Annotated in this window: 46 protein-coding genes, 2 tRNA genes and 4 pseudogenes (1 of these 52 running past the window's edge); 41 read left to right on the top strand and 11 right to left on the bottom strand. The window is 71.5% G+C overall.

Annotation, left to right across the window (positions count from 1 at the left end):
- Positions 1-1,120 carry the 5' portion of a M48 family metallopeptidase gene (locus SSQG_RS12855; protein WP_039932532.1) on the bottom strand. 14 nt of this gene lie to the left of the window's left edge, so 1,120 of the gene's 1,134 nt are visible here — the first part of the coding sequence; its start codon is at positions 1,118-1,120; the stop codon falls past the left edge of the window.
- Between the two features lie 123 nt (positions 1,121-1,243).
- Between SSQG_RS12855 and SSQG_RS41795 the strand changes: the two genes are divergently transcribed.
- From SSQG_RS41795 to SSQG_RS12810, 10 genes are all read left to right on the top strand, one after another.
- Positions 1,244-1,405: a hypothetical protein gene (locus SSQG_RS41795; RefSeq protein ID WP_003990193.1), complete on the top strand. Its 162-nt coding sequence runs from the start codon at positions 1,244-1,246 to the stop codon at positions 1,403-1,405.
- Positions 1,406-1,570: 165 nt separating this feature from the next.
- On the top strand, positions 1,571-1,735 hold the full coding sequence (locus SSQG_RS41790) for a hypothetical protein (protein WP_003990192.1): 165 nt from the start codon (positions 1,571-1,573) through the stop codon (positions 1,733-1,735).
- Positions 1,736-1,821: 86 nt separating this feature from the next.
- Positions 1,822-2,565, top strand: a complete 744-nt coding sequence (gene nadD, locus SSQG_RS12840) for a nicotinate-nucleotide adenylyltransferase (protein ID WP_003990191.1) — start codon at positions 1,822-1,824, stop codon at positions 2,563-2,565.
- Positions 2,566-2,581: 16 nt separating this feature from the next.
- Positions 2,582-4,279 carry an LCP family protein gene (locus SSQG_RS12835; RefSeq protein WP_039932530.1) on the top strand — a complete coding sequence of 566 codons (1,698 nt, stop codon included), beginning with the start codon at positions 2,582-2,584 and terminating at the stop codon, positions 4,277-4,279.
- Between the two features lie 114 nt (positions 4,280-4,393).
- Entirely contained in the window at positions 4,394-4,840 is a 447-nt protein-coding gene (gene rsfS / locus SSQG_RS12830; RefSeq protein WP_003990189.1) for a ribosome silencing factor, read from the top strand.
- Complete coding sequence (locus SSQG_RS12825) at positions 4,831-5,502, top strand: histidine phosphatase family protein (RefSeq protein WP_003990188.1); 672 nt, start codon at positions 4,831-4,833, stop codon at positions 5,500-5,502. The genes rsfS and SSQG_RS12825 overlap by 10 nt, the downstream gene beginning before the upstream one ends.
- A gap of 76 nt (positions 5,503-5,578) precedes the next feature.
- A tRNA-Ala gene (locus tag SSQG_RS12820) sits at positions 5,579-5,651 on the top strand.
- Between the two features lie 200 nt (positions 5,652-5,851).
- Positions 5,852-6,025 (top strand): hypothetical protein, encoded by a 174-nt coding sequence (locus SSQG_RS40920; RefSeq protein ID WP_003990187.1) that lies wholly within the window; start codon positions 5,852-5,854, stop codon positions 6,023-6,025.
- Between the two features lie 3 nt (positions 6,026-6,028).
- A complete protein-coding gene (locus SSQG_RS12815; RefSeq protein WP_003990186.1) occupies positions 6,029-6,262 on the top strand; it encodes a hypothetical protein in 234 nt (77 codons plus the stop codon).
- Positions 6,263-6,376: 114 nt separating this feature from the next.
- Positions 6,377-6,449, top strand: a tRNA-Ala gene (locus SSQG_RS12810).
- Between the two features lie 101 nt (positions 6,450-6,550).
- Here SSQG_RS12810 and SSQG_RS12805 read toward each other — a convergent pair.
- Together SSQG_RS12805 and SSQG_RS12800 are read right to left on the bottom strand one after the other, a co-directional pair.
- Positions 6,551-8,161 carry an NADH-quinone oxidoreductase subunit NuoF family protein gene (locus SSQG_RS12805; RefSeq protein WP_039932526.1) on the bottom strand — a complete coding sequence of 537 codons (1,611 nt, stop codon included), beginning with the start codon at positions 8,159-8,161 and terminating at the stop codon, positions 6,551-6,553.
- On the bottom strand, positions 8,158-9,420 hold the full coding sequence (locus SSQG_RS12800) for a membrane protein (protein WP_039932525.1): 1,263 nt from the start codon (positions 9,418-9,420) through the stop codon (positions 8,158-8,160). Before SSQG_RS12800 ends, SSQG_RS12805 begins: the two co-directional genes overlap by 4 nt.
- A gap of 467 nt (positions 9,421-9,887) precedes the next feature.
- Here SSQG_RS12800 and leuS point away from each other — a divergent pair, with 467 nt between their 5' ends.
- From leuS to holA, 9 genes and pseudogenes are all read left to right on the top strand, one after another.
- A complete protein-coding gene (gene leuS / locus SSQG_RS12795; RefSeq protein ID WP_003990183.1) occupies positions 9,888-12,776 on the top strand; it encodes a leucine--tRNA ligase in 2,889 nt (962 codons plus the stop codon).
- A gap of 177 nt (positions 12,777-12,953) precedes the next feature.
- A complete protein-coding gene (locus SSQG_RS12790) occupies positions 12,954-13,691 on the top strand; it encodes a hypothetical protein (RefSeq protein WP_003990182.1) in 738 nt (245 codons plus the stop codon).
- 72 nt (positions 13,692-13,763) lie between these two features.
- A complete protein-coding gene (locus tag SSQG_RS12785; protein ID WP_003990181.1) occupies positions 13,764-14,609 on the top strand; it encodes a DegV family protein in 846 nt (281 codons plus the stop codon).
- Between the two features lie 120 nt (positions 14,610-14,729).
- On the top strand, positions 14,730-15,935 hold the full coding sequence (locus SSQG_RS12780) for a ComEA family DNA-binding protein (RefSeq protein WP_003990180.1): 1,206 nt from the start codon (positions 14,730-14,732) through the stop codon (positions 15,933-15,935).
- Positions 15,932-18,516: pseudogene (locus SSQG_RS43435) on the top strand (ComEC/Rec2 family competence protein). Before SSQG_RS12780 ends, SSQG_RS43435 begins: the two are co-directional and overlap by 4 nt.
- A gap of 4 nt (positions 18,517-18,520) precedes the next feature.
- A complete protein-coding gene (locus SSQG_RS12770) occupies positions 18,521-19,378 on the top strand; it encodes an arylamine N-acetyltransferase family protein (RefSeq protein ID WP_003990177.1) in 858 nt (285 codons plus the stop codon).
- A gap of 195 nt (positions 19,379-19,573) precedes the next feature.
- Entirely contained in the window at positions 19,574-20,455 is an 882-nt protein-coding gene (locus tag SSQG_RS12765; RefSeq protein WP_003990176.1) for a YceI family protein, read from the top strand.
- A gap of 42 nt (positions 20,456-20,497) precedes the next feature.
- Positions 20,498-20,743 (top strand): hypothetical protein, encoded by a 246-nt coding sequence (locus tag SSQG_RS12760; protein ID WP_003990175.1) that lies wholly within the window; start codon positions 20,498-20,500, stop codon positions 20,741-20,743.
- A 75-nt stretch (positions 20,744-20,818) separates the two neighbouring features.
- The gene (gene holA / locus SSQG_RS12755) at positions 20,819-21,808 is read left to right on the top strand and encodes a DNA polymerase III subunit delta (protein ID WP_208865638.1); all 990 of its coding nucleotides are present in this window, start codon (positions 20,819-20,821) and stop codon (positions 21,806-21,808) included.
- Between the two features lie 395 nt (positions 21,809-22,203).
- Here the strand turns inward: holA and SSQG_RS12750 are convergent, their stop codons facing one another.
- Positions 22,204-22,629 carry a VOC family protein gene (locus SSQG_RS12750; RefSeq protein ID WP_039932521.1) on the bottom strand — a complete coding sequence of 142 codons (426 nt, stop codon included), beginning with the start codon at positions 22,627-22,629 and terminating at the stop codon, positions 22,204-22,206.
- An 87-nt stretch (positions 22,630-22,716) separates the two neighbouring features.
- Between SSQG_RS12750 and SSQG_RS12745 the strand changes: the two genes are divergently transcribed.
- A complete protein-coding gene (locus tag SSQG_RS12745; protein ID WP_039932520.1) occupies positions 22,717-23,112 on the top strand; it encodes a nuclear transport factor 2 family protein in 396 nt (131 codons plus the stop codon).
- A gap of 175 nt (positions 23,113-23,287) precedes the next feature.
- Here SSQG_RS12745 and rpsT read toward each other — a convergent pair whose 3' ends face one another.
- A complete protein-coding gene (gene rpsT, locus SSQG_RS12740) occupies positions 23,288-23,554 on the bottom strand; it encodes a 30S ribosomal protein S20 (RefSeq protein WP_003990171.1) in 267 nt (88 codons plus the stop codon).
- Between the two features lie 203 nt (positions 23,555-23,757).
- On the opposite strand from rpsT, the gene lepA reads away from it, so the two are divergent.
- Positions 23,758-25,626 carry a translation elongation factor 4 gene (gene lepA, locus SSQG_RS12735; RefSeq protein WP_003990170.1) on the top strand — a complete coding sequence of 623 codons (1,869 nt, stop codon included), beginning with the start codon at positions 23,758-23,760 and terminating at the stop codon, positions 25,624-25,626.
- A gap of 264 nt (positions 25,627-25,890) precedes the next feature.
- The gene (locus SSQG_RS12730) at positions 25,891-27,765 is read left to right on the top strand and encodes an AMP-dependent synthetase/ligase (RefSeq protein ID WP_003990169.1); all 1,875 of its coding nucleotides are present in this window, start codon (positions 25,891-25,893) and stop codon (positions 27,763-27,765) included.
- 90 nt (positions 27,766-27,855) lie between these two features.
- Here SSQG_RS12730 and SSQG_RS12725 read toward each other — a convergent pair whose 3' ends face one another.
- Both SSQG_RS12725 and SSQG_RS12720 read right to left on the bottom strand, forming a co-directional pair.
- On the bottom strand, positions 27,856-28,311 hold the full coding sequence (locus SSQG_RS12725) for a response regulator (protein ID WP_039932519.1): 456 nt from the start codon (positions 28,309-28,311) through the stop codon (positions 27,856-27,858).
- On the bottom strand, positions 28,308-32,387 hold the full coding sequence (locus SSQG_RS12720; protein WP_003990167.1) for a HAMP domain-containing protein: 4,080 nt from the start codon (positions 32,385-32,387) through the stop codon (positions 28,308-28,310). Before SSQG_RS12720 ends, SSQG_RS12725 begins: the two co-directional genes overlap by 4 nt.
- A gap of 102 nt (positions 32,388-32,489) precedes the next feature.
- Here SSQG_RS12720 and SSQG_RS12715 point away from each other — a divergent pair, with 102 nt between their 5' ends.
- Together SSQG_RS12715 and hemW are read left to right on the top strand one after the other, a co-directional pair.
- Positions 32,490-34,616 carry a SpoIIE family protein phosphatase gene (locus tag SSQG_RS12715; RefSeq protein ID WP_039932518.1) on the top strand — a complete coding sequence of 709 codons (2,127 nt, stop codon included), beginning with the start codon at positions 32,490-32,492 and terminating at the stop codon, positions 34,614-34,616.
- Between the two features lie 53 nt (positions 34,617-34,669).
- Entirely contained in the window at positions 34,670-35,902 is a 1,233-nt protein-coding gene (gene hemW / locus SSQG_RS12710; protein ID WP_039935022.1) for a radical SAM family heme chaperone HemW, read from the top strand.
- Positions 35,903-36,065: 163 nt separating this feature from the next.
- Here the strand turns inward: hemW and SSQG_RS12705 are convergent, their stop codons facing one another.
- On the bottom strand, positions 36,066-36,866 hold the full coding sequence (locus SSQG_RS12705) for a DUF3097 domain-containing protein (RefSeq protein ID WP_003990164.1): 801 nt from the start codon (positions 36,864-36,866) through the stop codon (positions 36,066-36,068).
- A 31-nt stretch (positions 36,867-36,897) separates the two neighbouring features.
- Positions 36,898-37,629, bottom strand: a complete 732-nt coding sequence (locus SSQG_RS12700) for an MBL fold metallo-hydrolase (RefSeq protein WP_003990163.1) — start codon at positions 37,627-37,629, stop codon at positions 36,898-36,900.
- Positions 37,630-37,800: 171 nt separating this feature from the next.
- On the opposite strand from SSQG_RS12700, the gene hrcA reads away from it, so the two are divergent.
- The 10 genes and pseudogenes from hrcA to SSQG_RS12650 all read left to right on the top strand — a co-directional run bounded on the left by hrcA (position 37,801) and on the right by SSQG_RS12650 (position 48,369).
- Complete coding sequence (hrcA, locus tag SSQG_RS12695; protein ID WP_003990162.1) at positions 37,801-38,817, top strand: heat-inducible transcriptional repressor HrcA; 1,017 nt, start codon at positions 37,801-37,803, stop codon at positions 38,815-38,817.
- Positions 38,817-39,953 carry a molecular chaperone DnaJ gene (dnaJ, locus tag SSQG_RS12690; RefSeq protein ID WP_003990161.1) on the top strand — a complete coding sequence of 379 codons (1,137 nt, stop codon included), beginning with the start codon at positions 38,817-38,819 and terminating at the stop codon, positions 39,951-39,953. Before hrcA ends, dnaJ begins: the two co-directional genes overlap by 1 nt.
- Positions 39,954-40,064: 111 nt before the next feature.
- The gene (locus tag SSQG_RS12685) at positions 40,065-41,138 is read left to right on the top strand and encodes a nitronate monooxygenase (RefSeq protein WP_003990160.1); all 1,074 of its coding nucleotides are present in this window, start codon (positions 40,065-40,067) and stop codon (positions 41,136-41,138) included.
- On the top strand, positions 41,135-41,875 hold the full coding sequence (locus SSQG_RS12680) for a 16S rRNA (uracil(1498)-N(3))-methyltransferase (protein WP_003990159.1): 741 nt from the start codon (positions 41,135-41,137) through the stop codon (positions 41,873-41,875). Before SSQG_RS12685 ends, SSQG_RS12680 begins: the two co-directional genes overlap by 4 nt.
- A 13-nt stretch (positions 41,876-41,888) precedes the next feature.
- Positions 41,889-42,122: pseudogene (locus SSQG_RS12675) on the top strand (VOC family protein); the annotation flags it as partial.
- A 49-nt stretch (positions 42,123-42,171) separates the two neighbouring features.
- Positions 42,172-42,726 (top strand): hypothetical protein, encoded by a 555-nt coding sequence (locus tag SSQG_RS12670; RefSeq protein ID WP_052310269.1) that lies wholly within the window; start codon positions 42,172-42,174, stop codon positions 42,724-42,726.
- Between the two features lie 90 nt (positions 42,727-42,816).
- Positions 42,817-45,967 (top strand): annotated as a pseudogene (locus SSQG_RS12665) (S41 family peptidase).
- A gap of 123 nt (positions 45,968-46,090) precedes the next feature.
- Positions 46,091-46,444, top strand: coding sequence for a histidine triad nucleotide-binding protein (locus tag SSQG_RS12660; RefSeq protein WP_003990155.1), 354 nt, complete (start codon positions 46,091-46,093; stop codon positions 46,442-46,444).
- A gap of 6 nt (positions 46,445-46,450) precedes the next feature.
- Positions 46,451-47,356 carry a ribonuclease Z gene (locus SSQG_RS12655; protein WP_003990154.1) on the top strand — a complete coding sequence of 302 codons (906 nt, stop codon included), beginning with the start codon at positions 46,451-46,453 and terminating at the stop codon, positions 47,354-47,356.
- 20 nt (positions 47,357-47,376) lie between these two features.
- Positions 47,377-48,369, top strand: coding sequence for an adenosine deaminase (locus SSQG_RS12650; protein WP_039932515.1), 993 nt, complete (start codon positions 47,377-47,379; stop codon positions 48,367-48,369).
- A gap of 3 nt (positions 48,370-48,372) precedes the next feature.
- Here the strand turns inward: SSQG_RS12650 and SSQG_RS12645 are convergent.
- A pseudogene (locus SSQG_RS12645) lies at positions 48,373-49,687 on the bottom strand (MFS transporter).
- Between the two features lie 203 nt (positions 49,688-49,890).
- Positions 49,891-50,673 (bottom strand): IclR family transcriptional regulator, encoded by a 783-nt coding sequence (locus SSQG_RS12640; protein WP_003990151.1) that lies wholly within the window; start codon positions 50,671-50,673, stop codon positions 49,891-49,893.
- Between the two features lie 99 nt (positions 50,674-50,772).
- Between SSQG_RS12640 and SSQG_RS12635 the strand changes: the two genes are divergently transcribed.
- From SSQG_RS12635 to SSQG_RS12605, 7 genes are all read left to right on the top strand, one after another.
- Positions 50,773-51,720 (top strand): 5-dehydro-4-deoxyglucarate dehydratase, encoded by a 948-nt coding sequence (locus SSQG_RS12635; RefSeq protein ID WP_003990150.1) that lies wholly within the window; start codon positions 50,773-50,775, stop codon positions 51,718-51,720.
- On the top strand, positions 51,717-53,006 hold the full coding sequence (locus SSQG_RS12630) for a glucarate dehydratase family protein (RefSeq protein WP_003990149.1): 1,290 nt from the start codon (positions 51,717-51,719) through the stop codon (positions 53,004-53,006). The genes SSQG_RS12635 and SSQG_RS12630 overlap by 4 nt, the downstream gene beginning before the upstream one ends.
- A gap of 83 nt (positions 53,007-53,089) precedes the next feature.
- The gene (locus SSQG_RS12625) at positions 53,090-54,223 is read left to right on the top strand and encodes a carbohydrate kinase family protein (RefSeq protein ID WP_003990148.1); all 1,134 of its coding nucleotides are present in this window, start codon (positions 53,090-53,092) and stop codon (positions 54,221-54,223) included.
- A gap of 182 nt (positions 54,224-54,405) precedes the next feature.
- Complete coding sequence (locus SSQG_RS12620; RefSeq protein WP_003990147.1) at positions 54,406-55,473, top strand: PhoH family protein; 1,068 nt, start codon at positions 54,406-54,408, stop codon at positions 55,471-55,473.
- 14 nt (positions 55,474-55,487) lie between these two features.
- On the top strand, positions 55,488-55,985 hold the full coding sequence (gene ybeY, locus SSQG_RS12615) for an rRNA maturation RNase YbeY (protein ID WP_003990146.1): 498 nt from the start codon (positions 55,488-55,490) through the stop codon (positions 55,983-55,985).
- An 8-nt stretch (positions 55,986-55,993) separates the two neighbouring features.
- Positions 55,994-57,298 carry a hemolysin family protein gene (locus SSQG_RS12610; RefSeq protein ID WP_003990145.1) on the top strand — a complete coding sequence of 435 codons (1,305 nt, stop codon included), beginning with the start codon at positions 55,994-55,996 and terminating at the stop codon, positions 57,296-57,298.
- Entirely contained in the window at positions 57,295-57,654 is a 360-nt protein-coding gene (locus SSQG_RS12605) for an MmcQ/YjbR family DNA-binding protein (RefSeq protein ID WP_003990144.1), read from the top strand. Before SSQG_RS12610 ends, SSQG_RS12605 begins: the two co-directional genes overlap by 4 nt.
- Positions 57,655-57,671: the final 17 nt, after the last annotated feature.

Genomic DNA, 57,671 nt, shown 5'->3' with positions numbered 1-57,671 from the left:
GCGGCGGCTGGTCGTCCCCCGGGGCCTGCGACGAGCCGTTCTCCGGGCCGTTCTCCTGGCCCTGTGGCGGCTTCTGCGACGGGTTCGTGAAGCCGCCGAAGCCGCGGCGGACACGGTCGCCCAGGTCGCCCGCGCCGCCGGCGAGGTCGGTGACCAGCTTCATCAGCGGGTCCTTGGAGCTCTTCACATGGGTCGTGTAGTGGTTCGCCGACTCCCGCCAGGAGTCCCGGACCGAGGTGTCCTTGTCCTCGTCGCGCCGCGGGTAGTGGCCGTCCATGATCCGCTGGTAGTCCCGCGACTCGGCCCACTTCTTCAGCTCGGCCGCCCGCACCGTGGTGAACGGGTGGGAGCGCGGCAGCACGTTGAGGATCTTCAGCACCGAGTCGCGCAGGTCGCCCCCGGCCTCGTACTCCTCGGCCTGCTCGAGGAACGCGTCCACGTTCATCTCGTGCAGATGATTGCCACCCGCGATCTTCATCAGGCCCCGCATGGACGCCTGAAGGTCCTGCCCGACCAGCAGGCCGGCCCGGTCCGCGGACAGCTCCGACTTGCGGAACCACTCGCGCAGCCCGGTCACGATCGCCATGATCGCGAGGTTGCCCAGCGGGATCCAGGCGACGCGGACGGCGAGGCTGGTCAGGAACAGCAGGATGGTCCGGTAGACCGAGTGGCCGGACAGCGCGTGCCCGACCTCGTGCCCGACGACCGCCCGCATCTCCTCCTCGTCGAGCAGCTCGACGAGCCCCGTCGTGACGACGATGATCGGCTCGTCCAGCCCGATGCACATCGCGTTCGGCTGCGGGTCCTGGTTCACGTACATCGGCGGGACCTTCTCCAGGTCCAGGATGTAGCAGGCGTCGCGCAGCATCACGTTCAGATGGGCGAACTGCTGGTCCGAGACCCGCACCGAGTCGGACAGGAACAGCAGCCGCAGACTGCGCTCGGGCAGCAGGCCGCTGAGCGCCTTGAACACCGTGTCGAACCCGCTCAGCCTGCGCAGCGCCACCAGGGCGGAGCGGTCGGCCGGGTGCTCGTAGGTACGTGAGGAGATCCCGGGGAAGCGCCTGCGCTGCCTGCTCGGCACGTGCTCGTGCCCGGTGTGCTCGTGGCCGTCGGACATGTCTTCCCCCATGCGTCTGTGTGGCCTTTGCGGCCCTTTGTGCGGCCCTTTGCTTCCCCGAGGCAGAGCCCAGCCTAGGCGGAGTTACGGTGGTCGGGCAGTACAGCGAAGGAGACCACCGCCATGGAGCGCCACCCCGCAGCAGCCTGGCTCGCCGAGGCCGCCACCGCCGCCGACCGGCACGGGGGGCCGGGGGTGCTCCGGGTCGTTCTCCTCGTGATGATCGTGGGATGCGTGCTGACCGGGTGGTTCCTGCTGCGTGGCTACAGACGGAAGGACGACTGAGTCACCGGGAAGGTTCCCCCGCCGGGCCCCGGGACCGGGCCGGGCGGCGCCGCGCACCACCGCCCGCGGCCCGATGAGGCGGAGTCGGCGTGATCGCGGTCGAGGCGCCCGCTTACGATGAGCCGACGTCTTTATCCCGCCCACACGCGATAGGTCCTGCCGAAGATGAGCTTCCACAGCACCGCTGCCCAGTTGGTCACCCTCGCCGCCGAGGGCGAGGAGCACGGCGGAAACCACGAGAGCCTCAGCCCCTACCTCACCGGTGGCGGTGCTCTCTTCATCCTGCTGCTCCTGCTGTGGATCACCACCCGCTTCAACCGCGACCGCTGAGCCCGGCACGGCGCCCCGTGCGGGGTGGCCCCGGGGACCACGGGGGCGGCCGGAGCCCTCAGGCAGGGCCGGTAGGGTCTGCACGCATGGGAGAGCAGGACATGCCTACCGGTCCGGCGAACGAGACGCCGCACGACCCGGCACAGGACACGGCGCGCGGCACCGAGCGACCCTCGGAGCCCCGCCGTGCCGCCGCGGTGGCGCGCCAGATCGACGGCCCGGGGAAGAACCCCGCGCAGCCGGGCAAGCGCCGCCTCGGCGTCATGGGCGGCACCTTCGACCCGATCCACCACGGGCACCTGGTGGCGGCCAGCGAGGTCGCAGCGGCGTTCCACCTCGACGAGGTGGTGTTCGTCCCCACCGGCCAGCCCTGGCAGAAGAGTCACCGCAGCGTCTCCCCGGCAGAGGACCGCTATCTGATGACGGTCATCGCGACGGCCGAGAACCCGCAGTTCTCCGTGAGCCGCATCGACATCGACCGCGGCGGCCCCACCTACACCGTGGACACCCTGCGGGACCTGCGCGCGCTCAACCCCGACACGGACCTCTTCTTCATCACGGGCGCCGACGCGCTCGCCCAGATCCTCACCTGGCGGGACAGCGAGGAACTGTTCTCCCTCGCGCACTTCATCGGGGCCACCCGGCCGGGCCACCACCTGGACGACTCCGGACTCCCGGAGGGCGGCGTCTCGCTGGTGGAGGTTCCCGCCCTGGCCATCTCCTCCACGGACTGCCGTGCGAGAGTCGCCAAGGGCGACCCCATCTGGTACCTGGTGCCGGACGGAGTCGTGCGCTATATCGACAAGCGCGAGCTGTACCGCGGCGAGTGAGCCGAGAGGGGCACCGGTGAACGACCGATACGACCCGGGGTACGGGGGCGACCAGTACGAACTCGTCGGCTACGACGAGTACGGCCGGCCTGTCTACCAGCAGGTCCCGGCACAGCAGACCCAGACCTACGACCCGTACTCCCAGCAGGGCCAACCGGGACAGCAGGGCCAGCCTGGACAGCACCAGGGCTACGGCTACGACCCGTACGCGGCCGGGCAGCAGCAGCCCCCGCCCGCGTACGACTACGGCGGCGGCCGGCACTACGGCTCCTACGACCCGTACGCCCCGGGCCCCCAGCAGGGCGGCGGCCAGGCCGCCCACGACCCCTACGGCCAGAGCGCGGCCGGCGCCGGCACGGCCCGGCAGCCGCGCGTCGCCGAACAGACCGCGCACATCCCGCAGCAGGCCGGACCGGCCGACGGCGAGGTCCTCGACCGGTCCGAACCGGACTACCGCACCGAGCAGTTCGCCTTCGTCGAGGAGCCCGACGACAACTCCGAAGACGTCATCGACTGGCTGAAGTTCACCGAGAACCGCACCGAGCGCCGCGAGGAGGCCCGACGCCGCGCCCGCAGCCGGCTCGTCGCGCTGGCCGTCGTCTTCGCGCTCGCGGCGGTCGGCGGTGTCGGCTACCTCTGGTACGCGGGGAAGCTGCCCGCCCTCTCCTCCGAGGACTCCGCGACGGGCACCGCGACCGCGGCCGGCGCCCAGAAGCGCGACGTGATCGTCGTCCACCTGCACAACACCAAGGGCGGCACCTCCACGGCCCTCCTCGTCGACAACACCACCACCAAGCGGGGCACGACCGTCCTGCTGCCCAACTCCCTCGCCCTGACCAGCGACGACGGCACCACGACGACCCTCGCCAAGTCGGTCGACGACGACGGCTCCGACGGCACCCGCGACGCCCTCGACTCGGTCCTCGGCACCGACATCGAAGGCACCTGGCGCCTGGACACCCCCTACCTCCAGAACCTCGTCGACCTCGTCGGCAACATCGAGGTCGACACCGACACCGACGTCCCCGACCCGGCCGCCAAGAAGAAGGGCCAGGCCCCCCTGGTCAGCAAGGGCAAGGGCCAGACCCTCAGCGGCAAGATGGCCGTCGCCTACGCCACCTACCGCGCCCCCGGCGAGGCCCAGAACGCCCAGCTGGAGCGGTTCGGGCAGGTCATGCAGGCCGTCCTGCGCAAGATCTCCTCCGACCCGCAGGGCGCGACGACCACGATCCAGACCCTGTCGCAGATCCTGGACCCGTCCCTGACCGACAAGGACCTCGGCTCCTTCCTCGCCGGGCTCTCCGACCTCGCCAAGGGCGGCGACTACAGGACGGACCTGCTGCCCGTCCAGAACGACGGCACCCTCAGCGCCCAGGCCAGTGCGGGCGTGGTCAAGAACGTCCTCGGCGGCACCGCCAAGAGCCCCGACAAGGACGCGGCGGTCAGCGTCTCCGTCCAGAACGCCAGCGGCGTCAAGGACAACACCGAGAAGGCCCGCGTCGTGCTCCTCAACGGCGGCTTCACCTTCCTGGAGGGCGGCACGCCGGGCGCCGCCCGGGCCACCTCCGAGGTGGTCTACGCGGACGCCGCCCACAAGGCGGACGCCGCCGAGGTCGCCAAGACCCTGGGCCTGCCCCCGGGCTCCGTCACGAAGGGCAAGATCTCCTCGAACGCAGGCATCGCCGTGGTCCTCGGCCAGGACTACGAGCCCTAGTCCGACCAGGCGCGGCAGGAGCGCACCCCCACGTGATCCCCGTCATCGCGTGGGGGGCGCCCGGCGGTCCGTGAGACCCTTGGGGGCAAGTGACCGCCGACCGAAAGCCGTGTAGTGACCGTCACCGACCGCTCTCAGGAGCTCATCAACACCGCCGCCCACGCGGCCGCCGACAAGCTGGCGCACGACATCGTCGCCTACGACGTCAGTGACGTGCTGTCCATCACGGACGCCTTCCTGCTGGCCTCGGCACCCAACGACCGCCAGGTCAAGTCGATCGTCGACGAGATCGAGGAGCGGCTGCAGAAGGAACTCGGCGCCAAGCCGGTGCGCCGCGAGGGCGACCGTGAGGCCCGCTGGGTGCTGCTCGACTACGTCGACATCGTCGTCCACGTCCAGCACAGCGAGGAGCGCGTCTTCTACGCCCTGGAGCGGCTGTGGAAGGACTGCCCCGAGCTGGAGCTGCCCGAGGACGCCAAGGCCACCCGGGGCAAGGCCGAGGAGCACGCCAAGCTGCGGGCGGCCGAGGAGGCGGCGGAGCTGGACGGAGACTGGCGGTGAGCCCCTTCGGCGAGACCTCCGGGCCGGGCCGGGGCCGCCGCGTCATCCTGTGGCGGCACGGCCAGACCTCGTGGAACGTGGAGCGCCGCTTCCAGGGCACCACGGACGTCGAACTCACCGAGACCGGCGTCGCCCAGGCGCGCCGTGCCGCCCGCCTGCTGGTCGCGCTGAAGCCGGACGCGATAGTCGCCTCCGACCTGAAGCGGGCCGCGCACACGGCCGCCGAGCTCGCCGCGCTCACCGGCCTCGACGTGACCCACGACGAGGGCCTGCGCGAGACCTACGCGGGCGTCTGGCAGGGCCTGACGCACGAGGAGATCATCGCCCGGTACGGCGAGGAGTACGCCGCGTGGAAGCGCGGTGAGCCGGTGCGCCGCGGCGGAGGCGAACTGGAGACCGAGGTGGCCGACCGCGCCGCCCCGGTGGTGCTCCGGCACACCGAGAAGCTCCCCGAGGGCGGCACGCTCGTCGTGGTCAGCCACGGCGGCACCATCCGCACCACCATCGGCCGCCTCCTCGGCCTGGACCCGCACCACTGGGAGAGCCTCGGCGGCCTCTCCAACTGCTGCTGGTCGGTCCTCGGCGACGGCGCCCGCGGCTGGCGCCTGCTGGAGCACAACGCCGGCACCCTGCCGGAACCGGTGCTCGGCGACGACGACTGACCCCCGGATTTCACTTTCCGGCAGGTCGCAGGCTAAAGTTCTTCTTGTTCGCCCCGCCCGACGGGGACGAACACGAGGGGCTATAGCTCAGTTGGTAGAGCGCCTGCATGGCATGCAGGAGGTCAGGAGTTCAATTCTCCTTAGCTCCACGTCAAGATCCCGTTCCCGTCCAGGGGGCGGGATTTTTCGTGCCCCGCCTTGAGTCGGTCAGGCCTGCTGAGGCGTATACCTCTACGGTCACGACGCCTGCCGTGTCCGGACTGGTACTGAGGCGTCGCTGACCGTATTGGTCCGGCCGTGGCAGAATCAAACGGCCGGAAGGGGGCGCGGCCCGACGGGAGGAGTAGCGATGCCTGCGAGCATCCTCGAGGAGGTCGACCACCTCCTCGGAGCAGCGGTGACACGAGATCTGTCCACCCGGCTCAGCTGCCCTTCCTGTGGTTCCGCGCACGTGGCCCAGATGCTCGGCGACAACGGGGGGATCTCGTACGTGTGCACCGCCTGCGGCCACAGCTGGAGCTGATCGATGGGTGCCCACAGGCGGAAGTGCGACTGGTGCGGCAGCGGGACTCCGATCGTCCGCGACATGGAGCCGCTCAATGCCGACTACCAGTACTGGTGCGAGGAGTGCGCGCGGGCGCTGATCATAAAAGGCGACCCGATCGTGACGTACCGCGAACTGGAGGGCGAGCCGATCTACGGCCGGCTCCTGGAGGAGCACTGCACGCTCAAGCGGTTCTATTCGTTCGTCACGGCCTGAGGTTCGGGTCCGTCATAACGGGCATTTCGGGCAAGGCGAAACCGATTTGGTGTTGGGCCCGATGGGCCAGTAATGTTGGCGTCGCCGCCAGGGAAACCGGGGGCAACGCAACGAGGGGCTATAGCTCAGTTGGTAGAGCGCCTGCATGGCATGCAGGAGGTCAGGAGTTCAATTCTCCTTAGCTCCACAGTAGATGAGAAGGCGGGCCATCCGATCGGATGGCCCGCCTTCTTGTGGTGTGTACGCGTACGGCGGGCTCCCCCGGAGGGGAGCCCGCCGCACGTGCGTTCAGCGGCCGAGAGCGCGGCGGCCGCGGCCCTGGGAGAGGACCGGGAGGTTGCGGGACGGCGCCTGGCCGCGGGTGTCCTCCTCGATCCGCAGGGCCAGCGCCGGGCAGCGGCGCACCGCGCGTAGAGCCTTGGCCTCGGCGTACCGCGGCACCTTCGCCTGTGCCACGGTGGGGAAGCCGTCCGCGCCCAGCTGGAACACCTCGGGCAGGATGTCGGCGCACAGGCCGTGGCCCCGGCACAACGTCCAGTCGACGTAGATCTTCTGACGGCTGGGACCCTCCTCCTCGGACTCGCCGCCGCCCGGGATGCCCGTAGGGGCCCTGCCGCCCTCGAAGAGCGGCAGAACGCCCTCCACGGGCCGTCCGCAGCCGTTTCCGAGGACGTGGGCGGCCAGGTCGTCCGTGAACGCCTTGATGGTCGACTCCAGGAACATCGCGGAGCCGTCCGGGTGCGAGCACGCGCCGCGCCGCTTCACATTCTTGGCGACCTGCTTGAGCGCCTCCAGGGCGGCCGGCCCACCGCCGTTGAGGATGTCCTCCATGCCGCGCGCGGCGGCCGGCAGACCGAGGTAGCAGGGGCCGCACTGGCCGGCGCTCTCCTCGGCCAGCCACTGCGCCACACGCAGCGACTCGCCCAGCGGGCAGGTGTCCTGAGTGATCGGCAGAATCGCGCCGGCGCCGAGCGCGCCGCCCACCGCGTCCAGGGAGTTGCGGGAGACGATCGCCTCATTGACCGTCGCGGCGTCGATCCACTTGCCGTGGTAGCCGCCGGTGAGGACGCCCTGCGGCACCGGCGGAGCGCCGGCGAGCTGCAGGACGTACCGCAGCGGCACGCCCGTCGGCACCTCGATCACCATGGGGCGGGCGACCGCCCCGGAGACGGTGAGCATGACGGTGCCCGGCTCGTCGTACAGGCCGGTGTTGCCGTAGCGCTCCGGGCCGATGCGGGCGGCGATGGCGAGCTGGGCGAAGGTCTCGGCGTTGGACAGCAGCGTGGGCGCGCCGCCGACGCCGTTCTGCGAGGCGCTGACCTTGCGGCCCGGCGGGACGGCCGGGCCGCCGTCGATGGAGCGGATCAGCGACGCGGCGGCACCGGTGACCATGCGGACCGGATTGCGCTGGACGCGCGCCCGCAGTGCCGACCGGCGGCCGTTGCTGAGGCCGCGTTCGGCCAGGGCGGCCTCCATGGAGCGCTGTGTGGACTCACGGGTGACCCCCACCACGAGCGTGCGGGCACCCAGCGCCTCGGCGCACAGCAGCGCGCCGTCGAGGATCAGGTGCGGGGCACGGTTGATCAGCACCGTGTCCTTGCGGCAGGCCGGCTCGTCCTCGCTTCCGTTCACGACGACGACCGGCCGGACGCCGCGCTTGATCGCCGCCTCGGCGACCGAGCGCAGCTTCTTGTGGAAGGGGAAGCCCGCGCCGCCGCGGCCCTTCAGGTTGATGCGTTCGGCGAGTTGCGCGAGCTGCTCGCCGCCCATCGGCTCGAGCGGCCCGTGCACCTTCAGGTGCATGGGCAGATCGAGCCGATCGACAAGGTCGAAGCCCGACGTGAGCTGGGGAAGGCCGACCACGCGGACTTCGGGTACGTCAGGCAAAGCCTCGTTCACTTAAAGCCTCCGGAAGGCGTGTTCCAAGGTTCGCCCGATCCCGGTGCGTCGAAGTCGTAGGACGCACCGGGGTTTGTTTCATTGGCGGGACCGCTGTTGTACGTGTCGTTCGGGTAGTACGTGTCGTAGACCGCGTTTGTCTCACCCGTGTCGTACACGTCACTCGATCCGTAGCCGGAGGCGCCTGGATTGCCATAGGTCGGGATGCTTTGTCCGGTGTCCTGCAGGGGGTCGTAGGGCGGGATGTTGAAGCCCGTGTCCTGGAGCGGGTCGTAGGCCGACGGCGGGGCCTCGCCGACCGGCGGCGGGGACGGGATCGGCCAGTTGCCCGAGGTGCTGGAGGGGCCGTCCACGGTCGGGATGGTCTGGGTGGGCTGCATGTCCAGCGGCAGCTCGGTGCGGGTGGTCGGCCCCGGCGCCGCGAAGGCCTGCTGGCCCTGGGGCGGACCCGAGACGGCCCGGTAGGCCGCGGCGAAGCCGTTCGCGGACTCCTGGGGCGCGGGGCGTTCCGCCTTCTCGTACAGCGGTCCCGACGGGGACGCCTTGGCACCCGCGAACGCCTCCCGGCCTTCGTAGCCGGGCAGCGAGGAGCCGCTGTTCGCGCGGGAGCGGCTCTCCTCCAGGTCCCTGAAAGCCTGGCCCTCCGGGTTGCCGAAGAGGCTGGTGAGCTTGTCGGCGACCTTGCGCTTGACGGGGCGCGGAGCGGCGCGCAGGGCGAGGACGCCGGCCACCCCGGCCAGGGACAGGCAGTACAGGATGACGAAGATCGGCTTGGCCGAGCGACCCGCGTAGAGGCCGTGGATCAGCGCGGCGCACCAGGCCGGATAGGCCAGCATGTGCATGGCCCGCCAGCGGGCCGCGACGGGCGCCGGGGAAGCGAAGCGGTTGCGCAGGACGCCCGTGACGCCCACGAAGATCATGAGCAGGCCGGCCAGGGTGCCGAGGCCGATCAGGTACGCCCTGCCCGTGTCGATCTCGTCGGTGAGGAGCAGCCCGAAGGGGATCAGTACGGCCACGAACGAGGTATGGGCCAGCGCCAGCTTCACTCCGATGTGCACCAGGAGGAAGACGATCGAGGCGACGGCCGTGGTCCGGTGCACGGCCTGCGCCAGGATGCGCCTGCGGGTGTCGAGGAGGATCCGGTCCTGGGCGACGAGCCCCCAGATCACCGAGCAGGAGAGGCACACGAGGGACAGCACGCCTGCGCCGAAGTTGAGGAAGTCGGCGAAGGAGTCGTCGACTGTGGAGTCGTTCGTCACGGCCGGCCTCCCCACGTCCCGGCGACCGGGTGTAGCGAGCTGTTACTGCGATGAGGGTTCATGGGGGCAACTCCGAGCGGTTCGGGAAAGCGGTCCCGCTGCCGAACTCTAAGCCGCGCCATACCGATGGGTACGAGGTTTGAGTTATTGCGTTGTTATCAAAGGACAATGTGGTTGTTGTGATGTCCCTTAGTTACTGTTACGCGAAGTAACTTTTGACCCTGGTTCAGTGTTTGTGGCGCCGGGACGGCTCCCCGGAAGCGCGTCGCGGGTCGCTGGAGGCCTGCGGTACCCTAACGCCATGCGTGCCGTACGCCTTCTGCTTAGCGGGCCGCGCTGATCAGTCCCGGCCACCGGACGAGTCGAGTGGCCGGAATCGGCGCGGCGTCCCCTCCTGTGCGAGGGGATTTTTCGTTTCTCGAACCACACAGCCGCAGGCAGAGACGATCGATGGAGCTTTGAGGATCATGAGCGAGACGAACCCCGCCGCTGCCGCCGCCACGCCGGCGGAGGTGGCGCCGCACCGCTACACGGCCGCCATGGCTGCCGAGATCGAGGCACGCTGGCAGGACTTCTGGGACGTCGACGGCACCTACGCCGCGCCCAACCCGAAGGGCGACCTGGCGGGCGACCCGGGGATCGTCGCCAGGCCCAAGAAGTTCATCATGGACATGTTCCCGTACCCCTCGGGCGCGGGCCTGCACGTCGGGCACCCCCTGGGCTACATCGCCACCGACGTCTTCGCGCGCTTCCAGCGGATGACCGGCCACAACGTCCTGCACACCCTGGGCTTCGACGCCTTCGGCCTGCCCGCCGAGCAGTACGCGGTGCAGACCGGCACGCACCCGCGCGTGTCCACCGAGGCCAACATGGAGAACATGAAGTCCCAGCTGCGCCGGCTGGGCCTGGGCCACGACAAGCGCCGGTCGTTCGCCACGATCGACCCGGAGTACTACAAGTGGACCCAGTGGATCTTCCTGCAGATCTTCAACTCCTGGTACGACCACGAGGCGCGCAAGGCCCGCCCGATCGCCGAACTGGTCGACCTGTTCGAGTCGGGTGAGCGGCCCGTCCCGGGCCACACGCGCCCGTGGAGCGAGCTGAGCGCCGCCGAGAAGGCCGACGTCCTGGGCGAGTTCCGGCTGGCCTACGCCTCCGACGCGCCGGTCAACTGGTGCCCCGGGCTGGGCACCGTGCTGGCCAACGAGGAGGTCACCGCCGACGGCCGCTCCGAGCGCGGCAACTTCCCCGTCTTCAAGGCCAAGCTGCGCCAGTGGAACATGCGCATCACGGCCTACGCCGACCGGCTGCTGGAGGACCTGGAGGAGCTGGACTGGCCCGAGGCCATCAAGCTGCAGCAGCGCAACTGGATCGGCCGCTCCGAGGGCGCCCGCGTCGACTTCCCCATCGACGGTGAGCGCATCACCGTCTTCACCACCCGCCCCGACACCCTGTTCGGCGCCACCTACATGGTGCTGGCGCCCGAGCACCCGCTGGTCGAGAAGTTCACCCCGGCCGCCTGGCCCGAGGGCACGCACGAGGTGTGGACCGGAGGTCACGCGACCCCGGCCGAGGCCGTCGCCGCCTACCGCGCCCAGGCCGCGTCCAAGTCCGACGTGGAGCGGCAGGCCGAGGCCAAGGACAAGACCGGCGTCTTCATCGGCGCCTACGCGACCAACCCGGTCAACGGCGAGCAGGTCCCGGTCTTCATCGCCGACTACGTCCTGATGGGCTACGGCACCGGCGCCATCATGGCCGTCCCGGCCGGTGACCAGCGCGACTTCGAGTTCGCCCGCGCCTTCGAGCTGCCGATCCACTGCATCGTCGAGCCCACCGACGGCCGCGGCACCGACACCTCGACCTGGGAGAACGCCTTCTCGTCGTACGACGCGAAGATCATCAACTCGTCGAACGACGAGGTCAGCCTGGACGGGCTGGGCGTCGCCGAGGCCAAGGCGCGCATCACCGAGTGGCTGGAGAGCAAAGAGATCGGTGAGGGCACCGTCAACTTCCGGCTGCGGGACTGGCTGTTCAGCCGTCAGCGCTACTGGGGCGAGCCCTTCCCGATCGTCTACGACGAGGAGGGCATCGCCCACGCGCTGCCCGAGTCGATGCTGCCGCTGGAGCTGCCCGAGGTCGAGGACTACAGCCCGCGCACCTTCGACCCGGACGACGCCGACACCCAGCCCGAGACGCCGCTGTCCCGCAACGAGGACTGGGTCGACGTCACGCTGGACCTGGGCGACGGCCGTGGCCCCCGCAAGTACCGCCGCGAGACCAACACCATGCCCAACTGGGCCGGTTCCTGCTGGTACGAGCTGCGCTACCTGGACCCGCACAACAGCGAGAAGCTGGTCGACCCCGAGATCGAGCAGTACTGGATGGGCCCGCGCGAGGGCATGCCGCACGGCGGTGTCGACCTGTACGTCGGCGGCGCCGAACACGCCGTGCTGCACCTGCTGTACGCGCGCTTCTGGTCCAAGGTCCTGTTCGACCTGGGGCACGTCTCCTCGGCCGAGCCGTTCCACAAGCTGTTCAACCAGGGCATGATCCAGGCCTACGTCTACCGCGACAGCCGTGGCATCGCGGTGCCCGCCGCCGAGGTGGAGGAGCGCGACGGCGCGTACTACTACCAGGGCGAGAAGGTCTCCCGGCTGCTGGGCAAGATGGGCAAGTCCCTGAAGAACGCGGTCACCCCGGACGAGATCTGCGCCGAGTACGGCGCCGACACGCTGCGGCTGTACGAGATGGCGATGGGTCCGCTGGACGTCTCCCGCCCGTGGGACACGCGCGCGGTGGTGGGCCAGTTCCGTCTGCTGCAGCGGCTGTGGCGCAACATCGTCGACGAGGCGACCGGCGAGGTGACCGTCGTCGACGCCGAGCCGGACGAGGAGACGCTCCGCGCCCTGCACAAGGCCATCGACGGGGTGAGCGGTGACCTGGAGGGCATGCGCTTCAACACCGCCATCGCCAAGGTCACCGAGCTGAACAACCACCTGACCAAGGCGGGAGCGGCGGTGCCGAGGTCCGTCGCCGAGGCGCTGGTGCTGATGGTCGCGCCGCTGGCCCCGCACATCGCCGAGGAGCTGTGGCGCAGGCTGGGGCACGAGGACTCCGTGGTGCACCAGGACTTCCCGGTGGCCGACCCGCAGTACGTCGTGGACGAGACCGTGACCTGCGTCGTGCAGATCAAGGGCAAGGTCAAGGCGCGGCTGGAGGTCTCGCCGGCCATCTCCGACGAGGAGCTGGAGAAGGTCGCGCTGGCGGACGAGAAGGTCGTCGCCGCTCTCGGCGGGGCCGGGATCCGCAAGGTGATCGTGCGGGCGCCCAAGCTGGTGAACATCGTTCCGGCGTGAACGAACGTCGTTCCGGCCCGACGTTCGTCCCGCAGAGCGTCTGGCCTGGCGTTTCGCGGGGGTCGGGGTAGTCCCCTACGGGCAGGTTCGGGGTTTTTCTGGAACTCCGGGCCTGCCTGTTGCGTTTACCGTTGAAGAGCGACGTGAGGTGTGCCGCTACAGCCTGAGGAGAAGTCGATGGAAGCAGTGATCGCAGTATTCGCTCTGCTCTTCGTGCTCTTTCTCGGGCTCGGCGCGTACGCCACGGTCAGGGTGGTCGGCGCCGCCAAGCGCGGCGTGGACCGCGGCATCTCCCAGGCCCGCCGCACGGTCGAGGACCACTCCCTGCGGGCCAAGTCCTTCGTCCAGCCCGGCGCGGCGGGCGAACTCGCCCAGCTCCGGCTGAAACTGCGCACCTCCATGCGCGCCACCCAGGACGCGCTGCACGCGGCCGTCGCCGAGGACCAGTCCCTGAAGGAGTCCGTCGGCCTCTTCGAGCGGCTCAGTGCGCACGGACACGAACTGGACGGCGAGCTGAAGCGCCTGGAGTCCGAGCCGAACCGGGCGGCACTGTCCGAGCGGCTGCCCGAGCTGCGCGAGCGCACCGAACGCATCACGCAGTCGGCGGACGCCCTGCGCTGGGCGGCCCGCGACCGGGCCCGCCGCTTCGCCGAGGACGACCTGGACACGCTCGGCGCCCAGATCGACGTGGAGGCCGGCGCGCTGCGGCACTGGACGGCGGCACCGGAGTCCCGGCCCGCCCCGCCACCGTGGCCCGACGCACCGGCCGCCGATGCCCCCACGGCCGGGCAGACCTGGCCGGAGACCCCGCGGTCGAGCCCGGCGCAGGAGCCGGCACAGCCCGCCATCGCACCGGCCGGACCGCGCCCCACCTACCCCTGGCAGAAGAAGCCCCGCCCCGAGAGCACCACTTGATCCGGCCACTCGCGGTACAGGGCACAGGGGCCGGGCTGCCGCACGCGCGCTACGGCAGGTAACCTCCAGCTCATGTCCCGCCATGTCGCGATCGTCACCGATTCAACGGCCTACCTGCCGGCCCGGACGATGGAGCGTCACGGCATCACCGCGGTACCTCTGACGGTCGTCCTGGGCGACCGGGCGCTGGAGGAGGGCACCGAGATCTCGACCCGCGCGCTCGCCCAGGCTTTGCAGAAGCGGCGCCCGGTGACGACCTCGCGGCCCAGCCCGGCGCTCTTCGAGGAGACCTACCGCAAGGTCGCCGAGTCCGGCGCCACCGGCATCGTCTCCCTCCACCTCTCCGCCGAACTCTCCGGCACCTACGACGCCGCCGTCGCCGCCGCGCGGCAGGCGCCGGTGCCGGTGCGGGTGGTGGACACCGGCATGATCGCGATGGCGCTGGGGTTCTGCGCGCTCGCCGCGGCGCAGACCGCGGAGGCCGGCGCAACGGTGGACGAGGCCGTCGCGGCCGCGGAGAAGCGGGCCGCGGGTACGTCCGCCTACTTCTACGTCGACACCCTCGACTACCTGCGCCGCGGCGGCCGAATCGGTGCCGCGCAGGCCCTGCTGGGTTCGGCGCTCGCGGTGAAGCCACTGCTGCAACTGGCCGACGGCCGTATCGAACCGCTGGAGAAGGTGCGGACCGCGTCGAAGGCGATCGCCCGCCTGGAGGAGATCGCGGCGGACCGGGCGGCCGGCGCCCAGGTCGATGTCGCCGTCCACCATCTCGCCGCCCCCGACCGGGCGTCGGCCCTCGCCGACCGGTTGCGGACACGGGTGTCCGGGCTGGCCGATCTGCATGTCAGCGAGGTCGGGGCGGTGATCGGGGCGCACACGGGGCCCGGGTTGCTGGCAGTGGTGATTTCGCCTAGGTGAACGGTCGCCGGGGGCCCTGACTCACCCGGGCGGGTGGGGGAGTTATCCACAAGTGGGGTGTTGTCCCCGGGAATTGACCAAGATCATCGCGAGTGGGCCGATGTGGCCGAACCTCATCGCATGGCACTTCGATCACGTTCACGCACAACGTCCGCGACCAGTGGCCCGGGCCGGGGTCCGGCGTCCGACGGCCGCGTCCGGCACCGCCGTCACCGGCCTGCCGCCCGGGGCCGTGCACGGCAGCGTCAGGCCTTTGCGGAAGACCTCCGGCGGCGCACGGAGGTGCTGTTCGGCGAGCCTGCCGAACGGGCCGAGGAGCGACGGGAGTCGGGCCATGGGCCGCCGGGCGGGGAGCGGTGCGCTGATGGGGCCGGGCCACCTCTCCGGGGCGGGGGCGGGGCGTTACGGGGTGAGGCCGGGGCCTTCAGGGATGAGGTTGGACCCTTCAGGGGTGAGGCCGGGCCCATCCGGGGTGAGGCCGGACCCTTCAGGGGTGAGGCCGGAACCTTCAGGGATGAGGCCGAGGCCGGCGCCGAGGTGGTCAGCGCGGGTGACCGCCAGGGCGGGCGCGGCGCGGAGGGTGCCTGGCGGGAGCGGGCCGGGCTGGCGCTGCGGGAGCGCATGCCGCTGTGGTTGCAGGCGAGGTGCGGCCTGGAGCGGCGGAGCGTGCTCGCGCTGACCGTCGTGCTCTTCGTCGGCGCGGCGTTCGCCGTACAGCACTTCTGGACCGGCCGGACCCAGTCCGTGCGCCCGCCCGAGGTGGTGCGCGCGGCGGCACCGTACGGGGCGGAGCAGGGGCGGACCGGGCGGGCCGACGAGGAGCGGGGACCTGGTGTGCCCGCCGGGGCGGCGAAGGCGACAGCTGGAGCAGCGGCGCCCGAGGTCGTCGTGGATGTCGGCGGCAAGGTCCGGGAGCCCGGGGTCCACCGGCTGCCGGCCGGCTCCCGGGTCGCGGACGCCCTGCGGGCGGCGGGCGGTGTGAAGCCCGGCACGAACACCGACGGTCTCAACCGCGCCCGCTTCCTCGTGGACGGCGAGCAGGTGATCGTCGGGGCACCGGCTCCCCCCGCCGGGACCGGCACGGGCGGCACGGCCCCCGGTGGCATGGCCGGTGGCGCAGCGGGCGGCGCGGCCGCTCCGGTCTCCCTCAACACGGCCACCCCGGACCAGCTCGACACCCTGCCCGGTGTCGGCCCGGTGCTGGCGCAGCACATCATCGACTACCGCACGCGGCACGGCGGATTCCGCTCCGTGGACGAGCTGCGCGAGGTGAACGGCATCGGCGACCGCCGCTTCGCCGACCTGCGGAACCTCGTGCGGCCATGACGAGCGCGCCCGACCTGCCGCGCGGCCGGTCGGCGGTACACGCCGCCTCCGGGACGCGCCTCGGCGCCTCCCGTCCACGGCAGGAGGGCCCCACGGACCTGCGGCTGGTCCCACCGGCCCTGGCGGCCTGGGCCACCGCCGCGCTGATGCTCGACGCGTCACCGGGGTGGGTCACGGGCACCGTGGCCGGCCCTCTGGCCGCCGTCGCTCTGCTGCCGTGGGCTCGGCGAGCGGGGTGGCCGTCCTGGGCGCGGGTGTCCGCCGCTGCCGTGCTGCTGTGCGTCGCCGCGGCGGCTGCTTCGGCCGGGCTGCACGGAGCGGATCTGCGGCGGGGGCCCGTGCCCGGCCTGGCCCGGGAGTACTCCACCGTGACCGCCGAGGTCGAGCTCACCTCCGACCCGCGCCTCACGCGGCCCAGGGTCCGTGGCGATCACGTCACTCCGACCGCCGTACTGATCGACGCCGAGGTACGGCGTGTCCACGAGAGCGGTGGCGCGACGCTGGAGACGCGGACGCCGGTGCTGATGATCGTCGACGTGGGTCCGGGCCGGCGGGACAGCCGGGGCGGGCGCCCGGCCGCCGACGAGGCCGGGCGGTCACCGTGGCTCGGGCTGCTGCCCTCGACCCGGCTGCGGGTCAGCGCGCGATCGGCGCCCGCCCTGACGGGCGGTGACCGGATCGCGGCCGTGCTGCGGGTGCGGGGCGAGGCCGAACCGGAGGTGGTGGGAGCGCCCTCGGACGCCCAACGGCTCGCCGGCCGGCTGCGTGCCGGGCTGCGGGAGGCGACCGACGGGCTGCCGCCGGACGCCCGGGCGCTGTTGCCGGGACTGGTCGTGGGGGACACCTCGCGGATCACCCCGGAGCTGGAGGAGGCCTTCAAGGAGACGGACCTCACCCACACCCTGGCCGTGTCCGGGGCCAACTTCACGATCCTGCTCGCCCTGCTGCTCGGGCCACCGGGCCTCGCGCAGCATGTCGAGCGGCGGGGACTCGCGCCTCGCCTAGGCATCTCCCTGCGGGCGACCGCGGTGCTCGGGGGCGTGCTCTCGCTCGGGTTCGTCGTCGTGTGCAGACCGGACCCGAGCGTGCTGCGGGCCGCTGCCTGCGGAGCCGTCGCGCTGCTCGCCCTCGCCACCGGCCGCCGCAGATCACTGATCCCGGCGTTGGCGACGGCGATCCTGCTGCTGGTGCTGTACGACCCCGTGGCTGGCCCGGAGTTACGGGTTCCCTGCTCTCCGTCGCGAGCCACCCGGAGCCCTGCTCAACGCTCCGCGCCGCGCTGGAGCGCCGGGCTGCGACCGCCGGGGAGTGCCGCCACGGGCTCGCCAAGGCCCTGGGTGCCGCCGGCGCGGCGCAGGCCGTGTGCGCGCCGATCGTCGCCGTGCTCTCGGCGCGGGTGAGCCTGGTGGCGGTGCCCTGCAACCTGATCGCGGAGTTCGCGATCGCGCCGGCCACGGTCCTGGGCTTCGCCGCGCTGGCCGCGGCGCCGGCCGGGATGCCGGTGGCCAAGGCCCTGGCGTGGTGCGCGCACTGGCCGGCCGAGTGGATCGCGACGGTCGCCCGTACCGGGGCGGCGCTGCCGGGTGCGGGAGTGGACTGGCCGGGCAGCTGGGCGGGGGCGGCGCTGCTCGCGGTCGTGACTTCGGCCGTGCTGCTCGTGGGGCGTCGGCTGCTCCGGCATCCCTGGTGGTGCGGCGTCTGCGGCCTGCTGCTGGCGCTGGCGGTGGTGCAACCGCCGCCGCTGACCCGGGTGATCACCGGCTGGCCGCCGCCGGGCTGGCGGCTGGTCATGTGCGACGTGGGGCAGGGCGACGCCATGGTGCTCGCGGCGGGCGAGGGCGCCGGTGTGGTGGTGGACGCGGGGCCCGACCCGCACCTCGTCGACCACTGCCTGCGCGCACTCGGCATCACCAGGGTCCCGCTGGTCGTCCTCACCCACTTCCACGCGGATCACGTGGCGGGTCTGCCCGGTGTGCTGCGCGGACGGACGGTGGGCGCGATCGAGACGACCGGCTTCGAAGAACCCGCCGAGCAGGCCGCGTTCGTCCGGAGGCAGGCGGCCGCCCGGAGGATTCCCGTGACGCGGGCCGCCGCCGGGGAACAGCGCCGCACGGGGGAGCTCTCCTGGCAGGTGGTGTGGCCGCCCCCGGGTCCGCCGCCGAACCCTTCACCCGGCTCGCCCCCGCAGGCGTTCCCGGGGCACCCTGAGCCGGAGGGGCCGAACGACGCCAGTGTCGCCATGCTGGTCCGGTCGGCAGGACTGCGTCTGCTGCTCCTCGGGGACCTCGAACCCCCGGCCCAGCGGGCGCTGGCCAGGTCACCGGCGGCAGGGGCGCTGAGGCGCGTGGACGTGCTGAAGGTCGCCCATCACGGCTCGGCCTACCAGGACCCCGGCCTCATACGCCGGGCGGCCCCGCGGCTGGCGCTCATCTCCTGCGGCGAGGACAACACGTACGGGCACCCGGCGCCCGGCACGGTCGCGGCGCTGCGCGCCGGGGGCGCGGCGGTGCTGCGGACGGACCGGGACGGCGCACTGGCGGTGCTGGAAGGGGACGGGGAGCTGAGGGTGGCGCGAGACTGAGGGCATGAATTCAGCACAGGTTGATGCCTATCTCCGGCGCCTGGGAGCCGAGCACCCGGCGTGGCCCACGGTCGACGCGCTGCGCGATCTGCATCTGCGCCATCTGCGGACCGTGCCGTTCGAGAACCTCTCCATCCATCTGGGCGAGGAGATCGTGCTGGAGGAGCAGCGGCTGCTGGACAAGGTCGTGGGCGCGCGACGGGGCGGGTTCTGCTACGAACTCAACGGCGCCTTCGGGGCGTTGCTCGCCGCGCTCGGATACGACGTGGCGCTGCTCGCGGGGCGGGTGTACGGGGAGGGGGAGCGGCTCGGGATCCCGTACGACCATCTCGCGCTGCGGGTGCGGACGGTGGACGGGGGCGACTGGCTGGCGGACGTCGGGTTCGGGGCGCACAGCCATCTGCCGCTGGCGTTCGGGGACCGGGGAGTGCAGGAGGACCCCGGGGGCGCCTTCCGGATCGTCGAGGCGCGGCCCGACGCGGCCGGGGTGCGCGGTGGGCACGACACGGTGGAGGCGGCGGACCTGGACGTGATCCGGGACGGCAGTCCGCGGTACCGCCTGGAGGTGCGGCCGCGGGCGCTGGGCGACTTCGTGGCCGGGGCGTGGTGGCACAGCACGTCGTCGGTGTCGCACTTCACGCGGTCGCTGGTCTGCTCACGGGTCACGGAGGACGGCGGGAGGATCACCCTCAGCGGCCGGAGATACACGGTGACGGGGGCCGACGGGACGCGGGAGGAGCGGGAACTGGCGACGGACGAGGAGGTGCTGGGGGTGTACCGGGAGCGGTTCGGGATCGAGCTCGGCGAGGTGCCGACGGTCCGGGGCGCGAGGACCAGGGACACCGGCCGGGACGGTGACTGAACCGGACCAGAGGGGTCACACCCTCCACACATGGTCCACATGGTTCTTGTCGGTTCTACTCGTGCGTAGTCCCATCACAAGTGCTGGATTCCCGTGATGTGGTCCCGTCTTGCCTCGAAAGCCTCAACGGTGGTCGAATGCGTCCCCGATGAACAGTGATCAAACCGCTGACTTCGAGTCGCGCGAGGTGTCCAGATGATCGGCCGCTGGCTGGGAAGCCGAACGAACCGAGTGCAACGGACGAGTCCCCTGGCGGCGGTGCCGACCCCGCCCAGCGCCGGGGTGCTGTCCTGCCGGGTGCTCGATCCGGTCAACGAGCCGGTCAGACACGCGGAGTTCGCGGTCACCGACGCCATGGGGCGTGCGGTGGTCAGCGGTGGCGCCGATCCGTTCGGGTCGTTCGTGACCACGGTGCCCGCGGGGGAGTACCGGCTCGCGGTGCAGGCGGAGGGGTACACCCCGTACCGGGCGACCGCACAGGTCGACGAGAACGCGCTGGCGTCGCTCGGGGACGTGCGGCTCCAGGTGGCCCGGCCGCCGGACCTGCCCGAGCCCGGCGACTGGGAGATCGAGCCCGCGCACTCCTCGATCGGCTTCACCGCGCGGCACATCGGACTGGCCCGGATCCATGGGCAGTTCAAGTCCTTCGCGGGCGTCATGCGGGTCACCGAGCCGCTGGAGCGGTCGGCGATGCACGTGGTGATCGACGCGGCCTCCATCGACACCAACATGAGGATGCGGGACGACCATCTGCGGTCGGCGGACTTCCTGGACGTCGCGAGGTTCCCGACCCTCGAGTTCTACAGCGAACGGTTCGTGCACAAGGGCGCCAACCGGTGGGCCGTGACGGGCGCGCTGTCGCTGCACGGCGTGACGCGGACGGTCACGCTGGACACGGAGTACCTGGGGCTGGGCAACGGCATGGAGGGCGAGGTGCGGGCGGCCTGCCGGGCCACCACCGAACTGCACCGGGACGACTTCACCGTGAGCTGGCAGACCATGCTCGCGCGGGGCATCGCCGTGGTCGGACCGAGCATCAGGGTCGACCTCGACGTCCAGGTCGTGCGCAAGGGCTGAGCCGGCGGCCCGGCTCCGGCGCCGTGACGGACAATGTCCGGCGTGAGTGATGTGCGACATGTGCTGGTGCTGCCCGACCGGGATGCCGCGGAAGAGGTGGTGGAGGCGCTCGGGGAGCGGTTCGGGGTCGTGGAGGAGCCGCGGCTGGTGCGGGACGCACTGGCCGGTGAGGACGACGCCGAGGACGCGCAGTGGCTGGTCGTCCTGCGGGACGAGGCCGGGCGGCTGGACGCCGGGGAGCTGGACCGGTTCGCCGGGGAGTGGGAGGGCTGGCGGGAGGAGCCGTAGCTTCCCCGTCCGGTGTCCTCGCACGCGCGGTCCTTGCGGGCATCGCTGTCAGTGGTGCGTGGGATGCTTGTCGCGATGGCCAGGAAGACTGCGAATGACGACCCTCTCGCCCCCGTGACGCTCGCCGTGGGCCAGGAGGAGCTGCTGCTCGACCGCGCCGTGCAGGAGGTGGTGGCCGCCGCGAAGGCCGCCGACGCCGACACGGACGTACGGGACCTGACCCCGGACCAGTTGCAGCCCGGCACGCTCGCCGAGCTGACGAGCCCGTCGCTCTTCGCGGAGCGCAAGGTCGTCGTCGTACGCAACGCGCAGGACCTGTCGGCCGACACGATCAAGGACGTGAAGGCGTATCTCGGGGCGCCCGCCGAGGAGATCACCCTGGTGCTGCTGCACGCCGGCGGGGCCAAGGGGAAGGGGCTGCTCGACGCGGCGCGCAAGGCGGGGGCGCGCGAGGTGGCTTGCCCGAAGATGACGAAGCCGGCGGACCGGCTGGCGTTCGTGCGGGGCGAGTTCCGGGCGGTGGGCAGGTCCGCCACGCCGGAGGCGTGCCAGGCGCTCGTCGACGCGATCGGGAGTGATCTGCGGGAGCTGGCGTCGGCGGTGTCGCAGCTGGTCGCGGACATCGAGGGGACGATCGACGAGGCGATCGTCGGGCGGTACTACACCGGCCGGGCCGAGGCGTCGAGCTTCACGGTCGCCGACCGGGCGGTCGAGGGGCGGGCGGCGGAGGCGCTGGAGGCGTTGCGCTGGTCGCTGGCGACCGGGGTGGCGCCGGTGCTGATCACGAGCGCGCTGGCGCAGGGAGTCCGCGCGATCGGGAAGCTGTCGTCGGCCCGTGGCGGCCGTCCTGCCGATCTCGCGCGGGAGCTGGGGATGCCGCCGTGGAAGATCGACCGGGTACGGCAGCAGATGCGGGGATGGACCCCGGACGGGGTCGCCGTGGCCCTGCGAGCGGTGGCCGAAGCGGACGCGGGTGTGAAGGGCGGCGGCGACGATCCCGAGTACGCCCTGGAGAAGGCGGTGGTCACCATCGCCCGCGCGGCACGCTCTCGGGGCCGGGGCTAGCGGCATCCTTCGGGCCGGGGTTGTGCTCGGTTGACGGGTGGCTCCGGCGGGCCCGGCGGATCTCTCGGGCCGGGTTTGCCGGAAGTCGGACTTCGCGGGGTGCGGGCGGCGGCGACGATCCCGAGTACGCCCTGGAGAAGGCGGTGGTCACCATCGCCCGCGCGGCACGGTCCCGGGGTCGGGGCTAGCGGCATCCTTCGGCCGGGTTGCGCTCGGATGACCGGTGGCTCCTCCGGCGGGCCCGGCGGATCTCTCGGGCCGGGCTGGCCGGAAGACGGGCTTCCCGGGGTGCGGGCGGCGGTGTCTCTCGGGCACGGCTTCGCCGGGGCGACCGGCTTCCCCGGGGCGGAGCCGGGGCCGGGCCGGGCGGTGGCACCCCTCGGACCGAGTCGGGCTCAGAGGACCGGCTCGCCGATTCCCAGCAGGTTTCCCTCGCTGTCGTGGAACCAGGCGCCCCGCTCGCCCCGGGCGCCCTTGCTCGGGTAGTTGCCCTCGATCTCGGCGATCCCGCCCTCCGTGCGGAAGCCGGGCAGGTCGACCTCCTCGAAGACCACGCCACGCCGCTTGAGCTCGGCCACGGCGGCCTCGATGTCGTCTACCTCCAGCGCCATCTGTGTGAAGGTGCCGGGCGAGGCCCCCGTGGAGCGGAACAGCACGAAGTCCGCGCCGCCGCACCGGTACAGCAGCCCGCCGGGCCGTTCGTCGACGGGGTCGAGGCCGAGCTTCTCGGAGTAGAAGCGCCGTGCCCGGTCCAGGTCCTGGGCGGGCAGCCGGGTCGCCACCCGGGCCCCGGCCAGCACGTTCCTGCGGTCTGCTGCCATGTCTCCACTGTGCCGCGAATGCCGTCCGGAGGGAGAATCGAGTGTGTCAGCCGTACGTCGCCAAGAGACGGAGAGGTGGCGAGGGACATGGCTGAGCATCCGCACGCAGCACTCGTCCGCAAGGGATTCGAGGCCTTCACCCGAGGCGACCTGGACACCCTGCGGGAACTGATCGCGAAGGACGCCACGCACCACGTGCCCGGCAGCCACCCGCTCTCGGGCGACTTCAAGGGCCAGGACGCGATCATCGACATGTACCGGCGCATCGGGGAGGAGACCGCCGGATCGATGCGTCTGGACGTGCTCGGGATCGCCGTCGACGGCCGTGGTCACGCGGTCGGCATGTGCCGGGTCACCGCCGAGCGGAAGGGCAAGCGCCTGGACGACACCGGCTGCATCGTCTTCCGGATCGTCGGAGACAGGGTCACGGATCTCGACGAGTGTGTCGAGGACATCGACAAGAGCGACGAGTTCTGGTCCTGAGCAGGTCGAAGGCCGGGCGCCCTCCCATGGGGAACAGGAGAGCACCCGGCCTTCGGTTCAAGCTGCTGGATCCACGCCCGCGTGGCGAACGCAGGCCGCGCGTGGATCCGAGGGGTGCCGGACGGGAGCGGATGAGAGAGGGCCCGCTCGATTCCCTCCGGCGTCACATCAAACGTCAGCCCTTGAGCGCGGCGACCTTCTGAGCCAGCGCCGACTTCTTGTTGGCGGCCTGGTTCTTGTGGATGACGCCCTTCGAGACGGCCTTGTCGAGCTGACGCGCGGCAACGCGCTGGTACTCGGTGGCCTTCTCCACGTCACCCGCGGCCACGGCCTCACGGGCCTTGCGGATCGCGGTCTTGAGGGAAGACTTGACGGCCTTGTTGCGCAGCCGCGCCTTCTCGTTGGTCTTGATCCGCTTGATCTGGGACTTGATGTTCGCCACGAATGAGCCTTTTCAGGTGTGATTTCTTGATGACGTGCCTCGTGCGAGAGGGCATGAGACACAGCCACCCAGGCTACCAGCGGGTCCACCCACGGCCCAAACCCGTCCATGGTCCCCACCCGTGGGACCATGGAGGCTACGTATCGATCCGATCCGACCCGAGACCGCAGACACTGCGGACGCCTCAAGAATCAGGACCCTGCGTGCCCGCGATCCCTAGCCATGTGCCCGAGCCGAGCCGTACCGACCCGGCTCTGATCCGCAACTTCTGCATCATCGCGCACATCGACCACGGCAAGTCCACGCTCGCCGACCGGATGCTCCAGCTCACCGGGGTGGTCGAGCAGCGGCAGATGCGCGCTCAGTACCTCGACCGCATGGACATCGAGCGCGAGCGCGGCATCACGATCAAGTCCCAGGCGGTGCGTCTGCCGTGGGCCCCCACCCATGACAAGAGCAACACGCACATCCTCAACATGATCGACACCCCGGGGCACGTCGACTTCACCTACGAGGTCTCGCGGTCGCTCGCCGCCTGCGAGGGCACCGTCCTCCTGGTCGACGCCGCCCAGGGCATCGAGGCCCAGACCCTCGCCAACCTCTACCTGGCGATGGAGAACGACCTCACGATCATCCCCGTGCTCAACAAGATCGACCTGCCGGCCGCGCAGCCCGAGAAGTTCTCCGAGGAGCTGGCCCACCTCATCGGGTGCGACCCCGACGACGTCCTGAAGGTCTCCGCCAAGACCGGACTCGGTGTCGAGGCGCTGCTGGACAAGGTGGTCGAGCAGGTCCCGGCCCCGGTCGGCGTGAAGGACGCTCCCGCGCGGGCCATGATCTTCGACTCCGTCTACGACTCCTACCGCGGCGTGGTGACGTACGTCAGGGTCATCGACGGGCAGCTCAACAAGCGCGAGCGCATCAGGATGATGTCCACGGGCGCCACCCACGAGCTGCTGGAGATCGGCACCAACTCGCCGGAGATGCTGTCGGCCGACGGTCTCGGCGTCGGTGAGGTGGGCTACCTGATCACCGGTGTGAAGGACGTCCGTCAGTCCAAGGTCGGTGACACCGTCACCAGCCAGCAGAAGGGTGCCGAGGAGCCGCTGGGCGGCTACAAGGACCCCAAGCCGATGGTCTTCTCGGGTCTGTATCCGCTGGACGGCTCCGACTACCCCGAGCTGCGCGAGGCCCTCGACAAGCTCCAGCTCAACGACGCCGCGCTGGTCTACGAGCCGGAGACCTCCGCCGCCCTCGGCTTCGGTTTCCGCGTCGGCTTCCTCGGCCTGCTGCACCTGGACGTGATCCGTGAGCGGCTGGAGCGCGAGTTCGGGCTCGACCTGATCGCGACCGCCCCGAACGTGGTCTACCGCGTCCTCATGGAGGACGGCACCGAGCACACGGTCACCAACCCGAGCGAGTTCCCCGAGGGCAAGATCTCGGAGGTCTACGAGCCGGTCGTGCGGGCCACCATCCTGGCGCCCAGCGAGTTCATCGGCTCGATCATGGAGCTCTGCCAGACCCGGCGCGGCACGCTGCTCGGCATGGACTACCTCTCCGAGGAGCGGGTCGAGATCCGCTACACCCTGCCCCTCGCCGAGATCGTCTTCGACTTCTTCGACCAGCTGAAGTCAAAGACCCGCGGCTACGCCTCGCTCGACTACGAGCCCACCGGCGAGCAGACCTCCAGCCTGGTCAAGGTCGACATCCTGCTGCACGGCGACAAGGTGGACGCCTTCTCGGCGATCACGCACAAGGACCAGGCGTACGCGTACGGCGTGCGGCTCGTCGCCAAGCTCAAGGAGCTGATCCCGAGGCAGGCCTTCGAGGTGCCCGTCCAGGCCGCCATCGGCTCCCGGGTCATCGCCCGCGAGACCATCCGCGCCATCCGCAAGGACGTCCTCGCCAAGTGCTACGGCGGTGACATCTCCCGTAAGCGGAAGCTGCTGGAGAAGCAGAAGGAGGGCAAGAAGCGGATGAAGATGGTGGGTTCCGTGGAAGTTCCGCAGGAGGCCTTCATCGCCGTCCTGTCGAGCGATGACAGCGCGGGGTCGGCCAAGAGCAAGAAGTAACGACGGGTTACCGTCGGTTACGCGGCAAACCGGGTAGAACAGGGGCCCGTCGTGCGAAAGTGCGGCGGGCTCCTGTGCGTATACGGGGTAGCTCTCTGTATGAAATGACAGGCCGCGGACCCTTACGTGGAAAGCGGTCGGCCTTTACTCTGATCCCTGCTCCATAGTTACTCACGAGTTAAACAAGAGCGTGTGACCAGCAGCTCGTGGGTACCAACCAGCCGCACCTGAGCCAGCCGCACTGTCGCGGGCCCGGAGGATGTCGTGAGCGACACACAGACCCTGATCGAGAACCGTCCGCCGTCCGTGGCGGGCCTCTTCCTGGAGCGCGTGGCGGCCACGCCGGACGCCGAGGCCTACCGCTATCCGGTGCCCTCGGCCTCCGGGGAGGGGCCGGACGACTGGAAGTCGCTGAACTGGGCGCAGGCCGCCGAACGGGTCTACGCCATCGCGGCGGGCCTCATCGAGCTGGGCGTCGAGCCCGAGCAGCGCGTCGCGCTCGCCGCCAGTACCCGGATCGAGTGGATCCTCGCCGACCTCGGCATCATGTGCGCCGGCGCGGCCACGACCACGGTCTATCCGCAGACCAACGCGGAGGAGTCCGCGTACATCCTGTCGGACTCCGAGAGCCGGGTGCTCATCGCGGAGAACGCCGAGCAGCTGGCCAAGGCGCAGGAGAAGCGCGCCGAGCTGCCCGACCTCACCCATGTGGTGGTCATCGACGCGGCCGGTGTCGAGACCGCCGACTGGATCCTCACCCTCGACGAGCTGGAGAAGCGCGGCGCGGCCCGGCTGGAGAAGGACCCCGAGCTGATCAAGGAGCGGGTCGGGGCGATCACCAAGGACCAGCTGGCCACCCTCATCTACACCTCCGGCACCACCGGCCGCCCCAAGGGCGTGCGCCTCCCGCACGACAACTGGTCCTACATGGCGAAGGCGATCGCCGCGACGGGCCTGGTCAGCGGCGAGGACGTGCAGTACCTGTGGCTGCCCCTCGCGCACGTCTTCGGCAAGGTGCTCACCTCCGGCCAGATCGAGGTCGGGCACGTCACCGCCGTGGACGGCCGGGTCGACAAGATCATCGACAACCTGCCGGTGGTGCAGCCGACGTACATGGCGGCCGTGCCGCGCATCTTCGAGAAGGTCTACAACGGCGTGGCCGCGAAGGCCCGTGCGGGCGGCGGCGCCAAGTACAAGATCTTCCAGTGGGCGGCCGAGGTCGCGCGCGAATACGCCAAGGTCGCGCAGGACAACTTCCGGCGGACCGGAACCGCCTCCGTGCCGTTCAGCCTGGGCGCCAAGCACAAGGTCGCCGACGCGCTGGTGTACGCCAAGATCAAGGAGGCGTTCGGCGGGAACCTGCGGGCGTGCGTCTCCGGCTCGGCGGCGCTGGCTCCCGAGATCGGGTACTTCTTCGCCGGCGCCGGCATCCACATCCTCGAGGGCTACGGCCTGACCGAGTCCTCGGCCGCCTCGTTCGTGAACCCGGGCGAGGCCTACCGCACCGGCACCGTCGGCAAGCCGCTGCCCGGCACGGAGGTGCGGATCGCCGACGACGGGGAGATCCTGCTGCGCGGGCCCGGGATCATGGAGGGCTACCACAAGCTGCCCGAGAAGACGGCGGAGGTGCTGGAGCCGGACGGCTGGTTCCACACCGGGGACATCGGCGAGCTGTCGCCCGACGGGTACCTGCGCATCACCGACCGCAAGAAGGACCTCATCAAGACCTCGGGCGGCAAGTACATCGCGCCGGCGGAGGTCGAGGGGCAGTTCAAGGCGGTGTGCCCGTACGTGTCCAACATCCTCGTGCACGGGGCCGACCGGAACTTCTGCACGGCGCTGATCGCGCTCGACGAGGTCGCCGTCACGGAGTGGGCGAAGGAGAACGGGCTGAAGGGGAAGTCGTACGCGGAGATCGTTGCCTCGCCGGTCACGGTCGAGATGGTCGACGGGTATGTGAAGCAGCTCAACGAGGGGCTTCAGCGGTGGCAGACCATCAAGAAGTTCCGGCTGCTGCCGAGGGATCTCGATGTCGAGCACGGGGAGATCACGCCCAGCCTGAAGCTGAAGCGGCCCGTGGTGGAGCGGGAGTACAAGCATCTGATCGATGAGATGTACGAGGGCTCTCGCGAGGCGTAGGAGGCGGCTGGTGAGCGCGGGCGGCTGCGGGGTGTTCGTGGTTGCTCGCGCCCACGCGGCGGAGCCGCACATCGATGCAGCCCCGCGCCCCTAAGTGCCCTGGTCCGCTCGGCGTTTGAGGTCCTGGATCTCTCTTCTGAGGCGTTCCACCTCTCTGCCTTTGCGGTAGAGGTCCAGGAAGACGCTGACCTTCGCCCTGAGGACCCAGGGGTCGAAGGGCTTGGTCATGTAGTCCGCGGCGCCTGTCGCGTAGCCGCGGAAGGCGTAGCCGGGGTCGTCGTCGGCGCCGGTGAGGAAGATGATCGGGACGTCTCGGGTCTGGTCGAGGCGTTTGATGTGGGCGGCCGTCTCGAAGCCGTCCATGCCGGGCATGCGGATGTCCAGCAGGACCAGGGCGATCGGCTGCCGCAGCAGGGCCTTCATCGCCTCCTCGCCGGAACGGGCGCGTATCAGCGGCTCGTTGAGGGAGGCGAGGACGGCCTCCAGGGCCGTCAGGTTGTCCTCCATGTCGTCCACCAGGAGGATTCCGGCGCGCTCGGAGCTCATGACGGCGTGTCCTGCGGGTCCAGCAGCTCGCACACGACCGTCAGCAGCCGGTCGATGTCCACCGGCTTGGGCACGTAGTCGTTGGCGCCGCGGGCGATGGACTTCTCGCGGTCGCCGGGCATCGCCTTCGCGGTCAGGGCGACGATGGGCAGGTCGGCCCAGCGCGGGGTGCGGCGGATGGCGGAGATGGTCTCGTAGCCGTCCATCTCCGGCATCATGATGTCCATCAGGACCAGTTCGACCGCCGCGCTGCGCTCCAGCGTCTCGACGCCCTCGCGGCCGTTCTCCGCGTACAGCACGGTCATGCCGACCCGGCCCAGGACATGGGTGAGGGCGAAGACGTTGCGGATGTCGTCGTCGACGATCAGCACCCGCCGCCCGGCCAGGATCCGGCCCGGCCTGCCGGACGTCCACGCCTCCAGCCTGGTCGGTGAGGGCCAGGCGTCGTCCGTGTCGGGCGCGGCTTCCGGGAACGGTCCGGCGACGGCGGGCCGGAGGGGCAGCGGGAGTTCGGAGCGGTCCGCGGGGCGTGGTTGCGGCACCGTGTGACCGGGGCTGACGACCGGCACGTGGAGGGTGAACGTGGAGCCCTTGCCGGGCTCGCTCTCGGCGACGATCCGGCCGCCGAGCAGGCCGGCGATCTCCCGGCTGATGGACAGGCCGAGGCCGGTGCCGCCGTACTTGCGGTTGGTGGTGCCGTCGGCCTGTGCGAACGCCTCGAAGATCACCGGGAGTTTCTCCGGTGCGATTCCGATGCCGGTGTCGGACACCGAGAACGCGATCACGTCGTCGGCGTCCCGGACGAAGCGGTGCTCGGTGTCCCGCACCCGGTCCACCCGCAGCTCGACCTTGCCCGTCGCGGTGAACTTGATCGCGTTGGAGAGGAGGTTGCGCAGGATCTGCTGCAGGCGCTGCTCGTCCGAGTACATCTCGCGCGGCACGTCCTCGCCGACCGCCACCTCGAAGGCGAGTCCCCGGTCGAGGGTGAGGGGGCGGAAGGTGGCGTGGACGTAGTCGAGCAGCTTGATGAGAGGCAGCCGTTTGGGGCGTACGTCCATCCGGCCGGCCTCGATCTTCGACAGGTCCAGGATGTCGTTGATCAGCTGGAGGAGGTCCGAGCCCGAGCGGTGGATCGTCGTCGCGAACTGCACCTCCTGGTCGGAGAGGTGGCCGTCCGGGTTGTCGGAGAGCAGCCGGGCCAGGATCAGCAGCGAGTTCAGCGGGGTGCGCAGCTCGTGCGACATGTTCGCGAGGAACTCAGACTTGTACTGCGAGGACGTGGCCAGCAGGGCGGCTTTCTCCTCCAGTTCGGCGTTGGAGCGCTGCAACTCGCCCTGCTGCATCTGGAGTTCGTCCGAGCGCTCCTGGAGCTGCCGGGCCAGGCGCTGGGACTCGCCGAGCAGGGACTCCGTGCGCGAGTTGGCGATGATGGTGTTGATGGCGACGCCGATGGTGTTGACGAACTGGTCGAAGAAGGCCAGGTGCACGTCGGAGAAGCGGGAGAAGGAGGCGAGTTCGATGACGCCCAGGAGCTTGTCCTCGAAGAGGATCGGGATGATCACGATCGTGGTGGGAGCGGCTTCGCCCAGACCGCTGTTGATCTTGATGTAGTCCGGCGGGGCGTCCTCCACCAGGATCCGCTTCTTCTCCCGGGCCGCCTGCGCGACCAGACCGTGCACGGGGAGGCCGCCGGTCTCGACGGTCGCGTCCTGCGCGGCGCCGTACCCGGCGATGAAGGCGAGCCCCTTGGTGGGAACCGTTGCTCCGTCCTCCTCCGGGTCGGCCAGGTAGAACGCGCCGTACTGCGCGCTCACCAGCGGCGTCAGCTCGCGCAGTATCAGGTCGGCGACCTCCATCAGATCGCGGTGGCCCTGCATCAGCGCGGCGAGACGGGCCAGATTGGACTCCAGCCAGTCCTTCGCGCGGGTGGTCTCGCGCAGGTTGGCCACCATCAGGTTGATGTTGTCCTTCAGCTCGGCGACCTCGCCCTGCGTCTCCACCGTGATCGAGCGGGACATGTCGCCCTGGGCCACCGCGGAGGCGACCTCGGCGATCGCACGGACCTGGGTGGTGAGGTTGAGCGCGAGTTCGTTGACGTTCGTCGTCAGGCGCTTCCAGGTGCCGTAGACGCCCTCGACCCTGGCCTGGCCGCCGAGCTGTCCCTCGGAGCCGACCTCGCGGGCCACGCGCGTGACCTCCGAGGCGAAGGAGGACAGCGTGTCGACCATCGTGTTGATGGTCGTCTTCAGCTCCAGGATCTCGCCGCGGGCGTCCACGTCGATCTTCCTGGACAGGTCGCCCTGGGCCACGGCCGTGGCGACCTGGGCGATGTTGCGCACTTGTGAGGTGAGGTTGTCGGCCATCGAGTTGACGTTGTCCGTCAGGTCCCGCCAGACCCCGGAGACGCCCAGCACCTGCGCCCGGCCGCCGAGCCGGCCGTCGGTGCCGACCTCGCGGGCGACCCTCGTCACCTCGTCGGCGAAGGCCCGCAGCTGCTCCACCATCGTGTTGACGGTGTCCTTCAGTTCCAGGATCTCGCCCCGGGCGTCGACCGTGATCTTCTTCGACAGGTCGCCGTTGGCGACAGCCGTGGTCACCTGGGCGATGTTGCGGACCTGGGAGGTCAGGTTCAGCGCCATGAAGTTGACGTTGTCGGTGAGGTCCTTCCAGACCCCGGAGACGCCCCGGACCTGGGCCTGGCCGCCGAGGTTGCCTTCCGTGCCGACCTCGCGGGCGACGCGGGTGACCTCGTCGGCGAAGGCGGAGAGCTGGTCGACCATCGTGTTGATCGTGGACTTGAGCTCCAGGATCTCGCCCTTCGCCTCCACCGTGATCTTCTTGCCGAGGTCGCCCTGGGCCACGGCGGTGGAGACGAGCGCGATGTTCCGCACCTGCGAGGTGAGGTTGTCGGCCATGAAGTTGACGTTGTCGGTGAGGTCCTTCCAGACCCCGGAGACGCCCCGGACCTGGGCCCGGCCGCCGAGGTTGCCCTCGGTGCCGACCTCGCGGGCGACGCGCGTGACCTCGTCGGCGAAGGCGGAGAGCTGGTCGACCATCGTGTTGATGGTCGACTTGAGCTCCAGGATCTCGCCCTGCGCGTCGACCGTGATCTTCTGGGACAGGTCGCCGTTGGCGACGGCCGTGGTCACCTGGGCGATGTTGCGGACCTGGGAGGTCAGGTTCGACGCCATGAAGTTGACGTTGTCGGTGAGGTCCTTCCAGACCCCGGAGACCCCCCGCACCTGCGCCCGGCCGCCCAACTGGCCCTCGGTGCCGACCTCGCGGGCGACGCGCGTGACCTCGTCGGCGAAGGCGGACAGCTGGTCGACCATCGTGTTCACGGTCAGCTTCAGTTCGAGGAGCTCACCGGTCGCCTCGACCTTGACCGTGCGGGTCAGATCGCCGCGCGCCACGGCCGTCGTCACGGCCGCGATGTCCCGCACCTGCGCCGTCAGCCGGGACGCCATCGTGTTGACGGCCTCCGTCACGTCCCGCCAACTGCCCGACAGACCCCGCACCTTGGCGCGGCCGCCGAGCCGCCCCTCGGTGCCGACCTCGCGCGCGACCCGCGTCACCTCGCCCGTGAACAGGGAGAGCTGGTCCACCATCGTGTTCACGGCCCGGCCCAGGCGACGCAGATCGCCGCGTAACTGCCGGCTCCCGTCGTGCAGGTCGACCCGCTGGGTCAGATCACCGCCGGCCACCGCGTCCAGAACACGTGTCGCATTCGCCGCCGGTGCGACCAGGGCGTCGAGCAACTGGTTCACGTCGTTGACCCGGGACGTCCACAGGCCCTGCCCCGGACTGGCCGAGAGCCGCTCGTCGAGCCGGCCGTGCCGCACCAGCTCCCGTCTCACCCGCTGCACCTCGGTGGTGAAGTGGACGCTGCGGTCCATGATCTGGTTGAAGACCGCGGTGAGTTCGGCCACCATCCCGTGGCCGGATTCCGGCGCCCTCGTGAAGTCGCCGTCGCGTGCGGCTGTCATCGCGGCGAGCAGGGGACGCAGATCGGATGCACGAATATGACCGTCTTCGTACCCGTCTTCGACCACAGGAGTAGCACTGTTCTCACTCATGGCGGCCCACTTCGGTAACTCGGCGCTTATGGGCGTGGTCAGTCTGTCACTCTGTCGGCATCGACTGTGGCGTATTCGTACGAACTGCCCGGGGAGCTGTCCATGGGGGCCATTCCGACGCAACGGGAGACCGCCTCCCGTGCATCAGAGGCGCCTGCACACGCTTCGGAAGTGCCTGTGCCCATCCAGAAAGACGGATCCGTCTCCGAGGATCCCGCACCGTCCGTGCCGGAGCGTGCGCGGGCGTACGCGGCCCTGTCCGGCAGCTCCCTCGCGCCGGGCGCCGCCCGCGCCCTCGTCCGGGCGGCGCTCGCCGAGTGGACCGGACTCGGCCTGCCCGGCGCCGAGCACCTCACCGAAGGCCTCGCCGACGACGCCCTGCTCATCGTCAGCGAACTCGTCACCAACGCCGTCGTGCACGCCGGCACCGACGTCGAGTGCGAGTGCCGGCTGGAAGGCGACGACAAGGACACGGCCGCGCTCGTCGTCGAGGTCTCCGACCACCACCCCTCCCGCGCCCCGCGCGGCGGTGAGCCGGAATCCCCGTACGAGACACCCGAGTACGGGCGCGGCCTGCGGCTCGTCGGCGCGCTCTCCGAGGCCTGGGGCATCACGTACCGCACGGGCCGGAAGACCGTGTGGGCGCGGTTGCCCGCCACGGGGTGCGAGGCGGACGAGCAGATCGAGGCGTACGCCGGGGAGCACGCGCTGGCGCGCGGCCTGCGGGTGGCGGAGATCCTGGCGCCGGAGCCGCTCCCGGGCGAGGGCGAGGGCGAGGGACCGACGGAGGACGGGGGACCGGCGAAGGACGGGAGGCCGGCGGAGGGCGTTCACGACCGGCAGGACCTACGCGACTGGTACGACCAGGACTGGCAGGAGCGGTACGGCCGCCGGGACGACCGGGACGGCCAGGACGGTGCATGGCTGGGCCGCGGCGCCCTGTCCTTCCTCGCCGAGGCCTCCGACCTGCTCGCCGGACAGCTCGACGAGGACCTGGTCGCCGCCCTCGCCGGGCAGCTGATCGTGCCCCGGCTGGCCGACTGGTGCGCGGTGTGGCTGGAGGACGAGGCCACCGGCGGCGGCTGGAACGGCGGCGCCGCGGCGGGCGGACCCCGGCTGGCCCGGGTCTGGCACGCCAGCGAGAACCGCATCGAGGAGCTGCGCCGGGCCCTGGAGAAGGACCCGCCGCCCGCATCCGACCCCTTACGGTCCGGGCCCGTCGACTACCCCTGGCCCGGCGAGGCGCTCGGTGACGCGCCGGGCGAACCGGGCTCGGCCCTGGCGTACCGGCTGGTCGCCGGGGGACGCCCGCTGGGCACCCTCGTCATCGGGAGGTCCGGGAAGGCACGCTTCCCCGACGAGATCACCGGCCTCGTGGAGGACCTCAGCCGCCGCGTCGCGCTCGCCATCGGCGCCGCCCGGCAGTACGCCCGCCAGGCCACCATCAGCGCCGTCCTGCAACGCGGACTGCTGCCCGGCGCCGTCGCCGAGATCCCCGGGGTGCGCAGCGCCCTCGTCTACGAGCCGTGCGACAAGGGCGGACCCAGCGGCGACTTCTACGACCTGTTCCCGGCGGGCGACGGCCGCTGGTGCTTCGCCGTCGGCGACGTCCAGGGCAAGGGCCCCGAGGCGGCCGTCGTGATCGGCCTGGCCCGGCCCTGGCTGCGGCTGCTGGCCCGGGAGGGCTACCGCGTCGCCGACGTCCTGGACCGCCTCAACCAGCTCCTGCTCGACGACGCCACGGAGGCCGCGGACGCGGCGGCCCGGGCGCTGGTGGCGGCCGGTGCCCGGCCGACCCCGCCCGGTGACGGCCCCCAGACGCGCTTCCTGTCCCTGCTGTACGGCGAGCTGATCCCCTTCGACGGCGGTGTCCGCTGCACCGTCGCCTCCGCCGGGCACCCGCTGCCCCTGCTGCTCGGGGCGGGCGGCGAGGTCCACACCGCCGCGCAGCCGCAGACCCTCCTCGGTGTCGTCGAGGACGCCACGTACACCAGCGACACCTTCGAGCTGCGCTCCGGCGACACGCTCCTGTGCGTCACCGACGGCGTGACCGAGCGCCGCTCCGGCTCCCGCCAGTTCGACGACGAGGACGGGCTCGCGGCGGCGCTGGCCGGGTGCGCGGGGCTGGACGCCGAGCTGATAGCCGAGCGGATCAATCGGCTGGTGCACGAGTTCGGGGCGCGCCCCCCGGCGGACGATCTGGCGCTGCTGGTGCTCCAGGCGGAATGAGCAGGCCGAGTGAGGAGGGGGAGCGACCGCGCGGGTGCTGGACAATGGAAGGCATGCCTTCCGCACTCCCCGACGGCGAGCCCGTCCCCGACGACGGCGCACTGCCCGCGTCCGCACTGGCCGGGGCCGCCGACCGTCCGCTCGGGTTCTACCTGCACGTTCCGTACTGCGCGACCCGCTGCGGCTACTGCGACTTCAACACCTACACCGCGACCGAGCTGCGCGGCACCGGCGGCGTGCTCGCCTCCCGCGACAACTACGCCGAGACGCTGGTCGAGGAGGTCCGCCTGGCCCGGAAGGTGCTGGGGGACGACCCGCGGCCCGTCCGTACGGTGTTCGTCGGCGGGGGGACGCCGACGCTGCTGGACGCCGGTGATCTCGTACGGATGCTGGGCGCGATCCGCGACGAGTTCGGGCTGGCGCCGGATGCCGAGGTCACGACCGAGGCGAACCCGGAGTCGGTGGGTCCGGCGTATCTGGCCGCGCTGCGGGAGGGCGGGTTCAACCGGATCTCGTTCGGGATGCAGAGTGCCAGGCAGCACGTGCTGAAGGTGCTGGACCGTACGCACACGCCGGGGCGGCCCGAGCGTTGCGTGGCGGAGGCGCGGGCGGCGGGCTTCGAGCACGTGAACCTGGATCTGATCTACGGCACGCCGGGGGAGAGCGACGACGACTGGCGGGCCTCGCTGGAGGCGGCGCTCGGGGCCGGGCCCGATCATGTCAGCGCGTACGCCCTGATCGTGGAGGAGGGTACGCAGCTGGCTCGTCGGATCCGCCGGGGCGAGGTGCCGATGACGGACGACGATGTGCACGCCGACCGGTATCTGATCGCCGAGGAGATGCTCTCGGCGGCGGGCTTCGAGTGGTACGAGGTGTCGAACTGGGCGACCTCGCAGGCGGGGCGGTGCCTGCACAACGAGCTGTACTGGCGGGGAGCCGACTGGTGGGGGGCCGGGCCCGGTGCGCACAGCCACGTGGGCGGGGTGCGGTGGTGGAACGTCAAGCATCCCGGGGCGTATGCGGCTGCGCTGGCGGCTGGGCGGTCGCCGGGGGCCGGGCGTGAGGTGCTCTCGGAGGAGGACCGGCGGGTCGAGCGGATTCTGCTGGAGCTGCGGCTGCGGGAGGGGGTGCCGCTCTCGCTGCTGCGGGAGGAGGGGTTGGCTGCCTCGCGCAGGGCGTTGTCGGAGGGGCTTCTGGAGACCGGGCCGTATGCGGAGGGGCGGGCTGTGCTGACGCTGCGGGGGCGGTTGCTGGCGGACGGGGTCGTGCGAGACCTCGTGGACTGAGGTGCTCGGGGCTGGGGCCGGGGCGTCGCGCAGCCCGGCGGGGCGGGGTGCCGCTGCGCCCACCCGTGCCGCCCCAGCGGCACGACTGCCCGCAGCTACGCGGTGCGGGGTGCCGCCCCAGCGGCACGACTGCCGACAGCTGGGTCGGCACGGGTGTGCGCAGCTACGCCGTTACGAAGTCGATCAGTTCTTCCACTCTGCCCAGAAGTTCCGGTTCCAGGTCCTTGTACGAGTGGACGCCCGACAGGATGCGTTGCCAGGCCGCGCCCGTGTTCTCCGGCCAGCCCAGGGCCCGGCACACGCCCGTCTTCCAGTCCTGGCCGCGGGGGACGCGGGGCCAGGCGTCGATGCCGAGGGACGACGGCTTCACCGCCTCCCAGATGTCGATGTACGGGTGGCCGACCACCAGCGCGTGCTCGCTCGTCACCGACTCGGCGATGCGCCACTCCTTGCTGCCCGGGACCAGGTGGTCGACCAGGACGCCGAGGCGGGCGTCCGCGCCCGGGGCGAAGGACCGGACGATCGACGGCAGGTCGTCGACGCCCTCCAGGTACTCCACCACCACGCCCTCGATGCGCAGGTCGTCGCCCCACACCTTCTCGACCAGCTCGGCGTCGTGCCGGCCCTCGACGTAGATGCGGCCGGCACGGGCCACGCGTGCGCGTGCGCCGGGGACGGCGACCGATCCGGAGGCCGTGCGCGTCGGACGCGCGGGACCGCCCGCCGACGGCCGCACCAGCGTCACCACCTTGCCCTCCAGCAGGAACCCGCGCGGCTCCATCGGGAACACACGGTGCTTGCCGAAGCGATCCTCCAGTGTCACCGTGCCGGCCTCGCAGCGGATCACCGCGCCGCAGAACCCGGTCCCCGGCTCCTCGACCACCAGGCCCGGCTCCGCCGGAACCTCGGGCACCGGCGTCGGCTTCTTCCACGGCGGGGTCAGGTCCGGAGAGTACTGGCGCATTCGGATGACGATAGGAGAAGGCGTGCCGCGATCACCGCGACACGCCGAAACGCGCGGCCAGCGCGTCCCGCTGGGCCCGGACGAACGCCGCGTCCACCACCGCTCCGTGACCGGGCACGTACAGCGCGTCCTCGCCGCCGAGGGCGAGCAGCCGGTCGAGGGCGGCAGGCCACTGCGACGGCACCGCGTCCGGACCCGCCTGGGGCTCGCCCGACTCCTCGACCAGGTCGCCGCAGAACACCACCTCCGGATCGCCCGGCACCAGCACCGCCAGATCGTGCGCGGTGTGCCCCGGGCCGACGTTCGCCAGCAGCACCTGCCGGCCGCCGCCCAGGTCCAGCGTCCACTCGCCGGAGACCAGGTGGCGGGGCGGGACCAGCCGGTCCGCCGCCTCCCGCGCCGTCGACGCCGCCAGGCCGTTCCGTACGGCGTCCGCACACAGCTCGTCGCGGTCCCGCATCCGCGTCAGCACCGCGTCCGCGCCCACCGCGCCGAACACCTCCGCGTCCGGGAACGCCGCCGCCCCGAAGACGTGGTCGAAATGGGGGTGGGTCAGAGCGAGATGCGTCACACGGCGACCGGTGAGCGACCGCGCCTGCTCGTGCAACCGCGCGCCCTCGGCCGGGCTCGACCCCGCGTCGATCACGAGGACCGCGTCCTCACCGGAGACCAGCCCCGCCGTGCAGTCCCACACCGGAAGCCGGCACCGGCCCACCCCGGCGGCCACCCGCTCCCACCCGAGCTCTTCCCAAGTCACCGTCATACGGCGACGCTAGCGGTGGCACCCGCTGCGGGCACGACAGCGCGCGACCAGCCTTGCCGGGGGTGTACCCCACCGCCGTACACTGGGCCGGGGAATGCTGGCACTCGCACGCGCAGAGTGCCAGGCTCGACAGGCAGGACCACGGGCGGACGACTTCTGGAGGTGTGCGCGATGCTCAGTGAACGCAGGCTTCAGGTGCTGCGCGCCATCGTCCAGGACTACGTCGGCACCGAGGAGCCGGTGGGCTCCAAGGCCCTCACCGAGCGGCACAGCCTCGGCGTCTCCCCGGCCACCGTCCGCAACGACATGGCGGCCCTGGAGGACGAGGGGTACATCGCCCAGCCGCACACCAGTGCCGGGCGCATCCCCACCGACAAGGGCTACCGGCTGTTCGTGGACAAGCTGGCCGGCGTCAAGCCGATGACCGGGCCCGAGCGGCGCGCGATCCAGAACTTCCTCGAGGGCGCCGTCGACCTCGACGACGTCGTGGCGCGTACGGTACGGCTGCTCGCCCAGCTCACGCGGCAGGTCGCCGTCGTGCAGTACCCGTCGCTGACCCGGTCGACCGTGCGGCACGTGGAGTTGCTCTCCCTCGCGCCCGCGCGGCTGATGCTCGTACTGATCACGGACACCGGGCGGGTCGAGCAGCGCGTCGTCGACTGCGCGGCGCCCTTCGGCGACGCCTCGCTCGCGGACCTGCGCGCGCGACTCAACAGCCGGGTGGCGAACCGCCGTTTCGCGGATGTGCCGAGTTTGGTGGAGGATCTCCCGGAGGCCTTCGAGCACGAGGACCGGGGTACGGTCTCGACGGTGCTCTCCACGCTTCTGGAGACGCTCGTCGAGGAGAACGAGGAGCGGCTGATGATCGGCGGCACCGCCAATCTCACCCGCTTCGGGCATGACTTTCCCCTCACGATCCGGCCGGTGCTCGAGGCTCTGGAGGAGCAGGTCGTGCTCCTCAAGCTGCTCGGCGAGGCGCAGGATCCGGGCGTGACCGTACGTATCGGTCATGAGAACGCCCACGCAGGACTCAACTCCACGTCCGTCGTGTCGGTCGGCTACGGTTCGGGCGGCGAGGCTGTCGCCAAGCTCGGCGTGGTCGGACCGACCCGCATGGACTACCCGGGAACGATGGGAGCGGTACGCGCAGTGGCACGGTACGTCGGACAGATCCTGGCGGAGTCGTAGTGGCCACGGACTACTACGCCGTACTCGGCGTGCGCCGCGACGCGTCGCAGGAAGAGATCAAGAAGGCCTTCCGGCGGCTCGCACGCGAGCTGCATCCGGACGTCAACCCCGATCCGAAGACCCAGGAGCGGTTCAAGGAGATCAACGCCGCTTACGAGGTGTTGTCGGACCCGCAGAAGAAGCAGGTCTACGACCTCGGCGGCGACCCGCTCTCGCAGGCCGGAGGCGGCGGCGCGGGCGGCTTCGGAGCCGGTGGCTTCGGGAACTTCTCGGACATCATGGACGCGTTCTTCGGCACGGCGTCGCAGCGCGGACCGCGCTCGCGCACCCGCCGGGGCCAGGACGCGATGATCCGCATCGAGGTGGAGCTCGACGAGGCGGCCTTCGGCACGACGAAGGACATCCAGGTCGACACGGCGGTCGTCTGCAACACCTGCAGTGGTGAGGGCGCGGCGCCGGGCACCTCCGCTCAGACGTGTGACATGTGCCGCGGCCGCGGTGAGGTGTCCCAGGTCACCCGGTCCTTCCTCGGCCAGGTCATGACCTCGCGGCCCTGCCCGCAGTGCCAGGGCTTCGGTACGGTCGTGCCCACTCCGTGCCCGGAGTGCGCGGGCGACGGCCGCGTCCGCTCCCGCCGTACGCTCACGGTCAAGATCCCGGCCGGTGTCGACAACGGCACGCGGATCCAGCTCGCCGGTGAGGGCGAGGTCGGGCCGGGCGGTGGCCCGGCGGGCGACCTGTACGTGGAGATCCACGAACTCCCGCACTCCACCTTCCAGCGGCGCGGCGACGACCTGCACTGCACGGTGACGATCCCCATGACGGCGGCGTCCCTCGGCACGAAGGTGCCACTGGAGACGCTGGACGGCCTGGAGGAGGTCGACATCCGCCCGGGCACCCAGTCCGGCCAGTCGATCCCGCTGCACGGCCGTGGTGTCACACACCTGCGGGGCGGCGGACGCGGCGACCTCATCGTCCACGTCGAGGTCCAGACCCCGACCAAGCTCGACCCCGAACAGGAACGCCTGCTCCGCGAGCTCTCCAAGCTCCGCGGCGAGGAACGTCCCACGGGACAGTTCCAACCTGGGCAGCAAGGGTTGTTCTCGCGGTTGAAGGACGCGTTCAACGGGCGCTGAGGCCGCGGTTGAAGGACGCCTTCAACGGTCGGCAGTCCGAGCGTGCTGCTGGTCTATGCCAGTCGGCAGGCCGGTTTCGGACTTGTTCGGAGGACGTGACAACATGCGGTCATGTCCTCCGCGCTGACCGATCTCTTCCCGCACCCGATCGTGCAGGCCCCCATGGCGGGCGGAGTCTCCCTGCCGCGGCTCGCCGCCGCCGTGTGCGAGGCGGGCGGGCTCGGGTTCCTCGCCGCCGGGTACAAGACCGCCGACGGGATGTACGAGGAGATCAAGCAGCTCCGGTCCCTCACGAGCAGGCCGTTCGGCGTGAACCTCTTCATGCCGCAGCCGGAGTACGCCGACCCCGCCGCCGTCGACGTGTACGCCCACCAGCTGGCCGGTGAGGCCTCCTGGTACGAGGCCGAGCTCGGCGATCCCGAGAGCGGCCGTGACGACGGCTACGAGACCAAGCTGACGGTGCTGCGCGACAACCCCGTGCCCGTGGTGTCGTTCCACTTCGGCGCCCCGAGCCGGGAGGTCGTCGACGCCCTGCACCGGGTCGGCACCTTCGTCCTGGCCGCCGCCACCACCCCCGACGAGGCCCGGGCCGTCGAGCGTTCGGGCGCGGACGCCGTCATCGCACAGGGCGTCGAGGCCGGCGGCCACCAGGGCACGCACCGGGACATCCCGGAGACGGACGGGTCCGGCATCGGACTGCTGTCCCTGGTCGCCCAGATCCGGGAGGCCGTGAGCATCCCGATCGTCGCCGCCGGCGGCATCATGCGCGGCGGCCAGATCGCCGCGGTGCTCGCGGCGGGCGCGAGCGCGGCCCAGCTCGGCACCGCGTTCCTCGCGACGCCCGAGTCGGGCGCGAACGCCCTGCACAAGCAGGCACTGACCAACCCCCTGTTCGTCCGTACGGAGTTGACCCGGGCGTTCTCGGGCCGCCCGGCGCGCGGCCTCGTCAACCGTTTCCTGCGCGAGCACGGGCCGTACGCGCCCGCCGCCTACCCCGAGATCCACCACCTCACCTCGCCGCTGCGCAAGGCCGCCGCCAAGGCGGGTGACGCGCAGGGCATGGCGCTGTGGGCCGGGCAGGGACACCGGATGGCACGGGAGCTGCCCGCGGGGCAGCTGGTGGAGGTGCTGGCCGGTGAACTCGCGGCGGCCAGGTCGGCGTTGGCGGGCGGGGGCGTTCGATGACAGCTCCGGTCTTCGTGGTCGAGCACTTCGACGCGGGCGGCGGCGGCCGCTACGTCCTCGACGGTCCGGAAGGGCGGCACGCCGTCTCCGTGAAGCGGCTGCGCCCCGGCGAGGACGTCGTCCTCACGGACGGGGCCGGGCGCTGGGCGGACTGCGTGGTACTCGACACCGAGGGCAAGGACCGGCTGATCGTCCAGCTGGACTCGGTGACCGAGGAACCGCCGGAGGAGCCCCGGGTCACCGTCGTCCAGGCACTGCCCAAGGGCGACCGCGGGGAACTGGCCGTGGAGACCATGACCGAGGTCGGCGTCGACACGATCGTGCCGTGGGCGGCGGCGCGCTGCATCACGCAGTGGAAGGGCGACCGGGGGCTGAAGGCACTGGGCAAGTGGCGGGCGACGGCGCGGGAGGCCGGCAAGCAGTCCCGCAGGGTGCGCTTTCCCGAGGTCGCGGAGGCGGCGACGACCAAGCAGGTCGCCGCGCTGCTGGCCGGAGCCGACTTCGCCGCCGTGCTCCACGAGAGCGGGGACGAACCGCTGGCGACCGCCGAACTGCCGTCGTCCGGCGAGATCGTGCTGGTCGTCGGGCCCGAAGGGGGCGTCGCACCGGAGGAGTTGGCGCTGTTCGAGGGGGCCGGGGCGAAGCCATATCGCCTCGGGCGCAGTGTGCTGCGCACTTCGACTGCCGGGACGGCGGCCGCGGCCGTGCTCCTGGCTCGCACCGGCCGCTGGTCCTGACCTCCCCCGCCGGCGGTCGATGATGGCCGGCGTCCTCGGCGAACTGGGTGACGAGGCGGCCGGCCACCGCTCCCTGGTGGTCCTGCGCGTGGACGCCCTGAACGCCTACTGCGAGGAGATCACCCTGCGCGGCGCCAGGATCCTGCACGGCCCGGCCCCGATGACGGACCGCATGCGCGTGGCCCATCTCAAGGACCCCGAGGGCAACTTGGTGGAGCTCCAGGAGTGGCTGCTGCTGCGCACCTGACGCCTTTGCGCCCTACCGCACCGCCCCCGACGGTGGCAGGCTGCCCTCCATGGGGGCTTCGTGGAGGATCCGGAAGGGCACACGCGGTCGGCGGATGGTCGTGGCGGCGACGTTCGCGGTCGTCGCCGTGGGCGGCGCGGTCGCCTGCGAACCCGGCGCGATCAGCTCCGCCTCCGTCGCGTACACCACCGACGAGACCGTCACCAAGGAGCTCAACCGCCAGAAGGCGGGCGTGCGTTGGCTCAGCTGCACCGCCTCCTACGGCAAGGGCGGCACGAGCGCGAAGTCGTCGCCCTCCGCCAGTCAGAAGACCGTCGCCACCGTGGACTGCAAGGGCGAGACGGAGGACGGCAAGGACATCACCGTCGACGGCGAGGTGACCCACGCCGTGGACGGTGCCTGCGTGCGCGGGAACATCACCGCCAAGGTGGACGGCAAGGTGTGGTTCGAGGTCGACGGGCTCGGCGACTGCGACAGCACCAGTCCCCCGCCCGTGGGCGGAGGGCCCACGAACGGGCAGCCCGGCCCCACCGTCACGGTGACCGTCACCCAGACCATCTGGTGCGACCGGTACCCGGACTGCCGTCCTGTCGAGGGCAAGTGATCCGAACCCTGTCCGCACGACGCCGTCCTTGCATAGGGTGATCAGGTGACATCGCCTGCATACCTCCGGTTCCCCCACGTGCACGGCGACCTGGTCGCCTTCACCGCCGAGGACGACGTGTGGCTCGCGCCGCTCGACGGCGGCCGGGCCTGGCGGGTCAGCGCCGACAACGTGCCGGTGACCCAGCCCCGCATCTCGCCCGACGGCACCACCGTCGCCTGGACCTCCACCCGCGACGGCGCCCCCGAGGTGCACATCGCCCCGGTCGACGGCGGCCCCGCCAAGCGGCTGACGTACTGGGGCAGTGCGAAGACCCGGGTGTGCGGCTGGACCCCCGACGGCGAGGTCCTGGTGATCAGCACGCAGGGCCAGGCGAGCCTGCGCCGCACCTGGGCGCGTGCCGTCCCGCTCGACGGCGGCCCGGCCACCACCTTGCCGTACGGGCCCGTCGGTGACGTCGCCCAGGGGCCGCACCCCGTGCTCCTGTCCGCGCCGATGGGCCGCGAGGCCGCCTGGTGGAAGCGGTACCGCGGCGGCACGGCCGGCAAGCTGTGGATCGACCGGGAGGGCGACGGCGAGTTCGTACGGCTCCACGAGGAGCTGGACGGGAACATCGAATACCCGGTGTGGGTGGGCGAGAAGATCGCGTTCCTCTCCGACCACGAGGGCACCGGCGCGCTGTACTCCTCCCTCGCCGACGGATCCGACCTGCGCAGGCACACCCCGCTCGGCGGTTTCTACGCCCGGCACGCCGCCGGCGACGGCACCCGTGTCGTCTACGCCAGCGCCGGTGAGCTGTGGGTGCTCGACGACCTGGACGGTGCCGAGCCGCGCCGGCTCGACGTACGGCTCGGCGGGCAGCGCGTCGACCTTCAGCCGTTCCCGGTGAACGCCTCCCGGTGGTTCGGGTCGGCGTCCCCCGACCACACCGCGCGCGGCAGCGCCGTCTCCGTACGCGGCTCCGTCCACTGGGTCACGCACCGCTCCGGCCCGGCCCGCGCGCTCGCCGCGACACCCGGGGTGCGGGCCCGGCTGCCGCGCACCTTCCGTGCGGACGGCGAGGAGTGGGTGGTGTGGGTGACGGACGCCGAGGGCGACGACGCCCTGGAGTTCGCGCCCGCCACCGGCCTCACCCCGGGGGCGACGCCGCGCCGGCTCGCCGCCGGGCAGCTCGGCCGGGTGCTGGACCTCGCCATGGCGCCCGACGGCAGCCGCGCGGCCGTGGCCTCCCACGACGGCCGTCTGCTGCTCGTCGAGCGCGAGACGGGCGAGGTGCGGGAGCTGGACCGCAGCGAGGACGGAGACGTGTCCGGGCTGGTCTTCTCGCCCGACTCGTCCTGGCTCGCCTGGTCCCACCCCGGCCCGCGGCCCCTGTGCCAGCTGAAGCTCGCCAACACCACCGACCTGTCGGTCACCGAGGCGACCCCGCTGCGCTTCCAGGACTACGCGCCGGCAGTTCACCGTGGACGGCAAGCACCTCGCGTTCCTGTCGACCCGCTCCTTCGACCCGGTCTACGACGAGCACGTCTTCGACCTGGCCTTCGTGGAGGGCGCCCGGCCGCACCTCATCACCCTCGCGGCCACCACCCCCTCCCCGTTCGGGCCGCAGCGGCACGGCCGGTCCTTCGAGACGCCCGACCGGGAGGAGACCCCGGACAGCGAGGGCACCCCCACCACCCGCATCGACCTGGAGGGGCTCGCCGACCGCATCGTGCCGTTCCCGGTGGAGGCCGCCCGCTACTCCAACCTGCGCGCCGCGAAGGACGGCGTCCTGTGGCTGCGCCACCCGGTCGCCGGTGTGCTCGGCGCGTCCCGGGCCACCCCGGACGACCCCGACCCCAAGTCCGAGCTGGAGCGGTACGACCTCGCCCAGCAGCGCGTCGAGCATCTCGCCGTCGACGCCGACCACTTCGAGGTCAGCGGCGACGGCAAGCGGGTCCTGCTGTGGACCGACGGGCGGCTGAAGGTCGTGCCCAGCGACCGGCGCGCCTCGAACGACGACGACAGCGACAGCAACATCACCGTCGACCTCAGCCGCGTACGCCAGTTCATCGACCCGGCCGCCGAGTGGCGGCAGATGTTCGACGAGAACGGCCGCATCATGCGCGACCACTTCTGGCGGCCCGACATGAGCGGCGTCGACTGGGCCGGCGTCCTCGACCGCTACCGCCCGGTCGTGGACCGGTGCGCCACCCACGACGACCTCGTCGACCTGCTGTGGGAGGTACAGGGCGAACTCGGCACCTCGCACGCCTACGTCACCCCGCGCGGCGGCTTCGGCGGCGGCCCCCGCCAGGGCCTGCTCGGCGCCGACATCTCCCGGCACGAGGACGGCAGTTGGCGCGTCGACCGCATCCTGCCCTCCGAGACCTCCGACCCGGACGCCCGCAGTCCGCTGGCCGCGCCCGGCGTCGCGGTACGCCCCGGGGACGCGATCCTCGCGGTCGCCGGACAGCCGGTCGACCCGGTGACCGGCCCCGGCCCGCTGCTGATCGGCACGGCGGGCAAGCCGGTCGAGCTGACGATCTCCCCGTCCGGCGGCGGCGACCCGCGGCACGCCGTCGTCGTCCCGGTCGCGGACGAGGAACCGCTGCGCTACCACGCCTGGGTCACCGACCGGCGTGCCTACGTCCACGAGAAGTCCGGCGGCCGGCTCGGCTACCTGCACGTCCCGGACATGCAGGCGCCCGGCTGGGCCCAGATCCACCGCGACCTGCGCGTGGAGGTGGCCCGCGAGGGCCTGGTCGTCGACGTCCGCGAGAACCGCGGCGGCCACACCTCCCAGCTGGTCGTCGAGAAACTCGCCCGCCGTGTCGTCGGCTGGGCCGTCCCCCGCGGGATGCGCGCCTACAGCTACCCCGAGGACGCCCCCCGCGGCCCCGTCGTCGCCGTCGCCAACGAGTTCTCCGGCTCCGACGGCGACATCGTCAACGCCGCGATCAAGGCCCTGGGTCTCGGCCCGGTCGTCGGCACCCGCACCTGGGGCGGAGTCATCGGCATCGACAGCCGCTACCGCCTCGTCGACGGCACCCTCGTCACCCAGCCCAAGTACGCCTTCTGGCTGGAGGGCTACGAATGGGGAGTGGAGAACCACGGCGTGGACCCGGACGTGGAGGTGGTCCAGCGCCCCCAGGACTACGCGGCAGGCAGGGACGCCCAACTGGACGAGGCCATCCGACTGGCACTGGAGAGCCTGGAGACCAGTCCCGCAAAGACGCCCCCGGCACTGCCGACTTCTTAGGGGCGCGGGGGCCGCATCGATGTGCGGCTCCGCCGCGTGGGCGCGACCAGCCCAAATGCCCCCGCACCCGACGACGATACGATGCCCGAGTCGGACCATATTCGGCCAACCCCCGGAGGAAAAATGGCAGGGGAACCCCAGGACGACTGCCTGTTCTGCAAGATCGTCGCAGGCACCATCCCGGCGACCATCGTCCGCGAAACAGACACCACCGTCGCGTTCCGCGACATCAACCCCCAGGCCCCCACCCACGTCCTGGTCATCCCCAAGGCGCACCACGAGAACGCCGCCGCCCTCGCCACCGCCGACCCGGCCCTCACCGCCGACGTGCTGCGCGAGGCCCAGGCCGTCGCGGACGAGGACAAGCTGGACAGCTTCCGCCTCGTCTTCAACACGGGCAGCGGCGCCGGGCAGACCGTGTGGCACGTGCACGCCCACGTGCTCGGCGGCCGCGGCCTCGAATGGCCCCCGGGGTAATCCGCGTTGTCCGTACGTGAACTCGTGGTGCTCGGCACCGCCAGCCAGGTCCCGACCCGGCACCGCAACCACAACGGCTACCTGCTCCGCTGGGACGGCGAGGGCATCCTGTTCGACCCCGGCGAGGGCACGCAGCGCCAGATGCTGCGCGCCGGGGTGGCCGCGCACGACCTCAACCGGATCTGCGTCACGCACTTCCACGGCGACCACTGCCTCGGCCTCGCCGGCGTGATCCAGCGCATCAACCTCGACAAGGTCCCGCACGAGATCACCGCCCACTACCCCCGCTCCGGGCAGCGCTTCTTCGACCGGCTCCGGTACGCCACCGCCTACCGCGAGACCGTCGACATCACCCAGGCCCCGGTCGCCGCCGACGCGCCCCTCGCCCGCACGGACGTCTACACGCTGGAGGCCCGGAAGCTGTCGCACCCGGTGGAGTCGTACGGCTACCGGATCATCGAGCCCGACGGCCGCCGCATGCTGCCCGAGCGGCTCGCCGCGCACGGCATCAAGGGCCCGGACGTCGGCCGGATCCAGCGCGAGGGCTCCCTCGGCGCCGTCTCGCTCGACGACGTCAGCGAGGCACGGCGCGGGCAGCGGTTCGCGTTCGTCATGGACACCCGCCTGTGCGACGGCGTGTACGCGCTCGCCGAGGGCTGCGACATGCTCGTCATCGAGTCGACGTTCCTCGACGAGGACGAGGAACTCGCCGTCGAACACGGTCACCTGACGGCAGGTCAGGCAGGTCGGGTGGCGCGAGACGGCGGGGTGCGGCACCTCGTGCTGACCCACTTCAGCCAGCGCTACACCGACCCGGACGAGTTCGAGCGGCAGGCCCGGGCCGCCGGGTATGAGGGCGAGCTCACCGTGGCGCATGATCTGCTGAGAGTGCCGGTACCGAAGCGTCGGTGAAACGGCCGTACGATGAATTGATGTCCCTCCCCAAAGCCGAACTGCACCTTCACATCGAAGGCACCCTGGAACCGGAACTCGCCTTCGAGCTCGCCGCGCGGGGCGGTGTCACGCTGCCGTACGCGTCCACGGACGAGTTGCGCGAGGCGTACCGCTTCGAGGACCTTCAGTCCTTCCTGAACCTGTACTACGAGCTCATGGCCGTCCTGCGCACCGAGCGGGACTTCGAGGACCTCGCGAACGCCTACCTCGAACGTGCCGCCGCGCAGGGCGTGCGGCACGCGGAGATCTTCTTCGACCCGCAGGCCCACACCAGTCGTGGACTGGAGCTCGGCACGGTCGTCGAGGGGCTGTGGCGCGCGCTGGGGAACAGTGAGGCGAACCACGGCGTCTCGACCCGGCTGATCCTGTGCTTCCTGCGCGACGAGTCCGCCGCGTCTGCCCTGGCCACGCTGGAGGCGGCCAAGCCGTACCTGGACCGGATCACCGGCGTCGGCCTCGACTCGGCCGAGGTCGGGCACCCGCCGGTGAAGTTCCGCGAGGTGTACGAGGCCGCCGCCGCGCTCGGGCTGCGCAGGGTCGCGCACGCCGGTGAGGAGGGGCCGCCGGAGTACATCGTCGAGGCGCTGGACGTCCTCGGCGTGGAGCGGGTCGACCACGGGCTGCGCTGTGTGGAGGACCCGGCGCTGGTGGAGCGGCTGGTGCGCGACCGGGTGCCGCTGACCCTGTGCCCCCTGTCGAACGTCCGGCTGCGCACGGTCGACACCCTCGCAGACCACCCGCTGCCCGCGATGCTGGACGCCGGACTGATGTGCACGGTGAACTCGGACGACCCGGCCTACTTCGGCGGATACGCCGGCGACAACTTCGACGCCGTGCGCGAGACCCTCGGCCTGACCGAGGACCGGCTGCGCGAGCTGGCCCGCAACTCCTTCCTCGCCTCCTTCCTGGAGGACGACGAGGAGCTGCGGGCGCGGTATCTCGCCGAGGTGGAGGCGTACACCTTCACCTAGGGCCTAGAAGACCTCCGACCCCGCCTTGTCATAGGCACGCTGGGCGGGGACGGCAGGGGTCTCCACCGGGATCTCCACCACCGGCTGTTCCGGGGCGCCGATCTCGGGGACGGCGCCGGTGGGGGTGCCCGTGGCGGCGGCGACCAGGGCGGCCGGGTGACCGCCGCGGCGGCGGATCGCGCCGGGCAGCAGCGGACGCCCGCCGGTGTGCAGGGCGACGGCGGTCATCGGCAGGGCGATGACCAGCAGACCGGCGGCCAGGATCGCGCCCATGACCGGGAACCCGGCCTGCGCCGACAGCACACTGCCGGTCAGCGGCCCGACGGCCGTGCCCAGCGAGGACGCCGAGCCGACCAGCACCGCCCAGCGGCCGCGCGGGTCCAGCGAGGCGGCGAGGCCGATCAGGTACGACAGCACCACCGGGTACAGCGTGTTCCAGGCGATCTCGCCGGTCGCGAAGCTCGTCAGGTCGGTCGCGGAGGCGCTGAGCACGATGCAGCCGGCGATCAGGACGGTGCCCGCCCCGATCGGCACGGCACGTCCCAGCCGCGCCCCGAGTGCGCCCGCCGCGAGGACACCGGTCAGCCCGGCGACCAGGGCCACGGCGAAGACGGCACCGACGGTGGCCTCGCCGAGGCCGGCCTGGACCAGGCCTATCTGTCCGCTCACGCCCCACAGGGAGTTCTGGGCGAGCGACCAGCACAGCATGGCGGCGGCCAGCAGCAGCCCGGAACGGGCGTGCGGCAGCCTGGCCCTGTCGTGCCGGGTGGGTGCGGCGGGGGCCCCGACGGGGAGCCGGCCGGTCAGCGGCCAGACGGCCAGGGCCGTGAGGGCGATCGCGGCCAGCGGCCAGCCGTGCCCCGGGCCGACGTGCGGGAACGTCAGATACACGGCGCCCGCGAGGGCGGAGACGCTGAGCAACCTCGGCGGTGGAGGCCCGGTGCGGATCCCGCTGGGCGGCTATCAGGGTGGCGGCGACGGTGGTGGCCGTGCCGGAGCCGAACCCGCCGACGATCGCGCCGGTGACGACGGCCGGGACGGCCGTCGTCACCGCGGCGGCGCCGTAGCCGAGCAGGGCCAGGGCGAGACCGAGCCGGGCGAGGGTGCGGGCCCCGACCCGTTCGACGCGCGAGGCCAGGACGAATCCGGCGGTCGCCGAACTCAGCAGCAGCGCACTGCCGACGGCACCGGCCTGAGTGGTGGAGAGCGGAAGGCCCGAATCGAGTCGGCCGACGGTGGTCGGCAGCAGATACGGAGCGAGGTACCCGGCCGTGAAAAGGGCGACGAGGGGCCAGGGGGTGGTGCGGGGGGCGAACACGGGCGTTCCCAGGGCATGCGAAAGGAGCGGAAGAAAGGGGGAGGGGGCGACGACCGTCGACGGACAGGAACGCGCAAACAATTTGTATCAAGCAAGTAGTCGGGGACGAGAACCCAGGGAGTGTGATGTGAAGCACGTTGCGTTTGGGGTGCTGAACCCCGGGTAAACGCGGGCCTTTCGAGCGGTGTTTCAGGCCTCTCCCGCTACCGCCAGTGCACCGTTCCGCCGCCCGCCGGGACCGTCGCCTCGGCCTTCGCCCGGACCTCCCGCATCACGGCGATGATCCGCTCCTCGTGCTCCGGCGTGAGCCGGGCCACCGGCACCGAGCAGCTGATCGCGTCCTGTGCCGGGGTGTCGTAGCGCAGGGCGAACCCGAAGCCGACGATGCCCGTCACGCCCTCCTCCCGGTCCACGGAGTGGCCGCGGGCCCGGACGCCGGCGAGGTCGGCCGCCAGGGACTGCCGGCTCGTGTGCGAGTTCGGGGTCAGCGCCGCGTACGGCCCCTCGGGCAGCTCCTCGTCCGGGCGCTCCGCCAGCAGGGCCTTGCCCAGGGCTCCGGCGTGCGCGGGCAGCCGCCGGCCCACCCGGCTGATCGTGCGCAGGTACTCGTGCGACTCCCGCGTCGCCAGATAGGCCACGTCCCTGCCGTCCAGCCGGCCCATGTGAATCGTCTCGCCGAGCGCCTCGGACGCCTCGTCGAGATACGGCCGCACGGCCCGGACCCGCGGGTCGGAGTCCAGGTAGCTCGTGCCGGTGAGCAGGGCGTGGATGCCGATGCCGTACAGGGAGCCGGTGATGTCGGTGCGGACCCAGCCGCGCGAGACGAGAGTCTGGAGCAGCGCGTACATCGAGCTGCGCGGCACGCCGAGTTCGTCGGCGAGCTCCTGCAGCCGCGCGGGGCGGTCCCCGCGCGCCGCCAGGAGTTCCAGCAGCTCGACCGTGCGGGCCGCGGACTTCACCTCGCGAACGCCCCCTGTGTCTGACATGCGCCGATGGTAATCCGGCCGCCGCGGACGGTTGACGTTCGCGTATCCAAGCAGCATTCTCATACGTAGATGGCGTCTACATGAGGAGATGAGCGGGAGATGACCGTGAGCGCTGGACCGGGTGCGGTCGCGCACCGGCTGCGGGAGGGCATGGCCGGCGGCGTGCTGTCGTTCCCGCTGACCAGCTTCCGCGACGACGGCACCCTCGACCCGGACGGCTTCCGCGCCTACGTCGCGGACCGGCTCGCCGCCTCGCCCGGCGCGGTCTTCCCGGCCTGCGGCACCGGCGAGTTCTTCTCGCTCGACGAGGACGAGTACCGGCAGGTCGTCACCGTCGCCGTCGAGGAGGCCGCGGGCCGCGTACCGGTCGTGGCCGGGATCGGATACGGCTGGGCGCAGGCCGCCCGGTTCGCGCGCATCGCCGAGGACGCCGGAGCCGACGCGCTCCTCGTGCTGCCCCACTACCTCGTCGCCGCCCCGCAGGACGGGCTGGTCGCCCAGCTGGAGCAGATCGCCGCCCGCACCCGGCTGCCCCTGATCGCCTACCAGCGCGGCCAGGTCGCCTTCACCGCCGCCTCGCTCGTGCGCATCGCCGCCCTGCCCGGCGTCATCGGCCTCAAGGACGGCCACAGCGACCTCGACCGCCTTCAGCGCCTCACGCTCGCCGCGCCCGAGGACTTCCTGTTCTTCAACGGCGCCGCCACCGCCGAGATCCAGGCCCGCGCCTACGCCACCGTCGGCGTCCCCGCCTACTCCTCCGCCGTGCACGCCTTCGCCCCCGAGATCGCCGACGCCTTCTTCGCCGCCCTGCGCGACGACGACCACGGCACCGTCGACACACTGCTGCGCGGCTTCTACGTCCCGCTCGTCGAACTGCGCGACCGCGTCCCCGGGTACGCCGTGTCGCTGGTGAAGGCGGCGGCCCGGCTGCGCGGCCACCGGGTCGGACCGGTACGCGCCCCGCTCACCGACCCCTCGCCCGCCGACCTGGCCGCCCTCACCGCCCTCCTCACCGCCGGACTCGACCTCGTAGGAGCAGCCCTGTGAACCTCACCGTCACCGACGTCCGGCTGACGCCGATCCTGGTCGCCGACCCGCCGCTGCTGAACACCCAGGGCGTGCACCAGCCGTACACGCCCCGGCTGATCGTCGAGGTCGTCACCGCGGACGGGGTCACGGGCGTGGGGGAGACCTACGGCGACACCAAGTACCTGGAGCTGGCCCGGCCCTTCGCCGAGCGGCTGAAGGGACGGCGGGTCAGCGACCTGGGCGGGCTGTTCACGGTCGCGGACCAGGTCGCGGTGGACGCCTCCCGGGTCGAGAACGCCGTCGACGTCGGCGGGCTGCGCGGGGTCCAGACCGCCGACAAGCTGCGGCTGTCCGTCGTCTCCGGCTTCGAGGTCGCCTGCCTCGACGCCCTCGGCAAGGCCCTCGGACTGCCCGTGCACGCGCTGCTCGGCGGCAAGGTGCGCGACGCCGTCGAGTACAGCGCGTACCTGTTCTACAAGTGGGCCGACCACCCGGAGGGCGTCGCCTGCGAGAAGGACGACTGGGGGGCCGCCGTCGACCCGGCCGGGGTGGTGGAACAGGCCCGGCGGTTCACCGAGCGGTACGGGTTCACGTCCTTCAAGCTCAAGGGCGGTGTCTTCCCGCCCGAGGAGGAGATCGCGGCGATCAAGGCGCTGGCCGAGGCGTTCCCGGGGCGTCCGCTGCGGCTGGACCCCAACGGCGCCTGGTCCGTGGAGACCTCGCTGAAGGTGGCGCGGGAGCTCGGGGACGTCCTGGAGTACCTGGAGGACCCGACCCTCGGCACCCCCGGCATGGCCGAGGTCGCCGAGCGGACCGGGGTCCCGCTGGCGACCAACATGTGCGTGACGACCTTCGCCGAGATCAAGGAGGCGTTCACCAGGAACGCCGTCCAGGTCGTGCTCTCCGACCACCACTACTGGGGCGGGCTGCGCAACACCCAGCAGCTCGCCGCCGTCTGCCGCACCTTCGGCGTCGGTGTGTCGATGCACTCCAACACCCACCTGGGCATCTCGCTCGCCGCGATGACCCACGTGGCGGCCACCGTCCCGGACCTGCACCACGCCTGCGACTCCCACTACCCCTGGCAGTCGGAGGACGTGCTCACCGAACGGCTCACCTTCGAGGGCGGCAAGGTGATCGTGTCCGACGCGCCCGGGCTCGGTGTGGAGCTCGACCGCGACCGGCTGGCCGAGCTGCACCAACGGTGGCTGGACGACGACGGTGCGCTGCGGGACCGCGACGACGCGGCGGCGATGCGGGTCGCCGATCCCGAGTGGGTGACGCCCTCGATGCCGCGCTGGTGACGCCGGTGCATGCGTGACCGGCGTCACGTTGTCGGTGGTGTGGTGCAGACTGGGCTGATCCGCACCACGTCAGGGAGCGCATCGTGACCGCGTCCACCGCCCCGGCCGGAAAGGGCCCGAGAAAGGGATCGCACCGCCCGTCGCAGGTCGATCCCCTCGCAGCGCTGCGAGCCCCGGACGACCCGCCCTGGGACGTCTATCTCACCGGCACCGTCTTCCTCGACATCATCTTCACCGGGCTCGACTCCGCCCCGGTGCGCGGGACCGAGTCCTGGGCCCGCGGGATGGGGTCGAGTCCCGGCGGCGTCGCCAACATGGCGACCGCGCTGGCCCGCCTCGGCCTGCGCACGTCCCTCGCGGCGGCCTTCGGCGACGACCACTACGGCGACTACTGCTGGGACGCCCTGGAGCACGGCGAGGGCATCGACCTCTCCCTGTCGCGCACGGTGCCCGGCTGGCACTCCCCGGTGACCGTCTCCATGGCGTACGAGGGGGAGCGCACGATGGTCTCGCACGGCCACGAGCCGCCCCCGGAGGAACCGGCCCCCGAGTGCCCGCCCCGCGCCCGTGCCGCCGTCGCCTCCCTCGCGCCCGGCGTCAGCGCGCCCTGGATCGCCCAGGCGGCGGGCAAGGGCACCCGTGTCTTCGGCGACGTCGGCTGGGACGACACCGGCGCGTGGGACCTGGCGGGCCTGCCCGACCTGCGGCACTGCGAGGCGTTCCTGCCGAACGCGGAGGAGGCCATGCGGTACACGGGGGCGGACTGCCCGCGGGCCGCCGCGCACGCGCTGACCGAGTACGTGCCGGTCGCCGTGGTGACCCTCGGGGCGGACGGAGCGTACGCGGTGGACCGGCGCACGGGGGAGACGGCCGAGGTGCCGGCCATCGCGGTCGAGGCGCTCGACCCGACGGGCGCCGGGGACGTGTTCGTCGCCGGGTTCGTGGCCGGGACGCTGGCGGACTGGCCGCTGGCGGACCGGCTGGCCTTCGCCGGTCTGACGGCGGCGCTGTCGGTGCAGGAGTTCGGGGGGTCGTTGTCGGCGCCGGGGTGGTCGGAGATCGCGGCGTGGTGGCGCAGAGTGCAGTCGGTGGAGGGGCAGTCGCAGGCGGCGTTGCGGAGGTACGGGTTCCTCGCGGGGCTCGTGTCGGAGGAGTTGGTGAGGCCCTGGCCGTTGCGGAGGGCGGTTCCCACGATCGGGTTCCGGCGCTCGGCGTGACCCCCTGGCAGGCCAGGGTCCTCCGGCCCCCTGACCCCCGGCCTGTGCCCACCCACCACGCGAATCACTCCTCCAAAACCCCTACGGCGTTGTCAGTCCCCCGTCGTACCCTGGGAACCGCGAGGCCGCCCTCAGCTACGCGGCCGTGAAGAGGAGGATCCGCAGGCCTTAAGCGCCGGCCCATGACTCAATCATCGACAGCTCACACCCCCGCGCAGGAGCAGGCGAGAGCGCAGTTCACGGTCCCCGCCCAGCACCCCATGGTGACCGTGCTGGGATCCGGCGACTCCCTCCTGCGCGTGATCGAGAAGGCCTTCCCGGCGGCCGACATCCACGTCCGGGGCAACGAGATCAGCGCGGTAGGCGACCCGAAGGACGTCGCCCTCATTTCGCGCGTGTTCGACGAGATGATGCTGGTGCTCCGCACCGGGCAGCCGATGACGGAGGACGCAGTGGAACGCTCGATCGCCATGCTGAAGGCGAGCGAGAACGGGGAGAGCGACGGCCAGGAGACCCCGGCCCAGGTGCTCACGCAGAACATCCTGTCCTCGCGAGGCCGCACGATCCGCCCCAAGACGCTCAATCAGAAGCGCTACGTGGACGCGATCGACAAGCACACGGTGGTCTTCGGCATCGGCCCCGCCGGCACCGGCAAGACGTACCTGGCGATGGCCAAGGCGGTGCAGGCCCTGCAGTCCAAGCAGGTCAACCGCATCATCCTGACCCGCCCCGCGGTCGAGGCGGGAGAGCGGCTCGGATTCCTCCCGGGCACGCTCTACGAGAAGATCGACCCCTACCTGCGCCCGCTCTACGACGCGCTGCACGACATGCTCGACCCGGACTCCATCCCGCGGCTGATGGCGGCGGGCACCATCGAGGTCGCGCCGCTGGCGTACATGCGTGGTAGGACGCTCAATGACGCCTTCATCATCCTGGACGAGGCCCAGAACACGAGCCCCGAGCAGATGAAGATGTTCCTCACCCGCCTCGGCTTCGACTCGAAGATCGTGATCACGGGTGACGTGACCCAGGTGGACCTGCCCAACGGGCAGAAGTCGGGTCTGCGGCAGGTGCAGGACATCCTGGAAGGCGTCGAGGACGTCCACTTCTCCCGGCTTTCGTCCCACGACGTGGTCCGGCACAAGCTGGTGGGCCGTATCGTCGACGCGTACGAGAAGTACGACACCACGCACGGCACCCAGAACGGCGGGAACAAGAGCCGCGGCAAGTCCGTGCACAAGGGGAAGTAGACAAGCACAACACCATGTCGATCGACGTCAACAACGAGTCCGGCACCGAGGTCGACGAGCAGGCGATCCTCGACATCGCCCGCTACGCACTCGCGCGGATGCGCATCCACCCGCTCTCCGAGCTCTCGGTGATCGTCGTGGACGCCGACGCCATGGAGCAGCTCCACATCCAGTGGATGGACCTGCCGGGCCCGACGGATGTCATGTCCTTCCCGATGGACGAGCTGCGGCCGCCGTCCAAGGACGACGACGAGCCGCCGCAGGGGCTGCTCGGCGACATCGTGCTGTGTCCCGAGGTCGCCCAGAAGCAGGGTCAGGAAGCGGAGACGCAGCACTCCATGGACGAGGAGCTCCAGTTGCTCACCGTCCATGGCGTGCTGCACCTGCTGGGCTACGACCACGAGGAGCCGGACGAGAAGGCCGAGATGTTCGGCCTCCAGGCGGCCATCGTGGACGGCTGGCGTGCGGAGCGGGGCCTGACCGGCCCCTCCCCGGCGCCGACGGTCTCGTAGCGCCGCCGATGAGTCCACAACTCGCCCTGGGTGCCATCGCCCTGGTCGTCGTGGCCTGGCTCGCCGCCTGTGCGGAGGCGGGCCTCGCACGCGTCTCCAGCTTCCGCGCCGAGGAGGCCGTGCGCTCCGGCCGCCGCGGCAGCGCCAAGCTCGCCCAGGTCGCCGCCGACCCGACCCGCTACCTCAACGTGGCGTTGCTGGTCCGCGTCGCCTGCGAGATGGCCGCAGCCGCGCTGATCACCTACGGCTGCCTGAAGACGTTCGACGGCACCACCGAGGCGCTGCTGGTCGCCATCGCGGTCATGGTCCTGGTGTCCTACGTCGCCGTCGGGGTCTCCCCGCGCACCATCGGCCGCCAGCACCCGCTGAACACGGCGACGGTCTCGGCGTACGTCCTCGTGCCGCTGGCCCGGGTCATGGGCCCGATCCCGTCGCTGCTGATCCTCATCGGTAACGCGCTCACCCCCGGCAAGGGCTTCCGGCGCGGCCCGTTCGCCTCCGAGGCGGAGCTGCGGGCGCTGGTCGACCTGGCCGAGAAGGAGTCCCTCATCGAGGACGAGGAGCGCCGCATGGTGCACTCGGTCTTCGAACTGGGCGACACCCTCGTCCGGGAGGTGATGGTCCCGCGCACGGACCTGGTCGTCATCGAGCGCTTCAAGACCATCCGCCAGGCCCTCACCCTCGCCCTGCGCTCCGGTTTCTCCCGCATCCCCGTGACCGGCGAGAGCGAGGACGACATCGTCGGGATCGTGTATCTGAAGGACCTGGTCCGCAAGACGCACATCAGCCGCGAGGCCGAGTCCGAGCAGGTGTCCACGGCCATGCGCCCGGCGTTCTTCGTGCCCGACACCAAGAACGCCGGCGACCTGCTGCGCGAGATGCAGAAGGAACGCAACCACGTCGCCGTCGTCATCGACGAGTACGGCGGCACCGCCGGCATCGTCACCATCGAGGACATCCTCGAGGAGATCGTCGGCGAGATCACCGACGAGTACGACCGCGAACTGCCGCCGGTGGAGGACCTCGGAAAGGACCGCTACCGGGTCACGGCCCGCCTCGACATCGGCGACCTGGGCGAGCTGTACGGCCTGGAGGAGTTCGACGACGAGGACGTCGAGACGGTCGGCGGGCTGCTGGCGAAGGCGCTGGGCCGCGTGCCCATCGCCGGGGCGTCGTCCGTCGTCGCCCTCCCCGACGGCCGCGAACTGCGGCTGACCGCGGAGGCCGCGGCGGGCCGCCGCAACAAGATCGTGACGGTGCTCGCGGAGCCGGTGCCCCCGGCGGACCCCGCGGAGGAGGAGAAGCCGGAGTGACTCCCCAGGAACTGCGCGCGTTCTGCCTGTCCTTCAACGCGGCGACGGAGGACTTCCCGTTCCGCCCGGAGATCTCGGTCTTCAAGGTGCGGGGCAAGCTCTTCGCGCTGTCGCACCTCGACGAGCGGCCCCTGAAGGTCAACCTCAAGTGCGACCCGGACGACGCGATCCGGCTGCGCCGCGAGCACGAGGGGCTCATCGTCCCGGGCTGGCACATGAACAAGCGTCACTGGAACACCGTCACGGCCGACGGCGAGCTGCCGGACCAGCTGGTCAGGGAGCTCATCGAGGACTCCTACGACCTCGTCGTCGCGGGCCTCCCGCGAGCGGACCGCCTCCGCCTCGACCGTCCGTGACCCTTACGTATGCTCGG

The organism is Streptomyces viridochromogenes DSM 40736 (genome assembly GCF_000158955.1).
Taxonomy (GTDB): Bacteria; Actinomycetota; Actinomycetes; order Streptomycetales; family Streptomycetaceae; genus Streptomyces; species Streptomyces venetus.
This window is presented reverse-complemented; position numbering and strand designations above follow the sequence as displayed.

What these genes read in the sequence shown, in the direction of transcription:
- SSQG_RS41795 (WP_003990193.1), top strand. Translation starts at nt 1,244, where the DNA reads ATGGAGCGCCACCCCGCAGCAGCCTGGCTCGCCGAGGCCGCCACCGCC.
- SSQG_RS41790 (WP_003990192.1), top strand. Translation starts at nt 1,571, where the DNA reads ATGAGCTTCCACAGCACCGCTGCCCAGTTGGTCACCCTCGCCGCCGAG.
- nadD (WP_003990191.1), top strand. Translation starts at nt 1,822, where the DNA reads ATGGGAGAGCAGGACATGCCTACCGGTCCGGCGAACGAGACGCCGCAC.
- SSQG_RS40920 (WP_003990187.1), top strand. Translation starts at nt 5,852, where the DNA reads ATGCCTGCGAGCATCCTCGAGGAGGTCGACCACCTCCTCGGAGCAGCG.
- SSQG_RS12815 (WP_003990186.1), top strand. Translation starts at nt 6,029, where the DNA reads ATGGGTGCCCACAGGCGGAAGTGCGACTGGTGCGGCAGCGGGACTCCG.
- leuS (WP_003990183.1), top strand. Translation starts at nt 9,888, where the DNA reads ATGAGCGAGACGAACCCCGCCGCTGCCGCCGCCACGCCGGCGGAGGTG.
- SSQG_RS12790 (WP_003990182.1), top strand. Translation starts at nt 12,954, where the DNA reads ATGGAAGCAGTGATCGCAGTATTCGCTCTGCTCTTCGTGCTCTTTCTC.
- SSQG_RS12785 (WP_003990181.1), top strand. Translation starts at nt 13,764, where the DNA reads ATGTCCCGCCATGTCGCGATCGTCACCGATTCAACGGCCTACCTGCCG.
- SSQG_RS12780 (WP_003990180.1), top strand. Translation starts at nt 14,730, where the DNA reads ATGGCACTTCGATCACGTTCACGCACAACGTCCGCGACCAGTGGCCCG.
- SSQG_RS12770 (WP_003990177.1), top strand. Translation starts at nt 18,521, where the DNA reads ATGAATTCAGCACAGGTTGATGCCTATCTCCGGCGCCTGGGAGCCGAG.
- SSQG_RS12765 (WP_003990176.1), top strand. Translation starts at nt 19,574, where the DNA reads ATGATCGGCCGCTGGCTGGGAAGCCGAACGAACCGAGTGCAACGGACG.
- holA (WP_208865638.1), top strand. Translation starts at nt 20,819, where the DNA reads ATGGCCAGGAAGACTGCGAATGACGACCCTCTCGCCCCCGTGACGCTC.
- SSQG_RS12750 (WP_039932521.1), bottom strand. Translation starts at nt 22,629, where the DNA reads ATGGCAGCAGACCGCAGGAACGTGCTGGCCGGGGCCCGGGTGGCGACC.
- SSQG_RS12745 (WP_039932520.1), top strand. Translation starts at nt 22,717, where the DNA reads ATGGCTGAGCATCCGCACGCAGCACTCGTCCGCAAGGGATTCGAGGCC.
- SSQG_RS12725 (WP_039932519.1), bottom strand. Translation starts at nt 28,311, where the DNA reads ATGAGCTCCGAGCGCGCCGGAATCCTCCTGGTGGACGACATGGAGGAC.
- SSQG_RS12720 (WP_003990167.1), bottom strand. Translation starts at nt 32,387, where the DNA reads ATGAGTGAGAACAGTGCTACTCCTGTGGTCGAAGACGGGTACGAAGAC.
- SSQG_RS12715 (WP_039932518.1), top strand. Translation starts at nt 32,490, where the DNA reads ATGGGGGCCATTCCGACGCAACGGGAGACCGCCTCCCGTGCATCAGAG.
- hemW (WP_039935022.1), top strand. Translation starts at nt 34,670, where the DNA reads ATGCCTTCCGCACTCCCCGACGGCGAGCCCGTCCCCGACGACGGCGCA.
- SSQG_RS12705 (WP_003990164.1), bottom strand. Translation starts at nt 36,866, where the DNA reads ATGCGCCAGTACTCTCCGGACCTGACCCCGCCGTGGAAGAAGCCGACG.
- SSQG_RS12700 (WP_003990163.1), bottom strand. Translation starts at nt 37,629, where the DNA reads ATGACGGTGACTTGGGAAGAGCTCGGGTGGGAGCGGGTGGCCGCCGGG.
- hrcA (WP_003990162.1), top strand. Translation starts at nt 37,801, where the DNA reads ATGCTCAGTGAACGCAGGCTTCAGGTGCTGCGCGCCATCGTCCAGGAC.
- SSQG_RS12685 (WP_003990160.1), top strand. Translation starts at nt 40,065, where the DNA reads ATGTCCTCCGCGCTGACCGATCTCTTCCCGCACCCGATCGTGCAGGCC.
- SSQG_RS12680 (WP_003990159.1), top strand. Translation starts at nt 41,135, where the DNA reads ATGACAGCTCCGGTCTTCGTGGTCGAGCACTTCGACGCGGGCGGCGGC.
- SSQG_RS12670 (WP_052310269.1), top strand. Translation starts at nt 42,172, where the DNA reads ATGGGGGCTTCGTGGAGGATCCGGAAGGGCACACGCGGTCGGCGGATG.
- SSQG_RS12660 (WP_003990155.1), top strand. Translation starts at nt 46,091, where the DNA reads ATGGCAGGGGAACCCCAGGACGACTGCCTGTTCTGCAAGATCGTCGCA.
- SSQG_RS12650 (WP_039932515.1), top strand. Translation starts at nt 47,377, where the DNA reads ATGTCCCTCCCCAAAGCCGAACTGCACCTTCACATCGAAGGCACCCTG.
- SSQG_RS12640 (WP_003990151.1), bottom strand. Translation starts at nt 50,673, where the DNA reads ATGTCAGACACAGGGGGCGTTCGCGAGGTGAAGTCCGCGGCCCGCACG.
- SSQG_RS12635 (WP_003990150.1), top strand. Translation starts at nt 50,773, where the DNA reads ATGACCGTGAGCGCTGGACCGGGTGCGGTCGCGCACCGGCTGCGGGAG.
- SSQG_RS12620 (WP_003990147.1), top strand. Translation starts at nt 54,406, where the DNA reads ATGACTCAATCATCGACAGCTCACACCCCCGCGCAGGAGCAGGCGAGA.
- ybeY (WP_003990146.1), top strand. Translation starts at nt 55,488, where the DNA reads ATGTCGATCGACGTCAACAACGAGTCCGGCACCGAGGTCGACGAGCAG.
- SSQG_RS12610 (WP_003990145.1), top strand. Translation starts at nt 55,994, where the DNA reads ATGAGTCCACAACTCGCCCTGGGTGCCATCGCCCTGGTCGTCGTGGCC.